The following is a 56751-nucleotide window of genomic DNA, read 5'->3' on the forward strand; positions in this document are numbered from 1 at the left end:
GACGCCTCTTCGACATCGCCAGACCCTGCCCCCGAGGTCATGCCGATGTCTTGAGACACCCCATTCCGATGTCCTGAGCGAGCACACTGCCGGGGGCACCACGCCTGAACAGGCAATATGCGTCGAACAGCCCCTCGGAATCGATCTTCCGAGGGGCTGTTCTGATGTCAACGGGGACAGAACGGGGACACGTTGGATGTCAGCGGGAACCCGACCTGGCGCTATGCCGCCGCCTCACCGGTCTCGGCAGGGCGGTTCAGCGGGTGAGCAAGGTCCTGATCAGCGGCAGCGGGGCCGGCATCGGGAGCGGTCTCGGATGCGGCCGACGCGACGGCCCCGCCCTCGCCCTCCGGAACGGCCTGCGGCCCCTGCGGCTGTCCGCCGTCCCCCTGTGCCTCCTGCCGCTTCGCCTTGCGCGGCACGATCGCCACGGGTGCGTCCGCGGCTTCCAATTCGAGCTGCGGAAGGACGCTGGTGTAGGTATCCGCCGTGAGCTTGTAGGACGAGTGCCCGAGCAGGACCTGGATCGCCTTCATGTGCACGCCGGCCGCGAGCGACAGCGTCGCGGCGCAGTGGCGTAGATCGTGCAGGCGGACCGGCGGCAGGCTGAGCTGTTGGACGAGCCGGTTGAAGACCTGGGAGAGGTACTCCGGGTGATACGGGCGACCGTCCTCCCACGTGAAGACGCGACCGGAGTCGGTGTATGCGTCGTACTTCCTCGGCTCCTTGCGGTGCTTCTCCTCCCACTCCGCGCGCTCGGTCTGCTGTCGTCGCCGCCAGAACAGAAGGAGTTGGTGCGTCTGCGTGTCCAGACGGATGGTGCGGGCGCCGGTGTCGCTCTTCGGAGTGTCCTCCCAGACGTCGTACGAGGCCGCGACGAGCTGCTCGCTGATGTGCACGGTGCCCGCAGTCATGTCGGTCTCCCGCCAGGGCAGGCCACAGGACTCACCACGGCGTGTGCCCCGGAAGACCATGAGGTGGAACATCGGGTAGAGCCGGTGCTCCGCCACCGCGTCGAGGAACGCGCCCGTCTGCTCCGCCGTCCAGACCATGACCGGCCCCGGCTTCTCGCCTGTCTCCTGCCAGCGGGCGACGCGCTCGTCGGTCCATACGAGCGGTCTCGGCGGAGTGTACTTCGGAAGGACGAGGTCATCGGTCCAGTTCTGGCTGATGAGCTTCTCGGTGTTCCTGGCGTAGTCGAGCGCGGCGCTGAGCTCGTTCTTCATCTTCAGCTGAACACCCGGGCCAGTGATGTACCGCGGCTTCCTGCGTGCCTCGCGCAGCTTCTCCCGCGCACCGTTCCACTGCTGGCGCAGCTCGGGCGGGCGCGGCTTGGTGGCCTCCTTCCATGCGCGGTGGGCCGCTGCGCACTCGAGCCGGGCCAGCTCGGCGGCGTCCCGGTTGGCGGCGTGCTGCTCGTTGTCGCGCCAGATCTGCTCGAACATCTCCTGGAGGTGTCGAGTACGCAGGTCACGCATCTTGATGTGGCCGAGGTGCGGAACGAAGACCCGGCTGATGTGGTCTTCATAGGTGCTCCGCGTCGACCGCTTGAGGTCGACCCTGTTGCTGAACCAGCGGAGGATGAACCGTTCGAAGGTCTCATCCGAGAGGACGTCGACGCCGTCGTGCGCCTGATCCCAGATCTTCTGCGCCGCCTCTTCGGCCTTCTTCTTGGTGAGGAAGCCGCCTTTGCGAGGCCGACGCCGCTTGCCCTTGGGTCCCGGCGGCAGCTCAACGTAGTAGTACCAGCTGCCGTGATCGCGCTTGCCAAGGTCGGGACAGGCGGAGCCGAGTTCTCTCATCTTCGGCTTGCCTCTCGCGTCGAGGACCGGCATACCGTCCTCGTTGGTCACCGGCACCTTGCAGGAGCAGCGCCTGTAGACCGAGCCCTTGAACACATCCCCTCCTGTGTGTCGCCCAAGCAGCCACGCGAGCGAGATCATATGTGGAGACAGATGCCAAGTACTCCAACTTCATGAAGCTCCATGAGCATCGAATGAAGCCGAAGTACTTGGAACGATCAGGCAATTGCGGCTGACGGTACGGTGACCGAACAAGCTGGCCGCACCACATGTGTGGCAGTAGTGGTGAACAGCAAGGCTCGTTGACGTCGAGCAGATCTTGTTCGGTCGCCTGGAGAGAACTTAGACTCGAACGGGACTTCCTGGGAGGCGCGGGGACGGAACAGGAGAGTCTGAGCATGCGAGATCGAAACGTTCCGGCCACCCAGGACGTGGCCGTGGCAGTGGTGCGCGCATGACGCGGGACGAGGTTCTCGCGCTGCCCGTGACGGTCGACGTGCTGACTGCCGGCAGGGCGTTCGGCTTCAGCAGGAACACGACGTACGAGTTGATCAAGGCTGGTGAGTTCCCCGTACCCGTGCACCCGTACGGCAAGGGAAAGCGCAGGGTGCTGACTTCGGAGCTGTGGAGGGCGTTAGGGGTGTGGCCGCCGGAGTGAACAGGGCCCACCGCCCGGAGAACCCCGCCCCTCGGAGAACCGCCCCGTAACCGACCTCCGCGCTATACAGTCAGCTCACCACGCACAGCTGAACCTGGTGTCACAATCGGCTCACATGTCGGGGTGACAATGCTGTGCTTTGGCATACCCTGTCCGGGGAAGCAGGGGGATTCGGGCTGGAGAGAGTATGAGGGCCTACGGCCACGATACGGACGGTGTCACCGCTGTCCCAGACGAGGCTGCCTATCTGGCGGCGGCCGCCAAGCGTCTTCTCACGGAGGACAAGACGATCGCCGAGACGGCGGACTGGATGACGCAGAACGCAGGACCCACGGTGTCCGGACGGTCCTGGTCGCCGACGACGCTGCGGCGCCGCCTCCGGAACCCGGCGATCGCGGGCCTCAGGGAGAACGCCGAAGGGGAACTGGTCCCTGGCCCGGCCGAGCCGTTGATCGACCGCGAGACCTTCGACGCGCTGCAGGAGCTGTTCCAGGAGAACCAGAAGGGGCAGGGCACCAAGCCCAAGCATGTCCACTACCTGTCGGGCAGTCTGGCGACCTGCGCTTTGTGCAGGCAGCCGCTGGTGCCCCGGTCCACCGCGAACGGCGGACGAGGGTACGTCTGCGAAAGCGAGGGCTGCGGCAAGGTACGGATCTCCGCCGAACCGCTCGACGAGTACGTGGGGGACCGAGTCGTCGCCCGGCTGGCAAGCACGGCGCAGCTCAAGCGCCTCGCCGCGATCCGTGACCGGTTCACCGCGGAGGCCGAGGAGGCGGAGCGGTTCCTGAAGGAACTCCGGGAACACAAAGAGGAACTGGCGCGCGCGTACGGCGCGAAAGAGCTGAACCTGGGCGAGTTCAGGGCTGCGAAGGCCGCCTTGGAGAAGCGGCGTGGTGAGGCCATGGCTGCCACACGCCGAGGCAAGGCGCTCCAGGAGCTACCGGAGTTGACCCCGCAGGGTGTCGAGACCTGGTGGAACAAGACGGCTGGCCGCGAGCAGCGCCGCAACCTGGTCCAGCTCACCGTACGAGAGGTGCGCGTCGGCCCGGCCACGGTGCGGGGCTCACGGAAGTTCGACGAAGCCCGGTTCGAGATCTTCTGGCGATAGCCGCTGCTTGTGCGGGCGGCATTCAGTCACCCGCACAAGGGCCAGTCAGGTCAACCAGAGGAACACACTGCCGGCGACGAGGGTGCCGAGCGCTGTACCGGCCACCACCTGGCCCAGCGTGTGGTCGCGCAGGGCAACCCGCGACCAGCCTATGAGGCCGACCAGTGGGGAGAGAGCCGCCCACCAAGGGCTGATACCGACGGCCAGTATGGCGATGGCCCCCGCTGAGACCGACGTGTGCACGCTGATCTTCCAGAGAGTCGTCACTGACAGGATCGCCCCCAGCGTGGCCAGCATCGCCACCACCAGGGCGGTCATCTGGGCAGGTGCGCCAAGGAGCAGCATGGCCGCGATGGCGACGCCGACCGACGCCATGATCACAGGTATGAGGTGCAGACGCCGTACCCGCTGCCCGACGTGACGATCCTTCCAGCGACCTGACCGTATCCCGTACTTGATGTACGCCACCGGGATCACCGCGGCGAAAACGATGGCGTGGAAGGCCCAGGCCAGGCCGACGAGCATGTCGTCCTGGGCGGCGCCAAGGACAAGACACACGGCGAGGATGACGTTCTTCGGCTCCAGTCCGTCGGTGACGGCTCGCGCTGCGCGGTTCTCAACTGCAGTAATCGTGGTGGTCACGCGGGATTCCTGAGGGTGGCGAGACGAGATTCGAGGGTTTCCATGAGCGGTGAGTGATAGTGGCGGGCGACGCGGGTGAGCCAAGCCGCGTTCGAATCCAAGTCGTGGCCCATGCTCAGCAGTGGGACACTCAGCGGACTCTCCGCGCGCGGCTCGTCGTCGACGCGTCCGCGGCGCCCGATGCGCAGGCATAACGCCTGTGCCGCGGCTTCGGCGTCATCACCGCCAAGGCCGCATGCCTGGGCGGCGTCCATCGCCCGGTGCGGCAAGTCCTCCCCGATCCAGGGGAGCACCTCGAGTGCCGAGTCACTGATGTCGAGCACCCGCTGGTCCAGCCGTTCCCACAATCCGCGCGGGTCGTACCGGTCCCGGGACACGGCGGGCCCCTCGGCGAGCACGCGGACTATGGCCTCGGCCGGAAGCACGGAGACCAGCTCGTGCCACAGCGACCGCAGGGCGATCAGCCATCGCCGACGCCGAACCACCAAGGTGGCGTTCTCCCAGCCACGGAACGAAACACCGACAAGAATCAGGCCGATGGCCGTGACCTGGATCAGACTGGAGACCCGGTCGGCTGCCTCGGCGGACATGGGGTACTCGGCGTCCGCCAGGCCGTAGACCAGGTAGCTACCCCGGAAGAAGGAGTAGCCGACCCCTATCCAACAGCCCAGGGACATCACGTACATGCACGTGCTGAACATCCGCTGCCCGGAGCGCCGCGCAGCCCGCGCGGCCATCTTGCACAAGGCGCCGGAGAATGTCAGAGCGAGTGCCATGGTGCCCAGGTACGCAGTCATGTACGCGGTTCCCGCCGGGTGACCCGACTGTGCCCCGATGAAATTCCGGTCCCCGTCGGCCTCGACGAGCGAAGGCGCTGTGAAGGGGAACAGCACGCCAACGGCGACGACTGCGGCCAGCGCAGTGATGGTTCGCGGCCCTGCGGTCGTCAGCCGCTGCCACCACCGGCGGGGTCCGGCGTCGGTCGCCACCGAGTCCACCCAGCGCCACAGCAGTACAGAGCTGAGCATCACCGCCAGGTGTTTGACCACTACGGCGAGGTCGCGGATGCCCGCCCAATCGGCGATGGCCCGTTCGACGAAGCCGAGTCGTAGAGTCGCGCCACACGCGAGCAGAGCAAGAACAGCCCACAACTCACGTTGGCCACGCGTTCCGTAGAGGTAGGGGATCCGCCATAAACACCACGTCCAGAGCGGCACGATGGTGCATAAGGCTATGACATCGTCAACGATCATGTTGGGGGACCTGTCATCAGAGGCTGCGGTGCAGCCGGTCGAGCAGGGGGTCGGCATGCCGGCCGGATTTTCGGGCTTCGGCAATTCTGCGGAGGAGCACGGCGAAGGACTCGGCCTCGTCCTCGCGTTCGGTGTACAGCGGATCGCGCTGGTGGCTTGAGGACCGTGTACGGACGCCCAGGAGATCACCGCCGAGGAACGCCGGAGAGAGCCAGGTGAACGTCACCGACTCCTCCGACTCGGCGGGCTCTGGCGGCTCCTCCGACACGGGTACGACGGGCAGCGGCGGGTGGCCGAGGAGCTGGTGGCCCAGCTCGTGGGCATAGGTGTGGACCGCTTGGGCACCGACCGTCTCGGGCGACACCCAGATGTGATCCGCCTCGTCCGTCGGCCACCAGAGGCCGCACGGACGTTCAAGCCCGGGTGGGAACGGATCGCGGTGCAGTACCAGGGGCCGGTGGTGGTGTTCGGCGGCGGCTTCGTGCAGTGACTCCACAGTCAGCGGCCACGGGATGGGTAGACCGTCGAGTGCTTCGGCACATCTACGGCGCGAGGCAGAACTCAACACGGGCGGCACGCACCACCCTCGGAGTCAGATAAGTAGGGGCTGGTCACTGAGGACTTCCGGATGTCGGTGTTCAGTTCGGGGGCTTCTGCATCTTCTGGAGACCAGAGATGAACTCCATGGCGAGCTTGCGTCCGCGGGAGTCGAGACGGCGGGCGCTACGTGCCAGCATCTTGACTTCCTCGGCCTCCTCAGCCACCTGACGGTTCACCGTCTCGGTGTGCCTTCGGCGCGCCTCAAGGAGCTTGTTCGCCTCGGCGACGACGGCCTCATGCGTGGCGGTGTCCTCCTTGAAGGCATCCAACGGCACCTGGAAGAAGGCCGCGAGGTGCGCGACCTTGTCAAAGGACGGCTGAGGACCGCCTGGTGCACGCAGTTTGCGGATCGTCTCGTCAGAGATCACGCGCCTGGCTGCACGTTGGTTGATGGCCGTAGCGACTTCGGAGTTGGTGTACTCCACGCCGTTCCGCGCCGCTGCCGCTGCTTCGAACAGCAGGTTCAACATCCGGGCGCTGAACGACCACCCGTCCGCGGCGGCATCGTCAGGTCGTGTCACAGCTGTCTCTCCCCCGTCGTTTCGTCGCATGCGCACAGGATAGCCAGCAGACACAAATATTTGGATAGTCAAATACCGAACAGCCCAGATCCTTGACAGCACGTGAAGGAACTGTATTGGATCTGTGACGCATGTGAGTGATCGCGCCCTTGCCGGATCGGGACGCACACCTCCCGCTCCACGCGCACCCCGGCAACGACGGACTGACCGCACCAACCCCCGAACAACCCGCCACCGAAGGGTCCTGCCGCGAGTCGCCGACAGATCGCCCGCCCGGCCATCCGGACTGCCCTGCTCCACGCGATCGGACGGACCGGTACAGAGCGCACCGGATCACAGAGGGTCAATGACGCAACCGAGGAGAGGCATGAAGCGGCACGACTCATCAGGCACAACGAGGCGGGCTGGCGAGGCGAAGCACCCTGGAGCACCGAAAGGCGATCCGTCGGACGAAGACAACGGGACAGACATGGAGATCCTGAAGGTCCTCATCGGAGCGGACGTAGAGGTGGAAGGAGAGGCTTCGAGGCAACATGTGTTGAGACAGATGAATGATTCAATAAGAAACCATCACCTCAAACAACCCCCTCCTGAATAAATAACACTTGACACTGAAGATCGTTTCAGAATAGTATTTACGCATCACCTCACAGGAACCCATCCTGTGAATCCAGAGTGCGAGGAATGCATCGACAATGGACGCCACCGAAGCGAACATCGAGGTCACCGCGATCCCGCTCGCGGACATCGAGCCCAACCCGGACCAGCCCCGCAAGTTCTTCGACGAGGCCAAGCTGGAGGAGCTGGCGGCCCAGTTCCGTTCGGTGGGTCAGCTTCAGCCCATCGTGGTCCGACCGGCTGCCGATGAAGGCCGATTCCAGATCGTGATGGGCGAGCGCCGCTGGCGCGCGATGCACCTGGTGGAGGGTGCCACCACCATCGAGGCCAAGATCGTCGACAGCGTGGACGACGAGAAGGCATTCGTGATGGGCATCTCCGAGAACATCGGCCGCGCGGACATGACGCTGATGGAGGAGGCGCAGGCGTACGCGGACCTGGTCGGGTTCGACTACAAGGCCGAGCGCATCGCGGAGATGTTCGGCAAGACCGTCGACTACGTGAAGTGGCGGATGGACCTGCTCAACCTCACCACGGACATCGCGGAACTCGTCTCCGAAGGCAGGATCAAGGCGGACTTCGCCTGGTACCTCTCCAAGCTCTCACCGGCGAATCAGAAGGTGGCCGTCACCCGGTACATGAAGGGCGACTTCAAGACGGAGACGGACGCCTCCACCTTCGCGCAGGCCCTGCGGATGAAGGAGAACCAGGAGGGCTTCTTCTCCGAGAAGGAGCTGTCCGACAAGGAGAAGGAATCCAAGGCCAAGGAGCGCAAGCAGGCCAAGGGCACGGTGGACCAGGTCGAGCGGGCCGGCGCCTTACTGGACGAGCTGGCGAAGCTGACGCCGTCGGAGCTGGCCGACCTATTCGAAGGCGAGGTGGGCAAGCGCCTGGAGGCAGTGGAGCGAGTACGGAAGGCGGCGGCCGAGGCAGTGAAGAAGCTGCGCAAGGCGAAGGCGATGTCGGAGGCGAAGCAGCTGACGGTGCGCCCCGAGCTGGAGGTCGAACCCGAGGAGGACAGCGAGGGGCCCACCGAGGCCGAGCTGGCGGAGGCGGAGACCGAAGCCCCCGCGGAGGACGAGCTGGAGGCGGCAGCCTGACGGACGCGCCGCCTGAGCCGGTGGCCGGGAGCCCAGGAGAGGGGCCCCGGCCACTGGCCGTTTTCGAACCTCGCAGGACCCTGGAGGTGCCAAGGGGTAGGGCGAGGATGGGGCGGCAGTGGGGCGCAAGAGAGAACAATTTCAGTATCAAATACTTGATAGGGAGTCAAATTTGAAATAGAATTTAATTGGCAAGTCATTGTCAACACACGGGCATGCGACCGGAGATCCCGGTGCCGCGCACACCCGACCGCGCGACGCCCGGCAGGGAGTAAGGAGCAAGGTGTTCGAACTGTTCACACACAGGTACCAGGGGTTTCAGCCATCGATGGGCGTGCCGGTACGCATCACACTCGGCGCGCCGAGGTGGACGCTGCCCTACACCCTGGAGCACCAAGTACAGGAAGCCGCACCGAGCCGCGAGTACTTCGGGACGGCGCGGCCGGTGTACGAGAAAGCGTATCTGGCCCAGCTGGACCGGCGCGGCGTGAACTTCTTCGCCTCACGCTTCCAGGAAATCGCGGTGGCCGCGCAGGATCTGCGACTGGTGCTGCTGTGTTTCGAGGATCTTGCACAGCCCGGGCAATGGTGTCACCGGCGGATGTTCGCCGCGTGGTGGCAGGCGGAGACCGGCGCGAAGGTAAGAGAGCTCGGGCCACTGGGGCCCGGGTACGAGCAGGGGACGTTGCTATGAGCGAAGAACACAGACCCAATTGGGCGGAGATGAGGCGGGAGGACTTCGAGGCTCCACCACCACCGAAGCCGGCGCCACCAGGACAGATGGAGTTGTTCGAGCCTGGCCCTGGAAGGGCGAGGGTGAAGTCCCGAGCTCCGGAAGAATGCCCAGCGGGGACCCCGAGCCTGTTGGACTTCGCCACACCGGAGCAGTAGCAACCACGTTGGCCTGATGGACCCCGACCCTTGTGGCGGATGCGGCACCGCATCCGCCACATGTGTTGTGACAATATTAAGTCTGATACGGTTCGATTGTTGGTGGAGCGATCTTCCCGATCGATTCCGCCACGCGTCGGTAGTGCACCTGGCAGCACGCCCCGCCCCCGGCGGGGAGGAGCTCGTTCGAGTCGGGCCCGGCGCTCGAGGACGCGTCCGCACAGGTACGTGGTGCGGAGCCGACCAGCCAAGGAACCATCCCCCTCCAGGCGTCCCCCGCGCCTCCTGGTTCCCAGGCGGCCCGGCACGGCAGGACCAGCCCCCTGCCCCTCCGGGCCCGCGTCCCACTCCTCGTGTCTGAGGGCGCACGTCGGAAAGTAGGAACTCACCACAGCGGGGAGGCCCGGTGTTCCACGGCTCGATCCCCGCGGATCTCCGCGCGATCATTCACGAGCACGCCACCACCTGGCGCGGCCAGGCGGAGAACATCTACATCGGCTGTTCCGGCAACTTCACCATCGAACGCGTGCTGCACGATTCCGGCTTCCGGCTCCACAGCTGCGACGTGCAGTTGTACTCGTCCGCGATCGGCTGGTACCTCGCGGGCGAGCAATTGCCCATCGCGCTCCGTTCCGAATCAGCGGACGAACTCGACTGGGTGGCACCGTACATGGATGGCCGCGCCGGGACGCTCGCGGTGGTACTGCTCGGTTCCCGCTTCTTCCAGTGGATCGGGCGCGGCGACCACCTGTACTACGGGCGGATGCTGGACGCATACCGGCGACAGTTCCCGGAGCTGCACGCGAAGACGGTCGCGAAGATCGAGGCGCTGCCCCTGCGCCTGGCCTCGTACGCACCGATGGATGTGAACCAGTGGCTGGCCGAGCGGGTCCCTGCGGATGCTCCGGTGGTGGCGTTCCCTCCGTTCTACGCCGGAGACTACGAAGGTCAGTTCGCGGCACTGGACAAACACCTGGAATGGCCCGCGCCGGACTACCCGGTGCTGGACGACGCGGCGAAGCAGACGCTGATCGAGCGCATCACCGACCGGTCGCACTGGGTGCTCGGCCTGCACTTCGACGTCGAGGAGCTCGCCGACCAATTGCGGGGTCAGGTCCAGACAGCCAACCGCGGGCTGCCGATCAACATCTACTCGTCGGTGCCTCGCTCGCGCATCGTACGCCCGAACCAGCGCCTGGAGCCGGTACGAGCTCCGCGGCTGGTACCCGGCCAACAGCTCGGCCGGACCCTGACCTTGGCCCCGCTCTCGATGGGTCAGTTCGGGACGCTGCGCTCGCAGTACATGAACCACAACATCCGCCCCGGCACGCCGACGATGGCGCTCGCGGTCCTGGTCGACGGGGTAGTAGTAGGCGCGTTCGCGTTCTCCACGCCGAAGTACGACCCGCACAACGTCTACCTGCTCTCCGACTTCCCAGTCGCTCCGACCTCGTACCGGCGGCTGGCGAAGCTGGTGCTGTACGCGGCGCTGTCGACCGAGGCCCAGTTCCTGGCGCAGCGCACCATGAACACCCGCCTCACCCGGCTGAACACGACGGCGTTCACGCAGCGGCCGGCATCGATGAAGTACCGCGGTCTGCTGCGCCTGAACTCGCGCAAGGACTCCGCCGATCCCGCTTACCGCTATCAGCTCGACTACGGCTCGGAGCTGGGCCGATGGTCGCTGGCCGAAGGGTTCGCGCAGTGGAGGGACCGGCATGGACAGGCCGAGTGCCTGAAGGAACCCCTGGAGGAGACAGCGAAGTGACCGCTCAGCCTCTCAAGCCCCGCATGGTGGAGGGCGATCCGCGTGGGCTGACGCTGCTGGACGTCAACGCACGGTTCATGCGGCACGAGCAGTTCCAGCGCCTGGTGGCCAACATCCGCGCTGATGGAGCCCTGACCTCGACACCACTGGTCTGGAACGACGCGGCAGGCGGCCGACGGATCGTGCTGTCGGGCAACCACCGCACTAAGGCCGCGCTCGAAGCCGGTCTCGAGCGGATCTGGTGGATGGAGATCACCGAGCCGCTGCCCCGGCAGCGGCAGATCGCGCTGCAGCTCGCGCACAATGCGATCGCGGGCGACGACGACCCGGCCACGCTCAAGGCGCTGTACGAGGAGCTGGAGGACGTCTCCATGCGCCTGTACTCCGGGCTAGACGACAAGACTCTCGACCTGCTCGAAGAGGTCAGCGTGCCAAGCCTGGCCGAGGCGAATCTGGACTTCGCCACCGTGCAGATCGTCTTCCTCCCGGAGGAGAAGGAGGCCGCGGAGAAGGCCCTGGAGAGCGCCCGTAAGGCTGCCTCGGCCGACGCACGCTGGCTCGCCCGCATCGAGCAGTACGAAAGCATGCTCGATGCCCTCGACACCGCGAAAGGCGCCCACAACATCGGCAACGTCGCGGCCACATTCGCGATCATCCTCGCAGTGGTGGAGCGGCACCTCGGTGAGCTCGCCAAGGGCTGGTACGACCCTGACGAGGAGACCGCCACCCGGAAGGGCACCGCCCCCATCGAGACGGTACTCGCCACCCGCACCATGCCGGCCGACGCCGCGGCCGTGGTCCAACGGGCCATCGACCGGATGGAACGCGAAGGCGAGATCGAGCCCGAGCAGCGGTGGCGGGCCCTGGAGCTCTGGGCCGCCGACTACCTGGCAGGTGCGGCATGAGTCAGCCGGAAATCCAGGTGGGCCAAGTGTGGGCCGACAATGACAAGCGCGTCGAAGGCCGCACCGTGCGCGTCGACGAGATCGACGACCGCTACGCGTACTGCACGGTCCTCACCCCCGCCACGCCCGGCGGGCGGACGGGTCAACGGACCCGCATCACGCTGGCCAGGATGCGGCCGACGACCACCGGCTACCGGCTCCTGGATGGCACGCCGTGAGCACGATCCGGCAGTCGCAGCAGGAGCTCTACCGCAAGCTGCTCACCGAACGCTACGGCCCCTTGGACCGGTTGGAAGCCGAGCGTTTCCCTCCAGCCACGGGCTCGGACGGGACTGCCGGAGCGAGCGAAGAGCACTGGCGCGGTCAGGTCCGCGACATCGCCGCCCGCTACGGCTGGCGCCTGCAGTACCACACGGCGGACTCGCGCCGTTCCGATCCTGGCTGGCCGGACGAGATCTTCGGGCATCCCGGCCAGCGACGCACGCTCTTCGTCGAGTTCAAGACCGACACCGGGCGGATCCGCCCGGCCCAGCGCGAGTGGTTGTCCCACCTGGCCGACAGCGGGTTCGAGGTCGCCGTATGGCGCCCGCGCGACCTGCACACCGTACTGCGGGTACTCGGTCCCACCCGGCAGCGCGCGGCTCTTCCGCCGAACTTCCGGAGGCCGGCCCCATGAGCGGCCCACACGCCGAGCAGTTGAATCAGCTGCACGCCGAGATCGACCACCTGACCACGGTCCACCGCACCGCGGCTGCCTTGGCCCGCGCTCTGGGCGAACTGCTCTCCGACGAGCCCTTCCACCTCGCTGAGCAGCTCGCCCGCCTCCTCGACGGCGAGCTGGAGCCCGACGACGTACGCGAACGGAGTGCGCTGTGAACCTCGCCAAGGACGCTTCATCGTGGGAGCGCACCGTCTCCGTCACTCCCCTACCCGACTCCGTACGCCGCAAGGCCGCCCTCCAGGTCGCTGCCCGCGCCACTGGCCGCAACCACGCGCAGCTCAGCGCCGACTGCGCCGATCTCCTGGAGCATCTGGGCCTGCTCGACCCGTGCCTGCGCAGCGAGTCGAGCTGAGCTGAATCGCCCCCTGAACGAGCGAGCGGGCAAGCAGATGGACAGCGCCGAGGCATGGGAGCGGCAGCCGGGCGAATCGGCCGCCGCTTGGGAGGCGTTTGCCTGCTACCGCGACTTTGGGCTGTCCCGCAGTATCGGCAAGGTCGCCGAGCGGCTGGCCAAGTCCCGCACGCTGATCGAACGGTGGTCAACCGCCCACCGCTGGGTGTTGCGTGCCGAGGCGTGGGACCGCGAACAGGACCGGCTCTGGCGCTCGGAACGGCACCAGGCAGCCCGGGAGGTGGCGCGCCGACACGCCCGGCTCGCCTCCGCCGCCCAGTCGAAGATCGTCGCTCAGCTCCAACAGCTCGATCCGGCACGGCTCAGCCCGTCGGATGTGATCCGCTGGCTGGAGGTCACGATCCGTATCGAGCGCCAGGCGTACGGCATGGACCTGGTCGAGGTCGCCACTGGTGCCAAGGGCCCTGAGACAGCGGACGTGTCCGAGCTGACGGACGAAGAGCGTCGCTCGCGCATGGAGCAGTTGCGCCGTGAACTCGAGGCCCGCATCGGCACGCTGAGAAGTGAACAGCAATGACCACCGACCCGCTGGCCGGCCTGCCGAACCCGGCGAGCATGTCCGACGCCGAGCTGCATGCTGAGATCACGGCCCTGATCGAGGTCGACGCCTCCTCGGCACGGCGCTGGGCCTGCGACCGTCCCGCCTGTGACGGCCTGCCCCACGAGGGCTGGCTCCACCACCACGCCCGCGCCACCCAGCGCCTGCCCGAGGGCGCCTGGGCGGCCTGGCTCATGCTGACGGGCCGGGGCTGGGGCAAGACGAAGTCGGCCGCCGAAGCCGTCCGTGCCTGGGCGGCCACCCCCGGCACGATGATCGCGGTCGTCGCGAAGAACGCCACCTTGGTCAAGGAGATCTGCTTCGAGTCCCCCAAGTCGGGGCTCCTCGCCGTCATCCCGCGCGAGGACGTCCGCCGCTACAGCCCCGGCAACGGCTTGACCACCCTCCGCCTGAAGAACGGCTCCGCGATCTACGGCTTCGGCGCCGAAACCCCGGACAACCTGCGCGGCTTCGCCTTCGACAAGGGCTGGCTGGACGAGTACGCGGCCTGGAACCGCCACACCGCCCAGTCGGTCTACGACATGCTGTGGTTCTGCCTGCGTGAGGCCCCGAGCCCGCAGGTGGTCATCTCCACCACCCCCAAACCGCTCCCCCACGTCAAGCGCCTCGTCGACCGCGGCCGACATCCCGTCTCCACCGTCGTGCTGACCACCGGACGCACCGAAGACAACCGCGCCAACCTCTCCCCCGCCGCCCTCGCCGAGCTCGACTCCGAGTACGGCGGCACCCGCCTGGGCCGCCAGGAGCTCGACGGCGTTCTCCTCGAAGACGTCGAAGGCGCCCTGTGGAAGCAATGGATGTTCGAGGTCGAGGGCTTCCGCGTCGCCCGCGCAGCCGTGCCCCCGCTCGACCGCCTGGTCGTCGCCGTCGACCCTGCGGTCACCACCACCGACACCGCGGACCTGACGGCCTTCACCGTGGCCGGCCGCTCCTACCCTCTGGAGCAGATGTATGGCGACCGCCGTCCCCGCGGCTACGTCCTCCACGCCGAACAGGACCGCCACACCCCCACCGCCGCCATGCGCCGCGCAGCCGCGCTCTACCACGAGCACCAAGCGGACTGCGTGGTCATCGAGGCCAACAACGGCGGCGACTACCTCCCCGCCCTCCTCACCGAGGTCGACCCCACCGTCCCCTGCCGCGTCGTCCACGCCACCCGCGGCAAACGCGCCCGAGCGGCGCCGGTGGCGATGCTCTACGAGCAGTCCCGCATCAGCCACGCGGGGCAGCCCCGTACGTTCGCGGTGCTGGAGGAGCAGATGACGACGTACGTCGGCGCCTCCGAGGCCGAGGAGAAGTCCCCAGACCTCCTGGACTCCTGCGTCTGGGCCCTCACAGACCTCTTCCTCGGCTCCCAAGCCCATGCGCCCGTTCCGCCAGTGGATGTGCGGCTACACGGACGCCGGTAGCAGACCAGGGGACGAGTCCGTTGAGGACCCAATTCGAGTAACAACTATATGACTTGCCGTTACATATGCCAGGATGTTCCTTCTGGCACACCCACCGTTCGACGCACCTCAGACGGTCGGAGAGTAGCCAGGTGCACGCGCTGGCTTACGGAAGCGAGGAGATGCGATGGAAGCGATCAGCGACACATGGACCGTTTACACCATTTACCAATTGAAAGACAGAATCGACCCCAAGCCAGCGTACCAGCGCGGCCCGGTATGGCAGCGAAAGAAACAGCAGCTCCTCATAGACTCCATCTTGAGGGGCTACGACATGCCCAAGATCTACCTTCGGAAGATATCCGGAGGTAAATACAAATACGAGGTCATCGATGGCCAGCAGCGCTTGCGGGCGCTTTGGGCATTCCTGGATGACGAATACACTATAGGCAGCGAGTCTGAGGATCTCCCCGGAGATCTGACCGGAAAGTTCTACTCCCAGGTCAGCAAAGACGACCAGGACAAGGTTGGCCTATTCAAGGTAAGCATATCAGAAATCAGAGATGCCTCCGACCTTTCCGTACGCGAACTATTTCTTCGCCTCCAGAACGGCGTTTCCCTGAATCAGGCGGAAAAGCGCAATGCCGTCGCTGGGCCAGTTCGCGATTTCGTAAATGAACTAGCGGAAGAACACTCCCTCTTCCCAGCATTGACCGCTAAGGAGAATGAGAGATTTTCATGGCAGGAGCTGGCCGCGCTGGCCCTCCGTCTTGAGTTGGCCGAAGGCCCGGCCGACCTCAAGGCAAAAGACCTTAACGCCATGTACGAGAATCAGTCATTCTCCCCTCAAGGTGATGCAGCTAAGAACTGCAAAGCCACTCTCGACGTGATGTGGCGAGTGGCCCGCCTAGCGCCAGGAAGTATCAAAACCAGATGGGGATTCGTCGACCTCTACCTAGCACTCCGAGCCCTCCGGGTGGAGCATGATCTCCGACGACGCGAAAGGAGTATTCTAGAAAATCACCTAGAGCTCGAGAAACAGCGGCTGGACGCTCAGAGCGGCTCCCTTGATGAACTTCTGGGGACGGACGAGAATGGGGAACGAGATCCAGCGAAATCTGAACTGTTCACGTACATCTCGGCCTTTTCTCGTGAAGGCGGAACGCGTAAGAACATCGAAGCTCGCCACAAGATCTACCTCAAGAGGCTGCGCGGGGCCTTATTTTCCGAAGCCCCGGAAGCCCCGGCCTCCAGCAACGACTGATGGGCGGAAGTGTGGCTACCACCGCTTCTATCATCCGCGCTGCAGCTCAAGGCATAGCAGCAGCCATCATCGCAACGAATAGTATCCGTTCACCAACCTCGCGGAATAGGTACTTCCTATACACTGCTGTCGCAACGATCGCGATACTCACGATACTCGAACCAATCAGAACCTCCCGCAAGGAGAAGAAGGAGAAACGCGCCCGCATAGCGGAAAATAAACTCATAGCCACCCTTGGCTCCGCCTTGGCGAGTATAGAAGAAGTGACAGCATTACGGGCCAGCGAAATCGGCCTTCAGGCATTCAGAATCGAACGAAGATGGTGGAAGCGAAATTGGAAAGATTCTCAGTGGTGGAGGCATAAGGAGCAGCTATCGCGGCTTGCCCGACTAAGATTCAATGATACACAACCGCCCAGCGAAATCGAATGGAGCGAAGGGAAGGGGGTCATCGGCGAGTGCTGGAGGGTGCGCCGCTACCACGACTTCGATTTTGACACCCATCACGCAGATCAACATAACTGGGAAGAGCATACATGGACCTCTCTGCCCGATAAGATCACCATGGGGATGGGTTGGCCTGAATTCGAGCAGGTGCGGGGCAGATACGGCGTAATCGCTGCTTTCCCTATCGTCCACCCCCAAAGCAACAAGCTCCTCGGTGTGCTAGCGCTAGACGGCGCTCCTAGCACCTACAAAAACCTTACCTCGATGCCTGTAAGGAAGATATGCTCCACTGCCGCGGCACGAATCGCCGACCTCTTCTCAGATGATAAATGAGCTAGGTGAAACCATGTAGCACAGTGTCGGATGCCGCACTCGGCAGGTCGTAGCTTCCGCCGATTGCGCGCTGGACGAGGAGGGTTAAGCTCCGACGCCCCTTCGACAGTGGAGATGAGTGATGGGACGTAGGTATGATCTGGTCCTGGATACCTGGGCAGGGCTCGCGTACAAGCCAGCATTCCAGGCTGCCGCAAAAGGCCGACCGGGAAGGCTGCCTGGGCCCCTCGCCACATCGTGGGTACCGGAAGCAGACCGCCGTCGACTTGCTGCGTACACCGTCCTTGCCGCGTACGACAGTAACCAGGCTGGGGTCTTGCTCGGCGAAGGCGGCGGCCAGCGGCGTGAGTACGGTGATGCCTCCTTAATCGTCGACCAGACACTCAGCCATCTACTGGGTGAGACTCAGCAGCTCGTTGTCGAGGGCGCGGAGGACGACACCGCGGTCAAGGAGCGAGAGGCACTGCTGCGGGACTGGGCTCAGACGGAGCAACTGCAGATGCGGATGCAGCACGCCGAACGCAACGCCGTCCTGCTCGGCGACACCATCTACCTGCTCGCCTGGTCCCGTACGAAGGGCCGTCCGGTACTCAGGACATTCGACCCCGGCTTCTACTTCCCCGTCCTCCCAGACGGCGCCCTGGACGCGGATGCCTACCCGGACCGCGTCCACCTGGCCTGGGAGGTCCCGGCCAATCCAAGCACTGGGCGGAAAGGAACCCTCCGACGAGTAACATACGAACTCGGCCCTATCGAGGACGGTGGTCAACGCCTCTATCCGTGGTCCCGCCAGCCGAGCGCCATCACCTGCTACCTTACCGACGCCGAATGGGACCTCGACCAGGTAGACAGAGCCGGTGACATCGACGCCCTCTCCCCTACCCGGGCCGGCTTTCGCAGTAACGCGGACGGCGAGGTCCTCAACCGGCTCGACCTTCAGTTGGATTTCATCCCGCTCGTCCACGTTCCCAACACGGTCAACGGCGCCGAGCACTATGGCCAGTCGAGCCTCCTATCCGCCGCACAGCTCCTCGACGACCTCGCCGCCGCCGACACTGACAGCCAGCGGGCCTCGGCGACCACCGGCTCACCCATCATCGGCCTCTCCGGGACACGGCTCCCGGTGGACCGTAGGACCGGCAACCCAATGCCCGTCGAGGTCGAGCCGGGAATGGTGTGGCCGCTCGGCGACAATGGACAGCTCAGCACTGTCGACACCTCTGGCCAGCTCGCCGAACTCCGTGCGTACGTGGAGTCGTTACGCGACCGGCTGTCCGTCGTGACACGACTGCCGGCAAGTGTGCTGGGCACCGTCAGGCCGTCGGAGGTGCCATCCGGATACGCGCTGCAACTCAGCTTCGGACCGCTGGACGCGATGGTGCGCTCGATGCGCCTGGCGCGGGAAGCCAAGTACCCGTTGCTGCTGAAGATGGTGCAGCGGCTGTATCAGCTCGGCGGCGTAGTGCCCCCGGACGACAACCCGCGCGCCTCGCTCGCCTTCGGGGCCTACCTGCCCACCGACCAGACGACTGCCTTGGACCTCGCGGCCCGTGGCGTGCAGGCCGGTGTTCTATCGCTGGAGACCGCGGTGCGGCTGCTCGTCGAGGCCGGCTTTCCGATCCAGGACGCGGCACTTGAGGTGGAGCGGCTGCGAAGGTCCATCGCTACAGCGGCGTGAACTCGAGGTGTAGCAGCCACCACAAGCGTGGCGCTTATAAAAACGGCACCGCACTTGCGGTACCGTTCCTATAACATCGTTGCTCGCCGAACCCGGAGGTTGAATGACCGCCCTTTCCATCGCTGCGCCTGGTCCCGACGACCACCACGCGCAGCTTGCCGCCCTCGGCACCAAACTGGAGTATCTGCACCCGGCCTTGCAGGCCGGTGAGATCGCTCGTCGTTCCGCGACGCCGAACCACCCGGCCAACACCGCCGGCACCCGGGCGTACCAGGAGCACGTCCGGATCATTCGTGAGATGCACATCCAGCACGAGGGCTGGAAGCGGCTTCTGCACGACCACCTGGAGCTCGTCTGCAACTCCGACAAGACCGTCGCGATCGGCGTCATGGTCGGAGATGCGGCGACGGGCGAGCACACCCTTTACCCGAGGAACCTTCACCGGCGTGGCGCGGCCACGGAGCGGGCCGCCGAGGCCAACGCCCAGCTGGCACTCTTCCCACCCCCGACGCAGCACGACGAGACCGTCCTGAGCGCCGACGAGTCGTCCCAGCTCCAGATCTGGTTCCTCGTGTCGTATCGCGCCGAGGACGGCGACAAGGTTCGCATTCACAGCGAGCTCTCGCTGCCCGGGGAAGTCGAGGGCGGTTACGTCACGAAGTGGAAGCGGCGCATCCCGCTTCCGGTCCTTGAAATGGACGGAATCGAACCGCCGTACGAAGATGGGGACGGCGAGATCGACATCCCGGTGCCGTTCCGCTGATCGTACGTCCTGGTGCGGCACTGTTCTGACAGTGCCGCACCCTGCACCACCGACAAGACGAGGCAGTCGACCATGGTGACCCCATCACGCATCACGCTGGCCCGGAAGCGCCGGGGACTGACCCTCGCGGAGCTCTCCCAGGGGGCCGGGGTATCCCTGCAGAGCCTGTCGAACTACGAGACAGGACGGACCACGCCCCGACCACCCACAGTCCGGCGGATCGCCGAGTCACTCGATTTCCCTGAGCGGTTCTTCAGCGGACCCGAGATCGACGAACTCCCCGCGGAGGGCATCTCCTGGCGCGCCCGGACCAAGACGCCTCCCCGGGTCCTGGACGCTGCCAGGGCGGCCGGCACACTCGCTGCCCAGCTATACGACTGGATCGACGGACGCTTCCGTCTGCCCGAGCCGGACGTGCCGTCGCTCGGCAAGCCCGACCCTGAGACGGCCGCAGAGATGGTCCGCACGCGGTGGGGGCTCGGTAACGCCCCGGCCCCCAACATGGTCCACCTGCTGGAGGCCCATGGCATCCGCGTCTTCTCCCTGCCCCCGGACTCTCTTGAGGTGGACGCCTTCGCCGTGTGGCGGGGCTGCGTGCCCTTCGTCTTCCTGAACACCATGAAAACGGTCGAGCGCAGCAGGTTCGACGCCGCGCACGAGCTGGGCCACCTGGTGATGCACGGCAGCGGCGAGCGCGGCTGCACGGGGCCGGAGGCTGAACGCCAGGCCAACGAGTTCGCGAGTGCCTTTCTGATGCCGGCGGCCAGCGTGCTCGGCCATATGCCTGCCGGGGCCCGTGTTGACCAAATTCTCCAGGGCAAGCGGATCTGGAAGGTGTCCGCCATGGCACTGACATACCGAATGCATGACATGGGGCTGCTGACGGACTGGCAGTACCGCTCGACATGCGCGGAGCTCAGTGCCCGCGGGTATAAGACGGACGAACCACAGGGCGTCAAGAAGCGGGAGACGTCTCAAGTTCTGACCAAGGTTTTCGGGGGTCTGAGGTCGAGGGGCGTTCGCATCGCTGACGTCGCCGATGAGCTGGGTGTCACGGTGGAAGAGATGAACAAGATGCTCTTCGGTCTGACCATGACGTCGATGGAAGGCGGTGGCGTGCGCTCGTCATCTGGCCGCTCCAAGGGCGTCCTGACTCTCGTGCCTTGACCTCTCCCACAGTGAGTGTGCTCGATAGCGTGTGAAGGGTTAGGCTCCGCGGCGACGCGGGGGCGTCTGGGCTTGGAGCCTGCCCATGACCGCACAAACACGGCATCCCCGACCACTGCTGCCGCTTGCTCCTGTCGGCTATCGCCGTAACGGCCGCCCGATCCTCCCGATCCTCGGGGCGTCGTCCGACGATCCCGGCAACCTTCCCGTCGGCGATCCGACGACCGAGGACACCGGCGTCACGATGGTCTCCATCCCCCAGGATGAATTGTCCCGCCGTTTCGCCCGCGAGAAGGACCAGGGTCGTCGCGCCGGTGTCCGAGATCTGCTCGCCCAACTCGGTTTCGAGTCCCCCAAGGCCCTGACGGAGTACGTACAGCAGCAGCGCCAGGCCGAACAGCATCAGAAGGACGCCGAACGGGAACGTCTGTCCGAGGCCGAGCGGCGAGAGCAGGCCGCGGCGGAGCGCGAGCGCCAAGCCCAGGAGCGGGAGGCAGCCGCCACCAAACGGGAGCAGGGCGCCGCCCGTCGTGCCGCGCTGGTCGGTCTCGGTGCCACCGGCACGGAACTGGAGGACGCAGTGGTTCTTCTGGCCCGCGAGGTCGAGCCGGACGCCGACGAAGCCGCGCTCACCCGGGCCGCTGAGGAACTAAAGCAGCGACGTCCGGAGCTCTTCGGCGCCACGGCCCCGCAAACGCCGGCCACTCCTCCTTCGGGAAGCCCGGCCGGAGTCCCTGCTCGGTCAGGTGGCACCTCGGCGAGGCCGGGCCAGCTCGGCATGAACATTGCCCGGCGCCGCGGTCACATCAAGAGTTCCTGACCTGCGGCCGCCCACGGGACCGCGCCCTTGCGCCTCCGCGGACGACGGCACTGCCCGGTGACCGTACGCCTCCCCCGAGACGCCCGACCCGGAGGCACCCAGCGTGGATCTCCAGCCGATCACCTACTCCGAGGCCGCCACCGCAGACCGTCCCTGGCTGGCCTCACGCCACGGACTCGACACCCCGCTCACCATCACCCTCGACACCGCGCTCTTCACCGAGGACACCCATTACACGCCGCCCACTCTCGGCCAACCCCGCAACGTCATGAAGTCCGGCATCCCGCTCGGCCGTGTCACCGCCACCGGGCTGTACGGCCCATGGGACGCGACCAGCACGGACGGTCGCGCCACTTTCACTGGCGTCCTCCTCGCCGACGTGCCCTTCATCCAGAGCGGCAGCCGTGCCGGCGCGGCCCTGTTCTGGCACGGCGTGATCGCCGCCGCCCAGATTCCGGGCGGACTCGACCCAGCCGCCATCACCGCCTCGACCGCGCAGATCCACTTCATCTGACCCCCACTCGCTGAGGAACACCGTCCCATGCTCGAAACCCTGCTGCGCGACATCGACGCGGCCGACCTCAACGCCTTCGCCCACACCATGACCACCCCGGCCGACTTCGAGCTGACCCGCACGGTCATGCCCGAACGTCGCCTAAATTCCGTCAAGTTCCGCATCAAGAGCAGCAAGCGACGCGTGAACGCGGCCAAGTTCCGCGCGTACGACGCCCAGACCGCCGTCGCCCGCCGCCAGGCCGAGAAGATCATCACCGAGGGCATGCTCCCGCCTCTCGGTCAGAAGCTGATCGTCGGCGAACTGGAGCAGATTCTCCTCGACACCGCGCGCGGCGCCGACTCCTCCGAGTTCGTCGAACTGCTCTACGACGACATCGAACGCCACGTCGAGTCCATCCACAACCGCATGGAGCTGGCCGTCGGCGACCTCCTCGTCGACGGCAAGTTCAGCCTCAACGGAGAGAACGGCCTCACTCTGGAAGCCGACTTCGGCGTCCCGGCCGCCAACATGCCGACGGCCGCCAAGCCTTGGTCGGACCCGACGAGCGACCCCATTGCCGACGAGCTGCGCTGGATCGAGTACCTCCGCTCCATCGGCGCTCCGCTCCCGGCCCGGGTGCTCACCTCGTACAAGGCCCGAGCGACGCTGGCCTCGAACGACGCCTACCGCGCCGCGTACTACGGCAGCGTCAACGGCTCGACCACCCCCACCGCAGTCCTCGCCCCCAACGAAGTGGAGGTGGTCCGCGCCCGCTACAACCTCCCGCCGATCACCGTCTACGACGTCCAGATCTCCGTCGACGACGCCTACCAGCGCGTCATCCCCGAGGACCGCTGGATTCTGCTGCCGCCGAACCCCGAGTCCTGGGCGGAGACCCAGTACGGAATCACCGCCGAGTCGCTGGTCCTCTCATCGGGCACCAATCCGGCGATCACCCGCGAGGACGCCCCAGGCATCGTCATCACCGCCGGTCACCAGGACGACCCGGTCCAGGTCTGGACGAAGGGGGCTGCCGTCGCCATGCCGGTCATGTACGTCCCCGATATCCACATCACCGCGAAGGTCCTGTGATGCCCGCTGCTATCCGCATCCTCGCCACCGCAGTCTTCGTTACCGACCCCGAAAGCCACGACACTCTGCTCCTTCAACCCGGCACGGAGGTCAGCGACCCAGCCCTCACAGACCAGATCACCCATCCCGATGCATGGCTTCCGGAGCCACCCCGTCGGCCCCGCCGCGCAGAGGGCGGGGCCCCATGAGCCTCAACGATGCCGAGTACTCCTACCTACGGTCCGAGCTCGGTGAAGCCGACCGCACCGACCTCGACGCCCGCTACCAACGCCTCGGTTCGCTCCAGGCGGTAGCTGTGGAAGTCCTCCGTGAGCGCAGAGCGGCACTCGTATCCGATCCCCTGGCCATCACCCTCCAAGGGGTAGCCACGGTCAATAACGCGGAAAACGTGAAGGCGCTTGAGCGTCAAATCCAGGATCTTCTATTCGTACCAGCCTCGGAAGGAATGGCACCAGCATGCATCATCCGCCGTACGCCCAGCAGGTGATGACCCTCGCACCCGCCGAGCGATCGACCTCTGTGAGGTGAGTCATCACTGAACCTCTTCCTGCCCTTCCTGCCCTTCCTGCTCTTCCTGCTGATCAGGCTCCGCAGGAATCAGCATCGCGAGCTCCTCAACACGAAAGGGGTAAGTCTCGCGCTTCAGGTCCTTGTAAGACTTAATCGCGCGTGCAACCTGAGCCTTCGAGGTAGGCGCCAGATGCACCAGAAGGAGAGAAAAAAGGAGATCGGAATTCTCCTTAGTCGCGAGCATCTTACCCCTACGTGGGGCATCTGAGTTGGGCAGCCATGCGGCCGAGAATGGGGCGGACGACATGCTCCAGTTCAGATCGCGCAGGCGCTTCAGTGCATCATTCCAGCCCAGCAGCCCTTCGTCGATAACACTTCGCACAGCCTTTGCAACCTGAGCCTGAACGACAGGGCGCATGAATGCGTGTCCGTCACCTTCACGACCTTTCGGCGCCCGAAGCTCCTTCGGATTGGCTGCCGCTTCATATTTGACGCGCAGGTTTCCACACGCATCCATGAGCTCATCAAGGCGGGCAGAAATTACGTCATAGCTAGCGTCCAGAACGGCATCCGTGGCCCTTTGCGACGACTTGTACATACTCGGATCTAGGTCGTACCCAATCTGCTGGATGATGTCATACAGGACACCCATGGTTGTCCACGCTGGCGACCCCTGCGGCACCTGTCGATACGCCAAACGCAGATCGCCGTTCTGCCCCTGACTGGTGAACACTCGGACGACCTCGTCTTGCTTGAGAAGGGGATGCTCCTCAAGCAGACGACGCGTGATAATCGCGAATCCATCGTCTTCATCAAGGGCCAGGTTTTCCTGTGCCGTCGTTGTCTTCACGTTGCGGTTGATGTTCGTAAATAGACGTCGGGTCCGCCGCCGCCCGTCCTGGGTATCAAAATGCGGAACGATGATCACACTGATATCTTCAGAGCCCACACTGTCATCCTTATTGACGGCATCCTTAATCGCCTTCAAACGATGCTGGCCATCGAGCGCAAAGTAGCGATGAGTGCCATCAAATGTAAGGACGCCAAAGTCTCGATCAATTCCCTCCAAAAGCTCTTGCTTCTCTTCCTCTGCCGACATAATGAGAGGAGTGAATTCCGGATGCCCTCCCCACACGGCCACAATTAGCGACCCAAGAAAGCGATTCTCATTCGTCAAAAGGTAATCAGTAATATCCTTGGTGCGCTTCCCGATTCCGCGCTGGATCATAGTACCCAGGTCTTGGTTTCCCCCAAGGTCGTGAGCAAATTGAACCTCTCGGGCCACTTGTGCGTACTTCATGATGCAGACGTAGTACTTCCAGCTTCCAACGTTGGCCTGGAAGGCCGGGATGAAAGTCCTTGAGCTCATAGCTCCCCCTTTGTTTGAGTGGCGATACTAGTTATTCCAAGCGCTACGCGGGTTGCCGAGCTTCGCGCGCAACCGCGGAGTATGCATGTTATTCACTGGAGGGTTATAAAGTCTGATGAGCCGCTTCTCTAGGTTCTCGATTTTTGACCTATCTTCGACTACGGTGCACCAGAACTCGAGCGGCCCAAGCTGCAGGTAATGAGTAAGCTTCTCGGCTCGTTTTCTTGGCTCCTCCTTGACCCACAAGTCTTCAGGGTTTCCCTTGAAGTGCTTCCTGTAGTCGCGATAGCGATTCCGGAGAGTGTTCCTGTTCTCCCCCGGAGAGCCACCCGCCTGGCCTATATAGAGGATGTGCCGAAATGTGCCATCACAGGGAATGCTTACCGAAGGGCCCACACGGAATCTCGGGCCAGGGCGCCAGACGAACATGTAGAGCCCCGGTAAATCTGGAAGTTTACTAACGGTATCCTCACTTGCCTCATAGACCTCCCATGGCTTTGCCATCGAGTCGAGATCCTCTTGCAGCACCTGGTGAGCGCTGCTGTCCAGCATCCGCGTGAGCCCTGCCTCGATGAGCAGCGCCGGGCTGTCCTCCTCCCTGTAGCGCGTGGCGAGGCGGCTGAGTTCCTCTGGGCTGGCCATCTGTCAAAGTGCTCCCCGTGAGCGCGCGTTGCCCGATCGCATAGTCGGACATCCTTACACACGGCACTGACAGTTGGACCCAAGTGCAACAACGCCCAGCCGACACCGCGTGTCGGCCGGGCGTTGCGTCTAGCTATCGTGGTACTCTCGGAAATTTCCTAAAGGTGACAGACTGCGCAGGCAGGCGAGTCGTCGTCCTCATCCAGCGCGTCCGACAGGACCTCCAGCAGCGGGCGGTTGGGCTTCATCCGCTTCGCTGCTCGCTCCATCGCCGCCTGGTGCTTGGCCTCGATCTCTTCGCGACGTTCTATGAGCTGATCCAGCGACTCGTTCTGCGTCCAGGTGTACTTACGTCCCTCGGTTGCAGCATGCTGGTGTTTGACCTTCTCCTCGTACTCTATGGCCTTCTGGAAAAGGTCAGGGTGACGGTCCTTGAGGCCCACCCACTCGTGCTTGCGCTGGAAGAAGCAGAAGTAGCAACCAGAGCGTGTACGCCACTCGTAGTAGTCAGGAAGGCCGATGCCGGCCTCGTCCAAGATCCGGTCCACGCCTTCCCGGTCGATACCGTCCTCACGGAAGGGGAAGACTGCAGTGATGTTGGGCTTGGTGCTGACATAGCCGAGGCGGTTTTCGTCGGCGCGGATGGCGACGTACGAGATGGCCTCGTCGTCACCGATCCACTCCTCAAGGGGCCTGATCTTCAGGTTCTTCGTGCACCAGCGCATCTGGGGGCTGGGCAGGGTTCCCTGGTAGACCTCCAGCCAGTGGTCGAAGTCCCGGGAGGAGTTGAGCCGTTGGATGGGCTTGCCGAGAGCGCCTTCGAGACGGTTGAGGTACTCGTAGGTCTCGGGCAGCTCGGCGCCGGTGTCGCAGAAGAAGTACTCCATGTCCGGCACTCGGTCGCGCATGTAGATCGCTAGAGCTGAGGAGTCCTTGCCTCCCGAGATCCCGAGCACATGGCGCTTCTTGCTGCTGGAGCCGTCAGCGGAGGTCACGGCTACTCCTTCCTCTCATACATCGCGCTGTCCTGGTCGGACAAGCGCTCGGCCAGTGCGGCGAGCAGGATGCGTGCGCCGTCAGGGCCCAATGCTTCCTCAGCTTGCCTGATGACACTGACAACGAGTTCGTCCGCGGCATTCCGCGAATCCCTCGGGACGTGGATGAGCGTGCGTTCCTCGGAGCCCCGAGGAGTGGTGATGGTCAACAGGTGGGTATCGATCTGACGCTGCTTCGGCTTCTCGCGTCCGCGGTCTTCCTTGACGACCTCGTCGACCGGTTCTTCCTCCGCAACGCTGTACAGGTGACTCACCCGATCAAGGGAGCGCGCCCTGTCTCGGACGATGCGGGGGAACACTTCCATGTCACGGTCGGTCCAGTCCCCGAGGGCCTGGTTGACGAGCTGGACCACGACCGTGCCAAGCCAGTCATCATCCGGGAGCATCTCATTAAGGACGCGGGTCACGAAGCCGTGAAGGCTGACTTCGAGCGGGGCTTCGGCGAAGCCGCGCATGCGCTCGGCCAGGCCGGCACGCAGTTCTCCCGTGCTGGACGCGGAGAGCCGGAACTCCTTCGCCAACGTACCGACAACGTACTGGCGTAGGTGCGCTGTGGCGTCGGTGAGCTCGTTGAGTGCGGCGGTGAGACGTACGACGTACGCCTCCGCTGTCTCGGAGTCCTTCCGGGCACCCGGACCAACCTTCTCGAAGCCAAGCACCTCAGGGAGCTCTTCAAAGACCAGCTTGTCCGGGTCGGTCGCCCTGGATAGCACCTCACGGACCGCGAGCGCGTCCTCGCTGAGCCGTCGAGTCTTCCGCGAGTACTGGTCCAAGACCATCACCCGCTCCAGCATGCCTCGCGTGACCGCAAGCAGGGCCGGATTCCGGTTCGCACGGCTACGAGGAATGTCAACACCGAGCGATTTCACCAGGCTGTCGAGAACGAGACGACGCTGGCCCCGGTCAGTCGGAGTTGCCTTAACGGTGAAGCGTTCCGGGTAAGAGACATTGAGACGCTCCATGATGGCAGCGCTGAAGCGGGGGCAATAGTTGCCTTCCTCGAAGAGGGCGACATCATTGCTGCGCAGGATGAGCGCGGCCACTACCAGAATCGGGACGACGCCGGCCTTGACCCCGTAGGGAGGGGCCATGAGCCGCTCGTAGATCTCTACGATGCTGGTTGGCTTCGTGGCCTCACTTAGAGCCTCCTCGAGCGCTTCCCACACAGGAATGACACTCGCATTCGCATCAGCACTAGGCCGGGACATCCCGTGCGTGTGGATGCCCCCTTCGGAGCTCGTCCCGCCTGTTGCTTCTCCAGCAGCACGGTGCAATCCGAGATGTTCGACTACGCCGTCATACAGAGCACGTTCCGCAGGAAACTTGTCTTCAGGCCAGCCGAGCCGTGGTAGCCCAGTCTTCTCGATCATCGACGTGAGAACTTCACGGCGTGTACGGGCGGCGTTACTGGTGAGCTGATGGCGTCCCACCATTTCATTTCGCACATGCGGAGTTTTGTGGTAAACGACGTTGCATGCTTCGGAAACGAGCCCTGCGTAGCTTCGAGCCTTGAGTTCCTTCGCGGGTTCGTCGTCAGTGTCCTCGCCGCTCTCCCACAAGTACCAGCTCGACTCGTCACTTCCTGGGCGGAACGCCTCCGCAAGCATGACAGTCATGCGCTGGGACAACTCTCCGGCTCGTTCGTTGATCTCCCTCCGGGCGACATGGTCAAGTTCCTCCTCGCCCATGAGGTCCTGGAGCGCCACGAGACTTAGGCCAGTGTCCAGCAATGATTGGGGATTCTCGGTGACACCGACGACGACAGGGAGGGGCGAGTCCACTCGTGGGCTGTTCTCCAGGTCGCCAAGATGGAAGACAAGCATCCCGTCAGCTGCGTCCTGCACGACCCTTGGGCCCTGCAATTTTTCGGTCCGATAGCTGACGGCTGTCACGAAGTGCCGCTGCATGCCGGTGAGCTGACTGTGCGCGCCTGCAGTGACCGCGTTCGGGAGGACATTCGTCCCAAGGTGCTTGTTGAAGTAACGCACAACATCGTCAGGCCGCAGCTGGGTGGCGATTTCGCGAACGCGGGTGTCGATGTCGAAGTCGGTGCCCTGCCAGATCCGGTACTCATCGCTGTACGCACGGTGAACGACAAGTCCATCCTTCACCAACTTGTCGAGCCGCTTCTTCATCTGCTCGAACCGCTTGGGATCGGTGGCGTCGGTTGGGTCATTGAGCGCAAACTGGATCATCGCCGGCGTGGCGCGCAGCATTCCGTCGGCGTCGATGAGGTTGAGCACGCCGATTGCCTTGAGCAGTTCCTGGTCACCGTCAGGGAGACCATGGGCTTCCTCAAGGCGGGCGTTGATCTCCAGCCACCGGCTCGCCTTCGACGAGGCGAGGATCGTCGTACGCCCTGCAGAGAAGAAGAAATCATACAGTTGCGGGATCCGGATCGTGGAAGCGCGCTCCAGCGACTTGGCCTCAAGCGTTTCGAGGCTGCGCCGAACCGTGTATGGCTCGTCACCAACAAGGAAACCGCTGAGGCTGCGGTCGTTCTGACCGATCTGCGCAGCCACAAGGGGCGCCGCCACGGCAGTAAGCGGATGCAGTGGGTATAGGTTGGTGAACGTCTCCGTGGAGATGTCGACGACCGAGTGCAACGACTGTTGGTGCCAGATGCCATACGCCGCCTGAGCCTGCGCGTCCACCAGCTTGCGCCCATGCTCCGATACCTCGGAGTGCGACAGTTTCCGTTGCAGGAGATAGACCGCGTCGCCAAGGTTCGGGGCGAAAGTAACGTCCTCGAAACGCCCCTGGATCTTGGCCCATTCCTGGGTCTGCACAGCGTTGGACCGCGAGGCGTAGTCCGTGAAGGCCAGATGTTGCAGGGTGAACATGAAGAGCGGCAGACCCTTGGCCCCAGCACCCTGCTCAGCGAGCAGCTGCAGCAGGAATACATCACTCTCGGCATCACCGCTCTCGCTGATCGAGACCAGGTGCTCCAGGCTCTTGCCGAACTCGTCAATGACGAGCAGGAGCGGCGCCCTGCCGCACAGCACAGTAACCGCGTTCAGCAGGCTGTCAGTTGATGGGACGTCCTTCTCGGCGCAGGCAGCCATGGCCGCGGAGACGTCCTTGGGCACACGCTTCTGCCACCTGCGCTCTACAGCTGTCTTCAAGGCTCGGTGGATGGTGGCTGCCAGCGGCTCTCTGCGTGCGGTGGTCACACCGCCCAGGAACCCTTCAGCGGCGAGCTTCTCCCGGTTCTCGGAAATCTCCTGCGCCAGCTGATTATCGGTTGCGGCCACCGCCTCGTAGGCAGCTGTCCCGCGCTCGGCGTCGTGGCCGAGGAGCGCATCGATCAGGTTGGAGAGAGTGGACTTACCAGAACCGTACGGACCCGTGAAAGACCAAGCACGGGGCCGATTTAGGTCGCGAAGGGAATTGCTTACCCGTTCAAGAACGTCGAGCGCGCGCACGCCGACGTATGGGGAATGGAGGTCCGGATCACGCACGTCGCGCTCCAGATTGGTGGAGCGGAACTCCGTACCCACGAAACTGACCCCCGCGGGGATCTGGACACCAGCGTCCTTCGACTTGGTGCGGAGGGAAGGCTTGGTGGCCGTGGTCACGCGGTCTCCTCGGTCATGTCGGCCTGGTGGGGGAACTGGCCCTGGACAGCCTCAGTGTCGTCCGTTGTCTTCCTCAGACCAGGGTTCTGACGTGCCCAGTCCTCGGGAGTGGGAAAGCCGTCGCGGTCACTCACGCGCCCGTACTGCTCGTCGAGGACATCCCAGGCAAGAGTCTCCGGGTTGTCGTCAAAACGGAGGCTACGCTGGCCAAGCGATTCCACAATATCCAGCTTGGGGTGACTCTCGACAAATGCTTCGATCGACCTGGTGAGCTCCGGCTCGCGCATGCGGAATGCGCGGCCGGGGGCTCCAGGCTCGCTAGCAAGACGGGCCAGCGAAATGGAGTCCGGCTTGCGGGAGAAGCGGGACGCGTAGTCAAGACAAGCATGCATCAGCACGCGGGGCGGAAGACTGGGGCGAATACCGTTGGTGAAGCGGTACGTGCGCTCTTTACCGCGGCCTCCCTGAAACTCCAGGAGGCCGAGCTCACGGAAGGGGCAAAGGAGCGAGTCTTCGAAGCTTCCTGGGGAGAGTGGATTTGCGTCGGGGTCCGGCGCATACATCTTGATAAAGCATTCGACATCACGGGTGATCGACTCTGCCGCCGGCCAATCCTTGCGCTTGAAGCTGCTGTGCACCTCGCGCGTGATGAGAGCGGCCATCTCCTCGACCGTGACGCGTGCCAGTGGTGCGAGGTGGAACATCACGTACCAGCTCGGGGCGAGGCACTTGGCTTCCTTAGTCCCGGAGACAAGCCACCAGTGCAGCAGCCACAGGCTCCCCGTGTCCTCGAGGTAGGGGTCGGCGCCTTCCTCGTCCAGAAGCCACCGGGCACGCCAGGTCGGGACGGCTGCGTGTGCCCGCGCCTGCGTCTCCCCGCCCTTGTACTCGTGGGTGAGCTTGAATGCCTGCGACCAGTAACGCATCGAGTAGACCATGTTCTTACCCACGCCTAGGCGCACGAGTGCGTCCGGGGCATGGAAGAGCATCTCGTCTTTTTTAACCTGCAGGTATGCCTTGTGCAGCCATCCGAAGCGCGGCGGGAAGCTCTCATGCCTATTAAATTTGAGTCCGACGACGTCGGAGAGGCGGCCTTCTGGCATTGCGGTCGAACCCTTCAGGTCAATGTGTGTGCGAAGTCTTGGTGTCGTTTAGGGGTTGGAAGTTGCGTCCATGAGGGCCTGTACGTGGGTGACAGCTCGTACGGTGGCGTCAATAGCGCGGCGCATCTCCTGCTCGGTGGTGGCGTACCCCAGTGAGAAACGGATGGTGGAATCGGCTGCCTCTCTGCTGAGTCCCATAGCGAGCAGGACGTGGCTTGGGCTTGGTGCCCCTGCAGAGCAGGCACTGCCGTCAGATGCGGCTACGTCAGGCATTGATGAGAGGACGGCATCGGCGGGCGCGCCGGGGAAGGTGATGCTTGAGACGCCGGGTAGCCGCGGGGCACGCGCACCGTTGATATGGATCCCGGGAAGCTGCGCGAGGAGTTCCTCCTCCAGGAGATCGCGCAGTTTGGTGACGCGCGAGGCTTCGTTGTTGAGCTGTTGGTGCGCAGCCTCTGCGGCGGCACCCAGGCCAGCGATGCCGGGAACGTTGAGGGTGCCCGCACGCCAGCCGCGCTCGTGGCCGCCGCCATAGACCAGTGGACGCTGAGGTAGCGGAGTGCCGCGCCGAAGGAACAGTGCACCGACGCCTTGCGGCCCGCCGAACTTGTGGGCAGACAACGACAGCAGGTCGACGTCAAGAGCCGCCAGGTCGAGAGGAAGCCGGCCGACATACTGCGTTGCGTCTGTGTGGACCAGTGCACCAACCGCGTGTGCGGCCTCGACGATGGGTGCGAGATCGGTGATCACTCCGGTCTCGTTGTTCGCCAGCATAATGGAGACGAGAACCGCGCCGTGCTGCCGAACGGTGGCCATGAGCCAATCTGTATCGATTTGCCCCTCACTATCGACAGGCAGCGTGATAAGGGCATCCGAAGCCTCACCCGAAAGCGCCCGAGCGGTTTCCAAGACTGCCGGATGCTCGACGGCAGAGGTGATGATCAATCCACGCTGCACGTAAGCGGCCTGCAGAGCAAGGTTGTTGGCCTCGGTAGCGCCAGAGGTGAAGATGAGCTCACCAGGCGAGCACTTCAGCAGGTCAGCGAGCTGCCGACGCGCTAGGTCAACCCGACTCGCGGCGTCGCGACCATGGTGGTGGATGCTGGAAGCGTTGCCTACAGCTTGCAGCGCGTCGTAGGTGGCTTTCAGTGCCTCCGGGCGCAGAGGAGCGGTGGCGTTGTAGTCGAGGTACACGTGATGTGCACCGTATGTCCCTGCTTCCACGGTATACCCCCACTTGGTTGCGCTTCACTCCCTATGTTCCCCTGGTCGCCCTTCTGAGCCGGTAGCTCGTGTTCCACCAGGAGTGCTCTGAGATCCTAACGAACGTTGAGGGTGGGTGAGGTCGGCACGCCGCAACAAGTGCACTGCCCTGCGTCTCGCGATCAGCTCTCTTCGCTAGCTTTCAGGGAGTGCCGGAGTCTGACCTCGCGTGGCTTGATCGGCGCAGTCGCGTTGATCAAGCCACGGGTCTTCCGGTTAGGCGTCGTTGTCAGTAGCCGGGTCTACTGTTGATCGCACGTCTCACTCGGGGGGAGGGGACGGGAACGATGCCAGTGAACGAACGCTGCACTGCGAAGGGCTCTGAGAATGCACGATGGGGGCACGCGAGGCACGGGGACGTCTCGCCTGCGGTGCGAGGAAGCGGGGACCAGATGAACGCTCCCGGCATCGCGTTCGCACGCGTTCTCGACGCGGCGCCCCTCGAGTATGTGCGAGGACTCCTCGGGAAGGACGCCTGCGCACTCATTGATCTCTTGAGCGGAGGATCAGCCGACGAGGTCATGATCCGAGCCGTGACAGCGGCTGCGGTATCGCCAGAAGAGCTGCTTGCTGACGCCGACCGGCGGGCCAGTTTTCTGGCACTGCTGCCGACCGAGAAAGAGGAGGAACTCGCTGAGCGGTTGGGATGGGACCGCTCTGATCACGCCGACGATTTCCTCGAGAAGTGCGAGTGGACAGCAGAGCAGAAGCAGGCACTCTTAGGATTTCTCGGCCTGATTATCGAGCGAGCGCCGAAAGCTCCGCCAGTGTCCCGGAGTATGGCAGTGCCGGGCTACGGGCTCTTCTCGCACCAGCGCAGGGCAGCCGGCCGAGCCCGTAAGAAACTCTATACGGATGAACGCCGAGTGGTTCTCCACCTGCCGACGGGTGTTGGAAAGACTCGTACTGCGATGAATCTGATCTGCGACCACCTACGGTCGGAGGAGCCAACCCTCGTCGTCTGGTTGGCCCGGGGCAACGAACTGTTGGAGCAGGCTGCGTCAGAATTCGAGCGGGCATGGGGGGCCTTGGGGAACCGGGAAGTTCACGTCGTCCGGATGTGGGGAGACGCCACAACAGACCTGGGCGGAGTCACGGACGGGATCGTAGTCCTGGGCCTCGACAAGGCAGTGGCGACAGCGAAACGGGATCGGGAGTTCCTGGACCGCTTGGCTCTGAGGGTCACGCTGACCGTCTTCGACGAGGCGCATCAGGCCATCGCACCGACATACCGCAGGGTCACGGATGCCCTGACCTTGCGTCGCGACGCGAGCTTGTTGGGGCTCACTGCCACCCCGGGCCGCACCTGGGCGGACATCGATGAAGACGCACGGCTGGCGGAGTTCTTCGCCCGGCAGAAGGTCATGCTCGACGTTGAGGGGTATGACAACCCGGTTAGTGCCCTGATCGAAGCGGGATACCTGGCGCGGCCGACCTTCCGAACTGTTGCAGCCAACTCCGGTATGCAGCTGAGTACGAGTGACCGGCACGCGCTCGCTGACGCTTTCGACGTGCCCGGTGGGATCCTCGACCGGTTGGCAACGAACGTGCAGTGGAACCTGCAAGTCGTTCAGACTTCCCTTGAACTCGCCAAGGAGCATCAGCGGATCCTTCTCTTCGCGGGGTCCGTGGAACACAGCCGACTACTCGTATCGACGCTCTCCGCACTCGGCGTCGATGCGGAACAGGTGACGGCGGAATCTTCAAAGCGGCACAGAGAGAAGGTGATCGCACGCTTCAAGGGGAGGTCAAATCGACCGATGGTTTTGTCGAATTATGGCGTATTGGCGACCGGATTTGACGCGCCTGCCGCAAGCGCTGCCGTGATTGCACGGCCTACAACGTCCCTGGTGTTGTATAGCCAGATGGTGGGGAGGGTCATCCGCGGGCCGAAGGCGGGCGGGACATCAACGTGTGAAGTCGTGACCGTAATTGACCCAGAGTTGCCTGGGTTTGGCGACGTCGCAGAAGCGTTTACTAACTGGGAGGACGTGTGGAGCAACAGATGATCGAGGTCGAGAGTTACCCGATCGTCAGCGCGGACATGACGATCAAGGCGATGCGTGACAGCGGCTACAAGTCCACTGCGCATGCCATCGCTGAGCTCATCGACAACGGCATCGAGGCGCAGGCGGACGTCGTCGAGCTCTTCGCCGTCGAAGGAACGGAACGGCCTACCGAGCGCTCGCGCTACCGGATCGAGAAGATCGCCGTAATGGACAACGGCGTGGGGATGGACCTCGAGACTCTGAGGCGGTCGCTGCGCTTCGGGGTGGGGACTCGGCAGAACCGCAGAGGGATAGGCCGCTTTGGGGTTGGTCTCCCCAACTCCAGCATGTCCCAGTGCCAGCGCGTCGACGTCTGGTCGTGGCAGAACGGGCCGGACAACGCTCTCCACACGTACCTCGACCTGCGGCAGATCAATGGCAGCGAGGCAGAGGTGCCGGAGCCTGATCAGCAGGCTGTTCCCGCGGAGTGGCAAAGGCTGAGTCAAGGGCTCGGCCCTTCCGGAACTCTGGTGCTTTGGACAGTGCTTGACCGCGTTCAGTGGATGGGTGCGGGCACGACTCTGAAACATACTGAAGAGCTCATCGGGCGTATTTACCGCAGGTACATCGCGGACGGCCGCTGCAGGATTCGCCTCGTCCCGGTCCACGGCTGGGCCGAGTTGCCGGAAGCAGCTGATGCTCGTCCCAACGACCCTCTGTACCTGACCCCGGATTCATCGACTCCCGCGCCGTTCCGCTCGAAGCCGATGTTCCGACCCATCGGGGCTGGTTCAACCGGCAAGATCGGCGTCGAGGTATTCAAGATCAAGGGAGCCGACGGCAAGGAGTATCCGGTCACAGTCAGGGCTTCGATCGCCACTGACGCGGCTCGCCGTTCTGACATTGAAGGAGAGCCCTGGCCGGAGGACGTCTCACCGACTCTGGATCCCGGCCACACCAAATGGGGCAAGCACGCCGCGCGCAATCTTGGCATCTCCTTGATGCGGGCTGATCGCGAACTGGACCTGGACAAGGGCTGGACCAGCTCCTACGACCCGGTTGAGCGGTGGTGGGGAATCGAGATCGACTTCCCGCCGCAGCTCGATGAAGTCTTCGGCGTCACCAACAACAAGCAGGCGGCCACGCTGTTCTCCTCCCTGGCCCACTTCGACTGGAAGGAGGAAGGAGAGGGGCTCACTCCGCTGGAGTTCAAGCAACGGCTCGTAGAGGAAGGCGACCCACGCGTCCCGCTTATGGAGATCGTCTTCCACGTACGAGACAAGCTCCTTAAACTCTTGCGGGACGAGCTGAAGCAGCAGAGGCAAGGTACGCGTAAGGCGCGGCGCCGGCATGAGGAGGCTGAGAAGCAGGCCGAGCAGGCTGTACGGCGGCGACGGACGGAAGCGCGCCCCAGCGAGACCGACACGCTGGAGACGCAGACCTCACCGGAAGAGAGCCAGCAGGAGCAGGTCGAGAGCTTGGTAAACCGGCACAAGTACATGCCGCTGGACGCGGAGCGCATGGTTGCCGAGACCACGACGCAGAACCGCCATGTCCGCCTGCTGACGAGCCGTAACCCGGATTCCCCTGCGTTCTTCAACGTCGAGTTTATCCCCGGCGTGCTGCAGGTCTCGCTGAACATGGACCACCCCGTCTACGACGACCTCGTGGCTGTCCTCGACGACGACTACGAGGGAGCCAGCGAGAGCGAGCTCAAAGATCGGTTGGAGAGGGCTTCCAACGCATTCAAGCTGCTGCTGTTCTCCTGGGCACGTTTCGAGGATGAGTCCGGTCCGAAGATGAAGGAGCGTACAAAGTCCTACCGCCAGGACTGGGGACGCATGGCCAAGGAGTTCTTCTCGGTCGACGAAGAGGACGATGAGTGAGGCCGGACCATGTCTGGGGGCAGCTTCATGAGCTTCTGAGCTCGGCACGTGAACGTGTCATAATTGTTGCGCCCTTTATCAAGAAGGAAACTTTCACTGCGGCGTTAAGTGCCATCGGTGATCGAGACGTCGAACTGCTCTGCGTAACCCGCTGGGCAGTCATGGAGATCGCCGCCGGCGTATCGGACCCCGAGATCGCAGAGATCGCGGAGCGCGATGATCGCGTGTCCATCGTGCTCTGCCATGATCTTCACGCAAAGTTGTACGTGGCGGATGAACGCTGCCTCGTCGGTTCAGCGAACCTGACTGGCCGTGCAACCGGGCGCCGGATCCCGAAGAACCTCGAACTGCTCGTTGAAGTCGCAGTAGAGCACCCAGAGGTGCGGTCTGCCCTCAAGCAGATCCAGCAGACGTCCGTTCCTGCGGATGCGGAGATGGCGAGGCGACTTCGCGAACAAGCAAACCTCTTGGTCGGTGAAGTGGACCGGCCAGACTTCGTTGTTGTCACGGACGAAGTGGATTCAACACGAGCTCGGTGGCGTCCGGAGACCCGCGTTCCTCTGCGGCTCTATCGCGTCTATCGAGGAATGAAGTGCGACTACCCACGCGAGATTCTTGCCGGCGTCGCTCGAGACCTTGCTCATCTTGATATCCCGCCCGGCCTTGACGAGACGACTTTCTCCAAAGCGGTTCGCTCTCGCCTCTACGAACTGCCGGAGGTGGCTACGCTGGCCACCAGGGGGAGCCTCAACCTGGCTGACCTCCAGAAATCAATCATGGAGGCGGGCGGGTGCGACGAGGAGATAGCTCAACGCTCGGCAGAGAACATTGCCGAATGGTTGAACTATTTCGACGAGGTCCAGATCATGGCCACAGGACCTTGGGAAATCAGGCAGGGGCGTGAGCTTAGGTGAGCGAAGCTAGCTTGCCGGGTTACCGTCTGGACACGGGTGCGCACAGAGCCTGAGCGGTATTCCGGCGATTCGGAAGGGAACGCGAGGGGATAGGGGCTGTGAAAGAAGAACGCTGCGATCACTGTGAGCTCATCATCGGCCAGGGATGCGGCTGCGCGTCCAATGGCTCGGGGGCGGCGGCTCGGACCACCGTCGCTGCTGTACGGCAGGAGTGGCAGAGCTTTCCGGCCGACGCGATCCTGATCTCTCCCGCGCAGTGTGCGCACCTCCCGGGGTGCGGGCACCTGACGGAGTCACTGGTCAGAGCTCCGCGCTGGGGATGGATTCCTGACCCTCCACCTGGGCTCTGGGGGCGGCTGAGTGCCGGTTACCCAGCGATCGCAACAGCGGGAAACACCGACCGACGAGCCGTACGCCGGTGTGAGAGCTGCGAGGCGGACCTGTCAGCCACCTGAGTGCTGGACCCCTCCGTCTTCTCGCCGGATCACCTGGGCGGTCGCACTGCCGGGAGATCCGGCGTACCTGTGCGAGCAGCGACGAGTGACGCGGCGCGCTCCAGATCCGCGGGGGTGTCAACCGCGATGCCTTCGTCCTTCACCCGCACCATGGCCACCGAGTGGGAGTGCTCCAGGAAGCGGAGCATCTCGATGCCCTCGGTCTGTTCGAGGGGGCCGGGGCGGAGGGCAGTGAAAGTGCGCAGCGATTCGGCCGTGAAGGCGTAGAGGCCGAGCTGACGTAAGTAAGCCGGGTGAACGCCCTTCGGGTAGGGGATGGGCTGGCGGGAGAAGGAGAGCGCTGTGCCGTCGCGGCGGAGGGTCACCTTGACGGCGTTGTGGTCGACCACGGCGGCTGGCTGCTCGATTTCCGTGTAGGCGTTCGCCACGGCAGGCAGCGGAGCCGCGGATGTCAGGAGGGTCGTAGCGACGGCGTCGATTGCGGTGGGTGAGACGAAGGGCTCGTCGCCTTGGACGTTGACGATGATGTCGGCGTCGAGACGCTCGGCGCATTCGGCCACGCGATCTGTTCCGGTGGGATGTTCGCCGGTCATGCGGTGGGGGATGTCGAGCTGAGCGCAGGCGACGGCTATCCGTTCGTCGTCAGTGGCGATGACGGCCTCGTCGATGCGCTGGGCCTGTTGGCATCGCTGGTGGACGTGCCACATCAGCGGCATACCGCCCAACGGGGCGAGGGGCTTGCCGGGAAACCGGGTTGAGCCCCAGCGGCAGGGAATCACGGCGACAACGCGAGGCATCAGCCTGCCTCCTGAAGGCGGCGGAGCTGCCGTTCCATGCCCTCGGCCAGGGAGACTTCCGGCTTCCAGCCGAGAAGTTCCTGGGCCTGTGTGATGTCCGCCAGGGTGGCCGGGACGTCACCGGCGCGGGCTCGAGACGGGATGACAGGGACGGAACGGCCCGTGAGTCGGCGGGCGATGTCGAGCACGTCCGAGAGGGAAGTGCTGGATCCGGCACCGACATTGATCACAGTGTTGGCGGCGGGCGTGAGGGACGCCGCGATGGTGGCCCGCACGACGTCGCCCACGTAGGTGAAGTCCCGCTGTTGGAGGCCGTCGCCGAAGACTTGGAGGGGCGTCTGGTTGAGGGCGGCGGTGAGAACGCGATGGATCAGCATGTCCGGTCGTTGGCACGGGCCGTACACGGTGAAGTAGCGGAGGGCCATGACGCTGGTTGCCGCGTTGGGGCGGTTCGCGTGTGCCAGACACAGCTGCTCGGCGGCGAGCTTGGTAACGGCGTAGGGCGAGAGCGGGCCGGGACGGTCGGTCTCCTTGCTGGAAGAGCCGTCGGTGGCGCCGTACACGCTGGAGGAGGAAGCGAGCACCACCCGTCTGACGCGAAGGCGCAACGCCGCGTCCATGATCCGCTGCACGGTCTGGATGTTCGCGGCCACGTAGGCGTCGAATGTGGGTCCCCAGGAGGGGCGGACGCCGGGAAGAGCGGCGAGATGGAAGACGGCGTCGGCGTCGAGCAGAACCGGTTCCAGGGGGCAATTCATCAGGTCCGCGGTGAGCGGGATGAAGTTCGGGAAGGAGGTGAGCTCGTCGAGGTTCGCAGCGGCCAGGGGGTCGTGCTGCTGGCCTCGGCGATCGACGCCGATCACGGTGGTACCCGCTTCCAGGAGCGCACGGCTGAGGTGGGAGCCGATGAAGCCGGCCGCGCCTGTGACGACGACGCGGCGGAGATGCCGAGAGGTGTCGGCGGATTGGGTCATGTGCATGTGCGCCTCCGGGGCGTCGATATTGGGCGTACGTGCGTCCAGGGCCAGCGGTAACCACCACGCCCGATGTACGGCGCCGTGAGCACGCCGTGGAGGTCGGCGTACTCCAGGAGCTGGGCAAGGGTGGTGTGGCCCAGCTGCGGGTGGTGGGTGGCGGCGGCCTCGTTGTACTTGGTGAGGGCTCGACCGATCCGGTCGGCCGGGAGCGGGCCATGCGTCATGGACAGGGTGACGACAAGCTTGGCCAGGTCGTAGCCGAACGGGGCAAGGGAGAGATCGTCGGTGTCGACGGTGACCGGTTGACCGGATGGGGTGATGAGGATGTTGCGGGGGTTGGTGTCCTTGTAGAAGGCGGCGGGGCGGCCAGCGGCCTGGTGGACGCGGGCGAGGGCGTCTTCCAAGGCTTGGGCTGTTGCGATGTGGCCAGCCCGGTAACGCCGACAGAGGACGGCGGCGCGGACACCGACAAAGCCAGGAAGCACGTGGCCGTCGGACACGTACGCGGTCGCCAGCCGGGCCTTGTGCAGGCTGCTGTGCCATGCCGTGCCGTGGGACTCGCCGAGATGCTCAGCGAGCAGTTCGAGGTCGCGAGGCTCCGCGTACCGCCCGTCTACCCACTCGAACGTCAGCTCCTTCGACCGGACGCTGGTGATCGCGGGTAAGACCATCGGCCCGGCATGACGGACGAGCCATTCATGGTTGCGCTGGGCCGCCATACGTCCGGTAGCGGTGACGTACGGCTTGGTGAATGCCCGCCCGGTCACGAGCGGTGGTCCGGACGTACGGCAGGGAGGTGCGAAACGTCGGCTACGTCGCCGCTGTCTCGCGCAGCCAGCGCCGGGTGTGGCGTCGGCTGGTGAGGATGACGACCTGCGCGTGATCGCGAGCGTGCTCGTCGATCTTCTTCAGCACACGGGGGCGCATCTTGCGTCGGTAGGAGAGGACGTACCGGATCACGCCCATGTGGATGCGGTTGTAGATCCCGTTGCCCTTGTTCTGCCCGTGGCCGTGGCGGAGCTGCCGGGAGAGAACACCCCACAGACAGGACAGGGTGGGCATGTCCATGAACACGACAGTGTCGCAGGCTTCGAGACGGATCTGGAGGGTCGAGTTGTAGTTGCCGTCGATCACCCAGCTCGGGACGGCAACGAGCTCTCGCTGCAGCTCCGCGAACTTTTCCTTCGGCAGCTGGTTCCACTCGTCGTCGTAGTAGACCGCGTCCAGATGCGTCACCGGAGCATCCAGCCGACGGCCGAGTTCCCGGGCGACGTACGATTTGCCGCTGCCTCCGCAGCCGACGATGGCGACCCTCTTCATGGTGCTCCAGGGTAGGGGGAAGGGACGGGCTCATCGGGCAGCTCCGGCACAGACAAGCGTGTCCAGGAGCCCGTTGAGCACCTCGGTCTGCCGACTCAGCCGGAACGGCTCGAGACGGTTCGCGCAGTCCGCGAGCAGTCTGGCATGCGTCGAGCTGCCGGCTTCGGCGCGGAGCCATCGCAGCGTGCGGATGACGTCCGTACCGTCCCGCACGAGGAGAGAATCCGGGACGAGGCATTCGGCGTGGCGTATCTCCGCGGGGCAGAGCGGCAGGCAGCCGGACAGGACGGCCTCGAAGATCCGTTGAGTCATCTGTCCGGCGTGGGCGTAGCGCCGCGGCAGCAGGAGGACGGTGGCCAGGGCGGTCTCATAGAGGGCCATGGCGTCGTGGAATCCCCGGCGGCCGAGAAAGGTGACGTGCGGCCACCGCGCGGTGTTCTGCCACTTGCCCACTACGGCGTGCGAGACGTGCTCGGCGGCGGGAGCGAAGTAGCGGTCGAAGGCATCATCCCGGTCGTACTGGTTGCCGACGTAGCCCAGGGTGAGCGGGCGGTCCGTACGTGCCAGGAACTCGGGAGCAGCGCGGTCGAGCCACTGATCCGCCACCGGGAAGAGCAGCGATGCGGCGCCCGGTGAGGGGCTGAGAGCCGCTTCGCAGACGGTGACTCCAGGACGCCGACGCCACGGGGCGTCGGCCGGCAGGCGGCGGTCCTTGTCCCAGATGACGGTGGGGAGGCCCTGGCCATCGGCGTAGTGGTTCAGGAGCTCGGTCTGGCGGTGCAGATCGCACGTGTGGCCCGGGCTGCCGCACTCGGTGGTGTTTCGGCCGGGGATCGGCCAGCGCCACTCCAGGAACAGCACGTCGATCTCGGGGAGCCCGGAGTCGAAGTCGTAGCCGAGCTCATCACCGGCTTCGTGACGGTCGCGGTCGGTCTGGAGGAAGACGAGCTCGTGGCCGCAGGCGATGAGTGCGTCGACGAGAGGTCTGCGGTGGCTGCGGCCGCCGTCAGGAGTGTCGGTGACGCCGGGGCCGAGGAAACCCCAAAAGCTGTAGCCGATCTTCACTTCGTGACCCACCAGTCCTCGAGGAGCAACGCGTCGAGCCCGGACCCCGCGAGGCAGTCCAGGGCCATCTCCGGGGTGCCGCAAATCGGCTTTCCCTTGACGTTGAGGGACGTGTTGATCAGAACGGGCACGCCCGTGCGCCGCGCGAAGGCGTCCAGTACGGCGTGCAGCAGGGGGTTGTCGTCGGGCCTGACGGTCTGCACCCGGGCGGTGCCGTTGGCATGCACGATCGCCGGGATCTGTTCGCGGGCCTTGGTCGTGACCCGCGACGCCATCGACATGAAGGGCGCCGCCTGGCCGAGCGTAAAGTACTCCCCCAGGTGCTGTTCAGGGACGACGGGGGCGAACGGGCGGAACGGCTCGCGGAACTTCACGGTCGCGTTCAGCCGCTCCACCACTCCTTCGCTCAACGGCGACGCCAGGATGGATCGGTTGCCGAGCGCACGCGGGCCTGCTTCCACCCGCCCTTGGAAGAGGCCGATGATCTGGCCTTGGGCGAGCTGATCGGCCAGGAAATCCGCGCGGTCCGTTGTGAGCTGAACCGCCCGAAGGCCGGGCCAACGAGCCCAGTCGACGGCCGGGGACGGCCACGAGGGGCCCAGGTAGCACGCGCCCTCGATGTCCGTGAGCCGCTGCGGAGCCGTGGCCACGTGGACCGCGGCCGCCGCCCCGATCGCCGTGCCCGAGTCACCTGGCGAGGGCGGCACAAAGACCTCCTCGAAGATGCCCTCCTCGACGATCCGGCCGATGCCGACGCAGTTGGCCGCCACGCCGCCGCCCACGCAAATCCGGTTCGAGCCCGTCCGCTGCCGTGCCGCACGAGCGAGATGGAGAAGCACCGTCTCCGTGCGCTCCTGGAGCGCGGCGGCGAGATCCCGGTGCACCTGCTCCACCGGCTCGTCCGGCGCGCGCGGCGGGCAGGTGGCCGCGACAAACCGCGGGGTGACGCGAGCCGCGCCGCGACGAAGCGTCCTCGGCGGGAACAGTTCAGGATCGACGACGAAACCGCTGGCTGTCGTGCGTACGGCCTGAGTGAACAGGGGACGGAACCGTGCCGGGTCGCCGAGAGCTGCCAGCGCCATCACGGTCCCTTCCTCGTCACCGCGCCGCCAGCCGAGGTGCATGGTGACAGCGCCGTACGCGTAGCCCAGGGACGCCGGGTCGTCGATCGCGTGGAGCGTGCGCAGTGCGGGGCGTCCAGGCTCCGGCTGTCGGCCGTAGGCGATCGTGGTCGTCTGGGTCTCGCCGAGGCTGTCCACGACCAGGACGGCGGCCTCCTCGAAACCGGAGGCGGCGAAGGCGTACGTCTGGTGAGCCCTGTGGTGGAGCAGCGCCCGCACTCGGGCGCGCGGGAACTTCCCGGCGAGGGTCTGCTGGCGTGCCATCGTGCGCAGCGCGACCGTAGTGAATCCCAGGGCGCGGGGGAGCGCCCTGCCCCGTGTCTCGGCCGAGAGCAGCAGCGCCGAGGCTCGCGGCACCGCTCGCAGGTAGCGCCCGGCGGAGAAGTTGTAGGCGACGGCGTCGATGTCCTTCGGTCGGAGCCCCGATTCCTTCAGGAGCCAGGCGACGGCGCGCTCGGGATACGCCTTGGTGTGCTTCACCTGGGAGAGCCGTTCCTCCTCGACGAACCCGACGAGACGGCCGTCGATGATCAGCGCGGCCGCCGAGTCGTGGGTGTAGGAGCACAGGCCGAGCACCGCCGTCATCGGACCGCCCCGACCGTGGCGGGGCGCAATGCCCTGCGCGCACGAAGGTGGGCGTACCAATCGACCAGGGCGGTCCCCAGCGGTCCCGTTACCTCCCGGGCGAGGTCCTCCGCGCGTTCCAGCTCGCCGCCCTTCCACAGCCGGTAGCTGTGCATCGTCGCCGCCATCTGGTGCCACCCCGTGTGCGCAGGCGGCATGTCGCTGCGCCGGACCTGGCCGAGCAACTCGTCGAAGCCCTCCCACGGGGTGGTGAGTTCCGTCATCTCGTCGACCGGTCCGGTGCCGGCGAGCGGCAGGTCGACGGCAGCCGGTACGTCGCGTTCGTAGATGTGCAGCGAGTCGACGTGGTGGTGGTATGTGCCGAGGTCGGCTCCCACCCATCCCGCGACCAGTTCCTGCAGCACGGTGGTGAAGAAGAGGTCGTACGGGAAACCGACCCACACATCCTGGCTGCGCATGGTGGTCGACATGTGCAGTCGGCCGTTCCTCAGCTGGAAGCGGAAGCCGAGGGTGCAGGGGACGTCCCGGTGGCCAGCGGCGTCACGGGCCGGGTCGTACAGCTGGATCACCGCACGCCGGGAATCGGGGTCCTGCCGGAGGGTGTTGATCACCTGGGCCAGTTGGTCGAGGCAGCCGCCCCAGCGGCGCATCCTCGGCCCGTACGCACCGCGCAGAACGCCGTCGTCGGCGTACTGGCGCAACTGGCCGTTGTAGTCGAAGATCCAGGGGGCGTCCGTGCCGAGGAGATGCCAGACCGTCTCGGCCACGGCGAACGCGGGGTTGAGGATCCGCGCCGACGGCAGGTGCAGCAGCCGGGCGCGGGGACGGGACAGTACCAGGTGCACCCCCAGGAGCTCCCGGGTCGGCATGCCGCGCGGACTGACCGGACGTCCACGGTCGGCGGTCTCGCGCACGGCTTCCGCGAAGAGCGCCGCGGCGCTGTCGCCTTCGAACGAGATGGTCATCGGTGGTCCATTCCATGAGGTGAATGCATCACGAAGCGGTGTGCTCCGCGATGGCCTTGAGAACGATGTCGGCGACGGCGCCGGCGCTGCGTCCGTCCCAGCGGCAGATCGAGTCCTTGGCCGCATCGGGGACCCGCACCGCGTGCGGTGTCCGGTCGACACGGGCAAGGGCGATGGCGATGTCCACAGCCGTGCCACAGCGCTGGGCAGCTCTGTGCTCGGCGAGTTCGAGCGTGCGGGTGGCGGGCAGGGCCAGTTCCAGCACGGGTACGTCGAGCAGTAGCGCCTCGATCCCGCAGGTGGAGGACGCGCTGATGAGAGCGTCTGCCCCGGCCAGACAGCCCCGGGCGCCCACCTCCGTGGTGGCAAGGGCGACATCAACGCCTTTGGCCGAGTCGAGAAGCGCGGTGAAAGCGGCCAGGCTCTGGGCGGGGTGGGGAGCGATCACCAGCCCCCAGCGATGGTTCGTACTCCGCAGCCCTTCCACCAGTACGTCGAACTGCCCGACCAGCCGATGTTCGCTCAGGGGCTGGCAGGCCCAGACCGCGATCCTCGGTGGCTCAGCGTTCGCCTGGTCCGCGAGCAGGCCGCGCAGGTATTCCCGTTGCTGGACGCGGTCGCTGGTGGCGAGGGCGTCGAAGCGAGGCTGACCAACGATGTGCGTGCGCGCATCGGCGCGGCGTGTCCAGGTGTGCGCGGTGAGCACGTCGCGGGCGCCCATGACGGCGATGTGGCGGCAGTGCTGCGCTCGCCATCCGACCTGCGAGTCGATCCAGGCGCCATGCTGGACGTAGACGGTCTCCGCGCCCGCGCGCTCTGCCGCTGCGACGGCGAGGACACCGAGCGGGCTGGTGTCGTTGCCGCACAGCAGAGCGCCGGGACGCAGCTGTGCGAGCACACCGTCGAGCCACCGCTCGGCATTCAGCGCGGTCGCCCATGACGGCTGGGTGCAACCAGCACTGCGCACGAGTACGCAGGAGACGAGCCGCGCCAGACGGCCGAGCAAGACCTTGTGCGGGCCGACAGTCGCGGTCGGACCGTCCGGCAGGCCGCTCCGCTGCCGGATCGGTGGCGCTCCTACGGACGCGAACGCCGAGACGGGAAACCGCAGCACGGTGATGTCCGGCGTCTGTGGCTCGGGGAATCGCTGCTCCGGTTCGGTGGCCGCATCCACGACCACAGACCGAACGCCTTGGTCGGCCAGCTCGATGAGCACCGGCAACAACGTCGTGGCGTGGCGAGACGACCACGAGATCACGCAAACAGGAGCGCTCGACAAGCCCGCGGGGAGTTCTGCTGCCTCCGGATGAGAGGCGCCAGAGCTGTCCTCGGGCTTTTCGACGTGGTGCCCCAGCGCATAAGAGACGCCGGCTTCGGTCACGTCGTACGAGACGTAGCCGATCGCGGCGCTGTCGTGGGCGACGACGAGGGGCTGCCGCGTGTCCATCGGCGATACGCGCTGTTCGGCCGTCAGCAGACGCCTGACGAAACGCCGAACCAGTCGGCGAACCGGAACATAGTGCACCCGAAGCCAGCTGACTCCGCCGGGGGTGACAGCAGCACTCCCGTACGCGTCCGTCAGAGCGAGCATCAGTGCGTCGATCTCGCGGTCCGGCGTGTCCGTACTCATGCCGAGCCCTTCGCGAGGCCGGTGCGGGCGAGGTCCACGAGCTCGGCCGGTTCCCGGAGGATGAGCGGGGTCGGCGCCTCGGGATCGGGCGATCCGTATCCCCAACCGACGTGCGCGTAGCGCATTCCGGCTCGCCGTGCGGCCTCCTGGTCGACGGCCATGTCGCCCACGTAGAGGGCGTGCGCGGGGTCGGTCCCGGCGTCGACGAGAGCCAGCAGCAACGTGTCGGGCGCCGGTTTGCCGCGTCCCTTGCCCGGTGTGCGCACGATGGAGAACGGCGCGTCCAGGCGGTCCACCATGGGCACAGCGCGGGCAAACGACTTGGACGTCACCACGCCCAGTCGGCAGCCCATCGCCGCGATCTCCCGCAGAGCCGCCCCGACACCGGCGAACGGCTGCGCGAGATGGGAGAAGCGGGTGGCCGCGGTTCCGTACACCTCCGCGAGTCCCGCGATCCGGTCCAGCCCGAGCAGCAGCAAAATGTCCGCGAACGGCCTGCCGAGGTGCTCGGCGTACGACTCGAACGGAAGCTCGACCCCCAGCTCATCCCGTACGGTCCCCCAGGCGGACCGCATGACCGGCAGGGAATCCATCAGAACGCCGTCCAAGTCGAAGAGCATCAGTTCAGGACCGGGCCCGCTGCCCGTCAGCAGGTGCTTGTCGGTCACGAAGACCTCCTGTGATGAACCGGCATGGGCCCCGCACCGGCCATAGGGGAGCCGTTGGGAGCCGTGCATCTAGACCGGCCGGCGCGGGGCAGGCCGGTTCTCGCCGCGGACGGGATGTGTGTGGCGGAACCGGCCCATGAAGACCATCGCGGCGCGCGCGATGCGGGGGTACGCCGTTGCTCCGCCGTTCGTCCGCCGTTGCCAGGAGGGTGGATGGCGGAGAAACGGCGTACCTATGGCATAGCGAGGCGCCTCATGTGTCCCGACGCTGGTCAAGCCCTACCGGCTGCTACCGGGAACGAGGCACGAGAGTGTTCCGACCACACGCTGGCAATGTCACGGCACATGAGTTCGCGGATGGGCGCGTCCAGCACCGCTGGGTGAGGCTTCATGACGTCGATGAGCCGCTGTTGCTGGTCCGAGAGCAGATACGCGAAGCCTTGACTGGCCGAGCGCCCGCCTCTCGCCTGGATGACGCACTGCTTGTCGCCGTCGAGCTGGTCACCAACGCGATGCGGCATACCGGAAGCGGGCCTTTCGGTATGGACCTGGACGTTTATGAGAGCACAGCGGTGCTCTGGGTCCACGATGGCGGCAAGGACATCACCGCCGTCCGGCCCCGCGAGCCAGCGGCTCCTTCTACCGAACTCGCGGAAGGTGGCCGAGGTCTCCATCTCGTCGACGCGCTCGTCAGGAGGTGGTTCGTCTGGCCGACCGAGGGGGGTAAGGCCGTCGTCGCCGAGCTCGACCTGATCGCCGAGGGCGCTACTGCCTCCCCCGCCCTTCTACGGGATTCCAAGCTGTGAGCGGGAGGTTCTCCAGAACGTCCCACCGGTACGTAGCGCCTTCGCGGCGCAGCTCCACAAGCTGAACCTCGGTGACCCCGATGTCGACAGCAGGCAGAGTGCGCAACGACGCGACGATGTCGACGACCGGCCCGGCGGAACGCCGCCGGTTGTTGTACGCAAGGCTGAGGTGGGGCCGGAAGACCGCCGTCGGCTTCCTGGGGGCGAGCCCTTCGGTGCGCCCGGCCTTCGCGAGTGCCGCGTGGAGTTGCACCAGTGGGGTCCACGGGCCGACGGAGAACCGCACGGCACCTTGGGAACCAGCCAGCGGCATGACCCGCAGGGTGAAAGCGTCCGGCAACTCTCGCGCCGCGGCCCGGGTGAGCGCCTCCAGCCGCTCATGCGGCACGGCGTCCCGTGTTCCGATACGCGCAAGGGTGATGTGCAGCCCGTCCGTGGGAACCATGTCGAGGCCGAGGGGGTCCAGCTCCTTCTGGCACCGCAGGGCGAGGTCGGCCAGCACCGGCGTGTCGGGGAAGGTCAGCATCCAGTAGTACGCCCTGCTGCCGTCGGCCCAGCCGGGCCTCGACCAGTGGTCGGTCATCTCCTCCAACGCGCTGAAGGCCGTCCAATCGTGAGCCGCGATGCCCGCCAGGTCGTCCAGTTCCGCCGGAGGATCGGCGGGAAACGCGGCGGGGTCGGTGCTGAGCTGGGGCACGCGGCGTACTCCTTCGGCATCACACTGCCCTGGAGTGCGACATGGCCAGGGCCGCTGGCTGCGAACTCCACGTCCGGAGCTCCTCGCCATATTCGCGTACGACCGGCTCGTTCCACCATCGCCCGCCCTGCTCATAGAGGTCACGAGCACGCTGCCACACCGACCTGATCGGCGAGTCACCGCACAGGGTGAGCGCCTCCTTGCCCAGCGACATCGCGCGGTCAAGGTCGGGCGAAGGTTGTTGCAGCAACGCCGCGGAAACGTCGAGCCGCACCAACGAGCGGCTCCACGACGACTCGGAGTGCTCGACGAGGTCGTCGATCTCCTTGGCATCGGTCAGCACCTGCTCGACGTTTCCGAGTGACACATGGGCGGTGACCGCGTTCGCCAGGGTCCTGGCGTATCCGTACGGCTCGAAGGAGATGCAGGAGGTGATGCCGCCCGGCACGTCGTGGAGCTCCGACAGCTCCAACGCCTCCCCGATGGCACGGGCCGCTGTCTGCCGCTGGCCCATCTTCGCGAGCGCCCGAGCCCGACCGTTCGCGAGCAGCCGGATGGATTGGGCGCTGCGCGGCGCGCGGTCCACGGCCGCGGCCGCACACGCATCCGCCTCCGCGTAACGCCCCGCGTAGTAGAGACTGAAGGAGAGCGTGCCGTCGGCCCACAGCTCGGTGTCAAGGTCATCGATTACGCGGCTGAGCTCCCGGGCTTCCGTGCAGTACGCCTCGGCCAGCGCGAAGTCGCTGGTGTTGACGGCCATGTACCCGAGTAATCCGGCGGCTCGTGCCGCAAGGCGGAACAGCTCCTCCCGCACTCGTGGCGGTTGATGGCCGTCGAGCAGTGTGTGAGCGAGTTGCCGTAGGGAGCGTGTCTGGGCGCGAAGGGCTTGGGGACCATCCTGCTCGTAGCGGGCGACAACGCTCTCCAGCGAGGACCCGAGGAACGCGAGGATCTCCTTGTCGGCGTTGCCTGTGGTGAGCTGCCGACATCTCGCGACGATCTCGAGGGGGCTCTCTGCGGCTGCCTGCGTGGTGGTGATCTGCGGCGCCTCGCGATGAGCCTCGTCGTGCTGAAGCCGCAGGCGCGGAGGAGCTTCCGGCGTATCGGGGGCAGCGGCGAACAACTCCGCCGCGGGCTTGCCGAGCAGGTACTCAAGGACCCGGCAGGTGTCCGGCCGAGGCAGGGTCTGCAGCTCTCCGCCGAGCCAGCGGTCGAACTGCCGGGAGGAGACCTGCAGCGAAGCGAGCCGCGGATCCTGTTCCCGTTCGGCCAGTTCGACGGCGGCACGCTCGAACTGGGCCGCGAAACTCGCGTACGTCGTCAGATGACGCCGCTGGAGTAACAGCCGGAACAAAGTCATCCGGGCCATGGAACATCCTCACTGGTACGCCGAGACGGGCCGAGCGGAGGCGAACACGCTGATGGGTATACGCACGCCGCCAGTCGGCTGCGGCGCGTCGGAAGGCACACACGTCGTAACTCCCAGGCAGGATGCCTACTTCCCCTCTCCTCAGGCAAGAAAACTGGGAAACTTTCCCAACTCGGCTTGCCTGAAAGCCGAACGAACGGACAGACTTCCGGCATGGCCTTGAAGCGGAGCCTCGTCCCGCAGTCCGTCTACCGCCGCCAACTCGCCTCCCGGCTCAAGGAACTGCGAGAGGCAAGCGGTCTCACGCTGGCGGAGGTGGCCGAGCGCATCGAGGTCAACCAAGGCTCACTGAGCCGCATCGAGAACGGCGACCGGGGCACCACACCTCTCTTGGTCAAGGCCCTGATGGACTGCTACGGGATCGACGACCCAGCGGTACGCGCCGACGTCCTCGACCTCGTTCGGGCGGACAAGGAGCAACGGAAGCCCTGGTGGCGGAAGTACTCGACCGTGCTCACCCCGACCCAGTACGACGGCTATCTCGCGCTCGAGGCCGGAGCGGTCTCGCTGTCCAGCTACCAGCCGATGCTGGTGCCTGGCCTGCTGCAGACCGAGGACTATGCCCGAGCCGTCATCTCGCGGATGCGGATGGATCTCACGCCCCAGCAGGTCGAGGCACTGGTCAAAGTCCGCATCGAGCGCCAGAGCAGCCGTCTTGACGGCGACCAGCCCGCGAAGCTCTGGGCGATCCTCGACGAGGCCGTGGTACGACGGACGGTCGGTTCCGAATCGGTGATGCGGGACCAGCTCAACAAGCTGCTGACCGCGAGCGAGCAGCCGAACGTCACGGTTCAGCTGCTCCCGTTCTCCCTCGGCGCCCACCCGGGGCTGTACGGTCCCTTCGTGATCCTCACGTTCACCGACCCCACGCCGGATCTGGTGTGGCTGGAGAACCCGAGGAACTCGGTATACCTGGAGACGGCCGACGACGTGGACCACTACAACGAGGTCTACGACCACCTGCGGGCGTGCGCCCTCGGACCGTCGGAGACCCGCACCCGCATCGCACAGATCAGCAAGGAGCTACGTTCGTGAGCAGGCCCCACCCCGCACTGCGCGTCACCGACCTCTCCGGCGCGCGGTGGCGCAAGAGCTCCTACAGCGGGGGCGCGAACGACTGCGTGGAGATCGCCGACCTCACCGACACGGCGTACGCTGCCGTCGCGATCCGCGACAGCAAGGAGCCACACGGGCCGCTTCTCTTCGTTACCCCGAAGTCATTCGGGGTGTTCATTCGGCACGTCAGTCACGGCCACTCCGAAGGGTAACCACTACGCGCTTTCTAGCCGTTGCACGTCCAGACGTAGCGGCAGGTAAAGCCGCCGCGTTGGGCTGCCTTCCGGACTCTGAGCGCTTCCAGATCTCCCTCGGCCAGGCCCAGGTCCGTTGCCAAGGCGTACACGACTTCGAGGACGTCTGCTAGCTCTTCCGGTGCATCAGCCTGGTTCGCATCCAGGAACTCGGTCACCTCCTCGCAAAGCTTGTCTCGCAGCCGCTGCCGGTACTCCTGTGGTTCCGCCACGTACACGACAGGCAGATGGCCGCCATCACGGATGATCTCCGGGATGCGGTCGCGGACCAGTTTGCCGTCGGTCATTCAGCCTCCTCAGCAGCGCGCAGGGCTGTGTGGCGCTCCCTAGCCACTTCGAGCAGGGTCGCGCGAAGCTCTTCACGCTTGCTTCCACGGGTCTTGAGGGCATGGCAGTTGGGACAGAGTGCGACCATCTGACTCGGGTGATCACGCCCACCAAGGGCAAGGTCCATTACGTGATCAACCTCAAGTATCGGCTGGCCGTCGTCGGTAACGTCGGTCGGCTGACCTGTGCAGTTGGGGTTCTCGCAGCGGCCCCGGCTGCGATGCAGAACGGCTCTGCGGGCTGAACCGGAACGTATGGGGTTGTACGAGGTGCGCGTAACACGCCTGCCTCGGTTCTCGTTCTCACGATGGTCGACAATCCGGCACCAACGCTCATACTGTGCGGCAACGTTCAGCGACCGCTTCCACGCATCGTCCTGCTCACCTGCGTCGAGGCCGTCATCAGCCACGTTGTCGTCGTAAAGGCCAGTGTCAGTGAGCAGCGGACCGTACTCGAGACCCTGGAAGAAGGTGCTGAGCAACTTGTCGATCGCGGTGAGGCGAGTGTCTGCTGAATGGCGTACGAGGTTGTACACGGGTTCTGGGAGGCCCCCAGCCGGGTGTTGTTCGGCGAACCAGCGCCGCAGCTTGCTGTCGCCCCTGGCGGTGGGCACCGAGCCGGTGTGTCCGTGTAGTTCCCAGAGACCGGCGTGGTGCAGGGCTGCGATGGGATAGTCGGGCCGCGGCCGCTCTCCCCGCATGCCGTGGCGTTCCAGAAGCGCCTTGATGGCGTCTTCGGCCGCGCTCCAGGACAGCAGTCGGGCTTCACCGCGGCGGGCGCGGCCAAAAGCCCACAGCAACGTGATCGGTTGGTACAAGGCGGGCTGCCCGGATGCGCGGTTCACCCTGAGGTTGGAGATGCGGTCGATCAGGTCTTCGTGGAGAGTAGCCGCTCCACTGTCTTCCACGATGAAGTCGAGCCTCGTGAGGAGTCGGGCGGCGTGCTTCGCTCCCCCGGAGAGCTGTTTCCACGTCAGGGGCCGCTGGCCAGGCAGAAAGCCATGCGCAGCACCGACAATCGCTTTGGAGTCGTAGAGCTTGCCGTCATGGGCCACCAGATAGCGAAGAGCACGCCTGAACCCGTAACGTTGAAGGAAGTGGTCGCGGCCCAGCAGGTCGCACTCGACCATAGCTTGTTCGACTTCCCTACGGGTTATGTCCGTCATCGCCATGACGTGAACAGTAAGCGACAGCTCTGACAGTCGCAGGAGCGCGAACCGAGAACAGTGGGCACCCGCCTGATCCGGGTTTAGGCTCCGCCGATGACGACGCCAATTCGCTTTCAGATGACCTTCGACGGCCACTCGTATGCTGTGGCAATGGATGAGCGTGATGTAACTGCCCACGTCGCAGCCGTCGACATGCACGCTGATCCGCACGATCTGCCACGTGTGGTGCTGCACCTTCGTCCCACGACGACGTGGCCGACTCAGCTGGACACCTTGGCGCGCGTCGAGGTCGGTGTCCCTCCGGAGCCCGGAAACGCGGCAGTCGCGTTTCTCGAAGCGCTGGATCCACTGGAGCTGGAGCGCGCGGCGCTGGCCCGGATGGATCTGGAGAACGTCCCGGGCGGAGGGACCGCGGCGGTGCTGCGGCAGTTGGCGGAGTGGGCTCGTGGGGCTTGATCTGTCGGGCGTACGCCGGGTCGTGGAGAAGATGCTCGGCGACGAGCTTGAGTTGTGGCGTGACGCCGACGGCCACGTAGGTGACGTGCTCGACGAGCAGACAGGTGAGCTCAAGCCCGGCGGGAGGTTGGCGACGCCCGTGTGGAACGGTCCGGGCGCCGTGGTGAAGTCCGGGCAACTGGTGGCCTCGCCGCCCGTGGGCGGCACTACCGCCGTATTGCCTGCGACGACGGGCTACCAGGCTCTGCTCCCGTTGTCTTCACCAAAAGCGCAGTTGGACGACGTCCTGGTCGTGAAGGCATCGGAGCGGGATGCCCAGTTAGCTGGACGACGGTTCCGGGTGGCCGAGACGGAAGTGGGGACGTTCGCCGTGGTCCGAGTCGTGCGGCTGGAGGTGCTCGGCTGATGGCGGTGAATCCACACCCCAATGCCCATCCCGAGGCCGCCACGTTCCGGGACCCGATCGAGCTCGCAGCGGCACTGTCGGGGATGGGGGCAGCTGTCCGCGCTCGTACGCGGGCGATCACCCGGCACCACGCGATGCTGCTGAGGGTCCGGATCCAGAAGAACGCCTCCGGACGGCCTGGGCCGAACGTCATCACCGGGCAGTACCGCGCGTCGTGGGATGTGAAGGTGTCCGTGGCAGGTGGCCAGGTGAGCGCGGTGGTGTTCACGGAGGCTCCGCAATCGCGACGGCTGGAGTACGGCTTCGTCGGCGTCGACCGGCTGGGGCGGCAGTACCGGCAGCCGCCGTACCCGCACATCGAGCCCGCGTTCCGTCAGACCGAGCCAGGATTCCGGGAGGCCCTGCGCACAGGGGTCCTGCCGCGATGAGTCCGCCTCGGCTTCCCCTGACCCGGGCACTCGTCGAAGCACTGACCGTCGACACCGGTCGGCCGTGTGGGCTCGGCGTGCTGCCACGGGGCGCGGCCGGGAAGCCCCCGGGCTTCCCCTACCTGATCCTGGACAGCCTGCCCGGCGAGTTCTCCGGGCCGGCGTTCACCGACTGGCAGGCCGATGCGACGTGGACGTACCAGGTGACCAGCGTCGGCGAGCGAACGGATCAGGTTCAGTGGCTCAGCGACCGAGTCCGCGCGGCACTCTTCGACCGCGCCTCAAGCGGCTGGCGGGTGCAGATCCCTGTCGGTGACGGAATGCGGGTGATCGACCGGGAATTGACCCACGACGCCGCTGGAGATCCGGTTGACGGCTCGCAGGGCACTATCGTTACCTACGTGCAGCGGTTCACGATCACCGTGACGCCCACCGCCTGATCTATGCCATCTCACCGCGGAGCCACGCGGACGCCCGGCCGACGAGCCCGGCGCAGCACCCATCCAGGAGTGCCCCGTGGCTCAGCAGCGCTTCATGCGGCGCGGTATCACCAAGATCCTCTGGCTGAAGAGCATCGCCTCCGCCGACCTGATTCCGACCCGTGCGGAAATCTCGACGCCGAACGCCACCGACCTGACCGAGGCGATCAGTGACGTCGACGGCTGGTCGCTGACGAACGAGGCCATCGAGACGCCGGACATGGCGTCGACGTTCACCCCGTCCATCCCGGGTAACGACAAGGCCGACAACTCCTCGCTCACCTTCTACGAAGACCAGTTCCACGACGACATGGAGATGCTGCTCCCCAAGGGCGCCACCGGCTACGTGGTGTTCCTGCGCAAGGGCGACATCCCCGGCTCGAAGTCGATGGACGCCTTCCCCGTCCAGGTCGCGTCGCGCACCGCGCAGTACAACGCGGGCAACGAGGCCGCGAAGTTCCAGGCCGTCTTCACCATCACCTCGCCGCCGACGCTCGACGCTCCCGTTCCGTCGGCTGCGACCGCCACCGGAACCGGCAAGGGTGCTGCCTGATGGCGGCGGCGAGGCCCCAGGATGCCGCCTGGGAGAAGAAGATGGAGCGGCTGCGCCGCCGTTCCTTGCCGGAGCGCGTTCTGCGGATCTACGACGACGCGGCGTTGCGCGAAACCCACAACGAGGCCAAGCGAGCGGCCGACCGAGCCCGGCTGCTGGCCGAGAGCGACGCGGACAACGGCGTCTTCGCCAAGCGGGCGGCGGAGGCGGCCCAACGGTACGAGGCGGCGGTCGAGGCCCTGCGCGAGGCGTCCGTCTTCCTTACTTTCCGCGCGCTGCCGCGCCCAGTCCTCGAGGAACTCCTCCACACGCATCCACCGACCGACCAGCAGGCAGCCGACGGTGCGGCGTTCAACCCCGACACCTTTCCGGCCGCGCTGATCGCCGCCTCCAGTACGGACGGAATGAGCGAGGCCGAGGCCCGCGAGCTGCTGGATACGTGGTCGGCGCCGGACGCGAACGCCCTGTGGGAGACAGCCTGGGAGGTGCAGCAAGAGGCCCGCGCCGACCGGGCGACCGACCTGGCCGGTCTGGGAAAAGGCTGACGGCCGACCCGCGGCTGCGGACGGAGCTGGAGCTGTGCGAGCGGTACGGCATCCCCCACTCACAGCTCCTTGGCGGGGACGGCCGGTGGAGCGAACTTGACCGGGCCAAGGCCGTGGCCTGGCGGCAGTGGCAGCGTGCTCTCTGCCCTGAGTGCCGCACGCGTGCCGACGAGTGGGATCCGGCGAAGGGCGGCCACCGGCACGCCTATGTGACCGACACCGTGCGCTGCCCGGGATGCGAGCTGATCGCCCAGGAGCGGGACCAGGTGCCTGAGGGCCGGACGGGCTACGGCATCAAGATCACGCTGCTCCCCCGGCAGGTGTACGAGGCGCTGCACCACGAAGACCAGACCAGCGAGCCCGACCCGCCGACGGGGCGGTGAGCCGATCGGATGGCGACGTACAACCTCACCGTCCAGTTGACGGCACAGGCCAACAGCCTGATCGCCGGGTTCCGTTCGGCTGCCGATGCCGCCCGGGACTTGGGCCGTCGCACCCGCGAGCTCGACCGCCGCCTCGCCTCGCTGGACGCCTCCAGCCGACGCACCGCCCGGCAGATCGACGCTCTGGGCGCGCAAGCCCACGCGGCCGCATCCCGCCTCGGAACTCTCGGAACCCGAGGCGGACAAACCGGCAACCGTCTGCGCCGCGCGGGCAGCGATGCGGGCGTGCTGGAGCGCTCCCTCCGGGGCGCTGGTCAGCAGGCCGGCGCGCTCTCCCGTCTCCTCGCCGGAGGGGCGCTGGTCCTGGGCACCGGCGAGCTCATCGAGGAGGGCAACCGCTACCAGCGGCAGATGAACCTCTTCCAGGCGGTCACCGGAGCCACCGCCGGGCAGATGCAGCGCGCCGCCTGGATGGCCAACCAGCTCGGCAACGACCTGACCCTGCCAACCACCACGGCGGCCGATGCCGCGGAGGCGATGGTGGAGCTCGCGAAGGCCGGCTTCCGCACCGACCAGGCCGTCACCGCGACCCGCGCCTCGCTCCAGCTCGCCTCCGCCGCCGGGGTGAACGCGGCCGACTCGGCCCGCTACCTCGGCGACATCATGGACCAGTTCGGACTCGGCGCCGACCAGGCCGCACGCGCCTCCGACATCCTGGCCGCCACTGCGAACAACGCCTCCGGCGGCATCATCGACATCTACTACGCGATGCGGTACGCCGGTCCGGTCGCCGCCGGCCTCGGCGTGAGCATGGAGGACGCGGCCAGCGCGGTCGGCATGCTCGGCAAGGCGGGCATCCTCGGACAGA

Annotated in this window: 59 protein-coding genes and 1 tRNA gene (1 of these 60 only partly in view); 36 read left to right on the top strand and 24 right to left on the bottom strand. The window is 65.6% G+C overall.

Annotated features, from left to right (window positions below):
• Positions 1 to 221 precede the first annotated feature (221 nt).
• On the bottom strand, positions 222 to 1853 hold the full coding sequence (locus tag LCH29_RS29550; RefSeq protein ID WP_446464751.1) for a tyrosine-type recombinase/integrase: 1632 nt from the start codon (positions 1851 to 1853) through the stop codon (positions 222 to 224).
• A gap of 403 nt (positions 1854 to 2256) precedes the next feature.
• Between LCH29_RS29550 and LCH29_RS29555 the strand changes: the two genes are divergently transcribed.
• Together LCH29_RS29555 and LCH29_RS29560 are read left to right on the top strand one after the other, a co-directional pair.
• A complete protein-coding gene (locus LCH29_RS29555; RefSeq protein ID WP_401665705.1) occupies positions 2257 to 2460 on the top strand; it encodes a helix-turn-helix transcriptional regulator in 204 nt (67 codons plus the stop codon).
• A gap of 187 nt (positions 2461 to 2647) precedes the next feature.
• Positions 2648 to 3568 carry a recombinase family protein gene (locus tag LCH29_RS29560; protein ID WP_446464752.1) on the top strand — a complete coding sequence of 307 codons (921 nt, stop codon included), beginning with the start codon at positions 2648 to 2650 and terminating at the stop codon, positions 3566 to 3568.
• Between the two features lie 45 nt (positions 3569 to 3613).
• On the opposite strand, the gene LCH29_RS29565 is transcribed toward LCH29_RS29560, so the two are convergent.
• From LCH29_RS29565 to LCH29_RS29580, 4 genes are all read right to left on the bottom strand, one after another.
• Entirely contained in the window at positions 3614 to 4210 is a 597-nt protein-coding gene (locus tag LCH29_RS29565) for a hypothetical protein (protein WP_446464753.1), read from the bottom strand.
• Positions 4207 to 5463: a DUF6545 domain-containing protein gene (locus tag LCH29_RS29570; RefSeq protein ID WP_446464754.1), complete on the bottom strand. Its 1257-nt coding sequence runs from the start codon at positions 5461 to 5463 to the stop codon at positions 4207 to 4209. Before LCH29_RS29570 ends, LCH29_RS29565 begins: the two co-directional genes overlap by 4 nt.
• A 16-nt stretch (positions 5464 to 5479) precedes the next feature.
• Complete coding sequence (locus LCH29_RS29575; RefSeq protein ID WP_446464755.1) at positions 5480 to 5827, bottom strand: hypothetical protein; 348 nt, start codon at positions 5825 to 5827, stop codon at positions 5480 to 5482.
• A 274-nt stretch (positions 5828 to 6101) separates the two neighbouring features.
• Positions 6102 to 6614, bottom strand: coding sequence for a hypothetical protein (locus LCH29_RS29580; protein ID WP_446464756.1), 513 nt, complete (start codon positions 6612 to 6614; stop codon positions 6102 to 6104).
• Positions 6615 to 7279: 665 nt separating this feature from the next.
• Between LCH29_RS29580 and LCH29_RS29585 the strand changes: the two genes are divergently transcribed.
• From LCH29_RS29585 to LCH29_RS29680, 20 genes are all read left to right on the top strand, one after another.
• Entirely contained in the window at positions 7280 to 8302 is a 1023-nt protein-coding gene (locus tag LCH29_RS29585; RefSeq protein ID WP_446464757.1) for a ParB/RepB/Spo0J family partition protein, read from the top strand.
• A 283-nt stretch (positions 8303 to 8585) separates the two neighbouring features.
• Positions 8586 to 8996: a hypothetical protein gene (locus tag LCH29_RS29590; protein ID WP_446464758.1), complete on the top strand. Its 411-nt coding sequence runs from the start codon at positions 8586 to 8588 to the stop codon at positions 8994 to 8996.
• Between the two features lie 330 nt (positions 8997 to 9326).
• Positions 9327 to 9398, top strand: a tRNA-Gly gene (locus tag LCH29_RS29595).
• Between the two features lie 201 nt (positions 9399 to 9599).
• A complete protein-coding gene (locus LCH29_RS29600; protein ID WP_446464759.1) occupies positions 9600 to 10961 on the top strand; it encodes a putative antirestriction adenine methyltransferase in 1362 nt (453 codons plus the stop codon).
• Positions 10958 to 11866 carry a ParB N-terminal domain-containing protein gene (locus LCH29_RS29605; protein WP_446464760.1) on the top strand — a complete coding sequence of 303 codons (909 nt, stop codon included), beginning with the start codon at positions 10958 to 10960 and terminating at the stop codon, positions 11864 to 11866. Before LCH29_RS29600 ends, LCH29_RS29605 begins: the two co-directional genes overlap by 4 nt.
• A complete protein-coding gene (locus LCH29_RS29610) occupies positions 11863 to 12084 on the top strand; it encodes a hypothetical protein (protein WP_446464761.1) in 222 nt (73 codons plus the stop codon). Before LCH29_RS29605 ends, LCH29_RS29610 begins: the two co-directional genes overlap by 4 nt.
• The gene (locus LCH29_RS29615) at positions 12081 to 12542 is read left to right on the top strand and encodes a VRR-NUC domain-containing protein (protein ID WP_446464762.1); all 462 of its coding nucleotides are present in this window, start codon (positions 12081 to 12083) and stop codon (positions 12540 to 12542) included. Before LCH29_RS29610 ends, LCH29_RS29615 begins: the two co-directional genes overlap by 4 nt.
• Positions 12539 to 12742: a hypothetical protein gene (locus tag LCH29_RS29620; protein WP_401665670.1), complete on the top strand. Its 204-nt coding sequence runs from the start codon at positions 12539 to 12541 to the stop codon at positions 12740 to 12742. Before LCH29_RS29615 ends, LCH29_RS29620 begins: the two co-directional genes overlap by 4 nt.
• Complete coding sequence (locus LCH29_RS29625) at positions 12739 to 12939, top strand: hypothetical protein (protein ID WP_446464763.1); 201 nt, start codon at positions 12739 to 12741, stop codon at positions 12937 to 12939. The genes LCH29_RS29620 and LCH29_RS29625 overlap by 4 nt, the downstream gene beginning before the upstream one ends.
• Positions 12940 to 12976: 37 nt before the next feature.
• Positions 12977 to 13516 (top strand): hypothetical protein, encoded by a 540-nt coding sequence (locus LCH29_RS29630; RefSeq protein ID WP_446464764.1) that lies wholly within the window; start codon positions 12977 to 12979, stop codon positions 13514 to 13516.
• Positions 13513 to 14967 (top strand): terminase large subunit domain-containing protein, encoded by a 1455-nt coding sequence (locus LCH29_RS29635; RefSeq protein WP_446464765.1) that lies wholly within the window; start codon positions 13513 to 13515, stop codon positions 14965 to 14967. Before LCH29_RS29630 ends, LCH29_RS29635 begins: the two co-directional genes overlap by 4 nt.
• Before the next feature lie 166 nt (positions 14968 to 15133).
• Complete coding sequence (locus LCH29_RS29640; protein WP_446464766.1) at positions 15134 to 16210, top strand: DUF262 domain-containing protein; 1077 nt, start codon at positions 15134 to 15136, stop codon at positions 16208 to 16210.
• An 11-nt stretch (positions 16211 to 16221) separates the two neighbouring features.
• Entirely contained in the window at positions 16222 to 16989 is a 768-nt protein-coding gene (locus LCH29_RS29645) for a hypothetical protein (protein ID WP_446464767.1), read from the top strand.
• Positions 16990 to 17305: 316 nt separating this feature from the next.
• Positions 17306 to 18667, top strand: coding sequence for a hypothetical protein (locus LCH29_RS29650; protein WP_446464768.1), 1362 nt, complete (start codon positions 17306 to 17308; stop codon positions 18665 to 18667).
• A gap of 103 nt (positions 18668 to 18770) precedes the next feature.
• Complete coding sequence (locus LCH29_RS29655) at positions 18771 to 19430, top strand: hypothetical protein (protein WP_446464769.1); 660 nt, start codon at positions 18771 to 18773, stop codon at positions 19428 to 19430.
• 72 nt (positions 19431 to 19502) lie between these two features.
• A complete protein-coding gene (locus LCH29_RS29660) occupies positions 19503 to 20597 on the top strand; it encodes an ImmA/IrrE family metallo-endopeptidase (protein WP_446464770.1) in 1095 nt (364 codons plus the stop codon).
• Positions 20598 to 20682: 85 nt separating this feature from the next.
• Positions 20683 to 21417 carry a hypothetical protein gene (locus LCH29_RS29665; RefSeq protein ID WP_446464771.1) on the top strand — a complete coding sequence of 245 codons (735 nt, stop codon included), beginning with the start codon at positions 20683 to 20685 and terminating at the stop codon, positions 21415 to 21417.
• 103 nt (positions 21418 to 21520) lie between these two features.
• Positions 21521 to 21931 carry a head decoration protein gene (locus LCH29_RS29670; RefSeq protein WP_401665642.1) on the top strand — a complete coding sequence of 137 codons (411 nt, stop codon included), beginning with the start codon at positions 21521 to 21523 and terminating at the stop codon, positions 21929 to 21931.
• A gap of 27 nt (positions 21932 to 21958) precedes the next feature.
• Positions 21959 to 23005 (top strand): major capsid protein, encoded by a 1047-nt coding sequence (locus tag LCH29_RS29675; protein ID WP_446464772.1) that lies wholly within the window; start codon positions 21959 to 21961, stop codon positions 23003 to 23005.
• Positions 23006 to 23189: 184 nt separating this feature from the next.
• A complete protein-coding gene (locus LCH29_RS29680) occupies positions 23190 to 23492 on the top strand; it encodes a hypothetical protein (RefSeq protein ID WP_446464773.1) in 303 nt (100 codons plus the stop codon).
• Positions 23493 to 23537: 45 nt separating this feature from the next.
• Here LCH29_RS29680 and LCH29_RS29685 read toward each other — a convergent pair whose 3' ends face one another.
• The 6 genes from LCH29_RS29685 to LCH29_RS29710 form a co-directional block, all read right to left on the bottom strand.
• Positions 23538 to 24884, bottom strand: coding sequence for a DGQHR domain-containing protein (locus LCH29_RS29685; RefSeq protein WP_446464774.1), 1347 nt, complete (start codon positions 24882 to 24884; stop codon positions 23538 to 23540).
• Positions 24885 to 24911: 27 nt separating this feature from the next.
• A complete protein-coding gene (locus tag LCH29_RS29690; RefSeq protein ID WP_446464775.1) occupies positions 24912 to 25526 on the bottom strand; it encodes a hypothetical protein in 615 nt (204 codons plus the stop codon).
• 158 nt (positions 25527 to 25684) lie between these two features.
• The gene (locus LCH29_RS29695; RefSeq protein ID WP_401665628.1) at positions 25685 to 26521 is read right to left on the bottom strand and encodes a phosphoadenosine phosphosulfate reductase family protein; all 837 of its coding nucleotides are present in this window, start codon (positions 26519 to 26521) and stop codon (positions 25685 to 25687) included.
• A 2-nt stretch (positions 26522 to 26523) separates the two neighbouring features.
• Positions 26524 to 30159, bottom strand: a complete 3636-nt coding sequence (locus tag LCH29_RS29700) for an ATP-binding protein (RefSeq protein ID WP_446464776.1) — start codon at positions 30157 to 30159, stop codon at positions 26524 to 26526.
• Positions 30156 to 31262 carry a DUF4007 family protein gene (locus LCH29_RS29705; RefSeq protein ID WP_446464777.1) on the bottom strand — a complete coding sequence of 369 codons (1107 nt, stop codon included), beginning with the start codon at positions 31260 to 31262 and terminating at the stop codon, positions 30156 to 30158. Before LCH29_RS29705 ends, LCH29_RS29700 begins: the two co-directional genes overlap by 4 nt.
• A 48-nt stretch (positions 31263 to 31310) precedes the next feature.
• Positions 31311 to 32456: a cysteine desulfurase family protein gene (locus tag LCH29_RS29710; protein ID WP_446464778.1), complete on the bottom strand. Its 1146-nt coding sequence runs from the start codon at positions 32454 to 32456 to the stop codon at positions 31311 to 31313.
• A gap of 461 nt (positions 32457 to 32917) precedes the next feature.
• On the opposite strand from LCH29_RS29710, the gene LCH29_RS29715 reads away from it, so the two are divergent.
• Genes LCH29_RS29715 through LCH29_RS29725 form a run of 3 tightly spaced genes read left to right on the top strand, consistent with a single transcriptional unit; the run spans position 32918 to position 37313 of the window.
• Positions 32918 to 34534, top strand: coding sequence for a DEAD/DEAH box helicase (locus LCH29_RS29715; protein ID WP_446464779.1), 1617 nt, complete (start codon positions 32918 to 32920; stop codon positions 34532 to 34534).
• Positions 34531 to 36399 (top strand): ATP-binding protein, encoded by a 1869-nt coding sequence (locus tag LCH29_RS29720; RefSeq protein WP_446464780.1) that lies wholly within the window; start codon positions 34531 to 34533, stop codon positions 36397 to 36399. Before LCH29_RS29715 ends, LCH29_RS29720 begins: the two co-directional genes overlap by 4 nt.
• Entirely contained in the window at positions 36396 to 37313 is a 918-nt protein-coding gene (locus tag LCH29_RS29725) for a phospholipase D family protein (RefSeq protein WP_446464781.1), read from the top strand. The genes LCH29_RS29720 and LCH29_RS29725 overlap by 4 nt, the downstream gene beginning before the upstream one ends.
• Positions 37314 to 37797: 484 nt before the next feature.
• On the opposite strand, the gene kdsB is transcribed toward LCH29_RS29725, so the two are convergent.
• The 9 genes from kdsB to LCH29_RS29770 are packed head-to-tail and all read right to left on the bottom strand — an operon-like array spanning position 37798 to position 46896.
• Complete coding sequence (gene kdsB, locus LCH29_RS29730) at positions 37798 to 38565, bottom strand: 3-deoxy-manno-octulosonate cytidylyltransferase (protein ID WP_446464782.1); 768 nt, start codon at positions 38563 to 38565, stop codon at positions 37798 to 37800.
• On the bottom strand, positions 38565 to 39545 hold the full coding sequence (locus tag LCH29_RS29735; RefSeq protein ID WP_446464783.1) for an NAD-dependent epimerase/dehydratase family protein: 981 nt from the start codon (positions 39543 to 39545) through the stop codon (positions 38565 to 38567). The genes kdsB and LCH29_RS29735 overlap by 1 nt, the downstream gene beginning before the upstream one ends.
• Positions 39536 to 40309 carry a phosphotransferase gene (locus LCH29_RS29740; protein ID WP_446464784.1) on the bottom strand — a complete coding sequence of 258 codons (774 nt, stop codon included), beginning with the start codon at positions 40307 to 40309 and terminating at the stop codon, positions 39536 to 39538. The genes LCH29_RS29735 and LCH29_RS29740 overlap by 10 nt, the downstream gene beginning before the upstream one ends.
• A gap of 43 nt (positions 40310 to 40352) precedes the next feature.
• Positions 40353 to 40862, bottom strand: coding sequence for a topology modulation protein (locus LCH29_RS29745; RefSeq protein WP_446464785.1), 510 nt, complete (start codon positions 40860 to 40862; stop codon positions 40353 to 40355).
• A 30-nt stretch (positions 40863 to 40892) separates the two neighbouring features.
• Positions 40893 to 41939 carry a glycosyltransferase family protein gene (locus LCH29_RS29750; protein WP_446464786.1) on the bottom strand — a complete coding sequence of 349 codons (1047 nt, stop codon included), beginning with the start codon at positions 41937 to 41939 and terminating at the stop codon, positions 40893 to 40895.
• Positions 41924 to 43633 carry a carbamoyltransferase family protein gene (locus LCH29_RS29755; RefSeq protein WP_446464787.1) on the bottom strand — a complete coding sequence of 570 codons (1710 nt, stop codon included), beginning with the start codon at positions 43631 to 43633 and terminating at the stop codon, positions 41924 to 41926. Before LCH29_RS29755 ends, LCH29_RS29750 begins: the two co-directional genes overlap by 16 nt.
• Positions 43630 to 44598: a thymidylate synthase gene (locus tag LCH29_RS29760; protein WP_446464788.1), complete on the bottom strand. Its 969-nt coding sequence runs from the start codon at positions 44596 to 44598 to the stop codon at positions 43630 to 43632. The genes LCH29_RS29755 and LCH29_RS29760 overlap by 4 nt, the downstream gene beginning before the upstream one ends.
• Before the next feature lie 28 nt (positions 44599 to 44626).
• Positions 44627 to 46228, bottom strand: coding sequence for a hypothetical protein (locus LCH29_RS29765; RefSeq protein WP_446464789.1), 1602 nt, complete (start codon positions 46226 to 46228; stop codon positions 44627 to 44629).
• On the bottom strand, positions 46225 to 46896 hold the full coding sequence (locus LCH29_RS29770; protein WP_446464790.1) for an HAD family hydrolase: 672 nt from the start codon (positions 46894 to 46896) through the stop codon (positions 46225 to 46227). Before LCH29_RS29770 ends, LCH29_RS29765 begins: the two co-directional genes overlap by 4 nt.
• Before the next feature lie 380 nt (positions 46897 to 47276).
• Here LCH29_RS29770 and LCH29_RS29775 point away from each other — a divergent pair, with 380 nt between their 5' ends.
• Positions 47277 to 47702, top strand: a complete 426-nt coding sequence (locus LCH29_RS29775; protein WP_446464791.1) for an ATP-binding protein — start codon at positions 47277 to 47279, stop codon at positions 47700 to 47702.
• Here LCH29_RS29775 and LCH29_RS29780 read toward each other — a convergent pair.
• Positions 47662 to 48399 (bottom strand): 2'-5' RNA ligase family protein, encoded by a 738-nt coding sequence (locus LCH29_RS29780; protein ID WP_446464792.1) that lies wholly within the window; start codon positions 48397 to 48399, stop codon positions 47662 to 47664. The genes LCH29_RS29775 and LCH29_RS29780 overlap by 41 nt on opposite strands.
• 19 nt (positions 48400 to 48418) lie before the next feature.
• A complete protein-coding gene (locus LCH29_RS29785; protein WP_446464793.1) occupies positions 48419 to 49768 on the bottom strand; it encodes a hypothetical protein in 1350 nt (449 codons plus the stop codon).
• A 213-nt stretch (positions 49769 to 49981) separates the two neighbouring features.
• Here LCH29_RS29785 and LCH29_RS29790 point away from each other — a divergent pair, with 213 nt between their 5' ends.
• Both LCH29_RS29790 and LCH29_RS29795 read left to right on the top strand, forming a co-directional pair.
• Complete coding sequence (locus LCH29_RS29790) at positions 49982 to 50863, top strand: helix-turn-helix domain-containing protein (RefSeq protein ID WP_446464794.1); 882 nt, start codon at positions 49982 to 49984, stop codon at positions 50861 to 50863.
• Positions 50860 to 51096, top strand: a complete 237-nt coding sequence (locus LCH29_RS29795; RefSeq protein ID WP_446464795.1) for a DUF397 domain-containing protein — start codon at positions 50860 to 50862, stop codon at positions 51094 to 51096. The genes LCH29_RS29790 and LCH29_RS29795 overlap by 4 nt, the downstream gene beginning before the upstream one ends.
• Before the next feature lie 14 nt (positions 51097 to 51110).
• Here the strand turns inward: LCH29_RS29795 and LCH29_RS29800 are convergent, their stop codons facing one another.
• Entirely contained in the window at positions 51111 to 51425 is a 315-nt protein-coding gene (locus LCH29_RS29800) for a nucleoside triphosphate pyrophosphohydrolase (RefSeq protein ID WP_446464796.1), read from the bottom strand.
• Positions 51422 to 52636, bottom strand: coding sequence for an HNH endonuclease (locus tag LCH29_RS29805; protein ID WP_446464797.1), 1215 nt, complete (start codon positions 52634 to 52636; stop codon positions 51422 to 51424). Before LCH29_RS29805 ends, LCH29_RS29800 begins: the two co-directional genes overlap by 4 nt.
• Positions 52637 to 52726: 90 nt before the next feature.
• Here LCH29_RS29805 and LCH29_RS29810 point away from each other — a divergent pair, with 90 nt between their 5' ends.
• The 8 genes from LCH29_RS29810 to LCH29_RS29845 all read left to right on the top strand — a co-directional run.
• Complete coding sequence (locus LCH29_RS29810; protein ID WP_446464798.1) at positions 52727 to 53089, top strand: hypothetical protein; 363 nt, start codon at positions 52727 to 52729, stop codon at positions 53087 to 53089.
• The gene (locus LCH29_RS29815; protein WP_446464799.1) at positions 53079 to 53495 is read left to right on the top strand and encodes a DUF6093 family protein; all 417 of its coding nucleotides are present in this window, start codon (positions 53079 to 53081) and stop codon (positions 53493 to 53495) included. The genes LCH29_RS29810 and LCH29_RS29815 overlap by 11 nt, the downstream gene beginning before the upstream one ends.
• Entirely contained in the window at positions 53495 to 53923 is a 429-nt protein-coding gene (locus LCH29_RS29820) for an HK97 gp10 family phage protein (RefSeq protein ID WP_446464800.1), read from the top strand. Before LCH29_RS29815 ends, LCH29_RS29820 begins: the two co-directional genes overlap by 1 nt.
• Entirely contained in the window at positions 53920 to 54363 is a 444-nt protein-coding gene (locus LCH29_RS29825; RefSeq protein WP_446464801.1) for a hypothetical protein, read from the top strand. Before LCH29_RS29820 ends, LCH29_RS29825 begins: the two co-directional genes overlap by 4 nt.
• 76 nt (positions 54364 to 54439) lie before the next feature.
• Entirely contained in the window at positions 54440 to 54955 is a 516-nt protein-coding gene (locus LCH29_RS29830; RefSeq protein ID WP_446464802.1) for a phage tail tube protein, read from the top strand.
• Positions 54955 to 55500: a hypothetical protein gene (locus LCH29_RS29835; RefSeq protein ID WP_446464803.1), complete on the top strand. Its 546-nt coding sequence runs from the start codon at positions 54955 to 54957 to the stop codon at positions 55498 to 55500. The genes LCH29_RS29830 and LCH29_RS29835 overlap by 1 nt, the downstream gene beginning before the upstream one ends.
• Positions 55501 to 55709: 209 nt before the next feature.
• Positions 55710 to 55883, top strand: coding sequence for a hypothetical protein (locus LCH29_RS29840; RefSeq protein ID WP_446464804.1), 174 nt, complete (start codon positions 55710 to 55712; stop codon positions 55881 to 55883).
• A gap of 9 nt (positions 55884 to 55892) precedes the next feature.
• On the top strand, positions 55893 to 56751 hold the 5' end (the start) of the coding sequence (locus tag LCH29_RS29845; RefSeq protein WP_446464805.1) for a phage tail tape measure protein. Its footprint extends 4199 nt past the window's final position; only the first 859 of its 5058 coding nucleotides appear in the window; its start codon is at positions 55893 to 55895; its stop codon lies off the right edge, out of view.

Source organism: Streptomyces sp. BRA346, assembly GCF_052851135.1.

Excerpts from the sequence above, each read along its gene's own strand:
- LCH29_RS29620 (WP_401665670.1), top strand. The coding sequence starts at position 12,539 with ATGAGCGGCCCACACGCCGAGCAGTTGAATCAGCTGCACGCCGAGATC.
- kdsB (WP_446464782.1), bottom strand. The coding sequence starts at position 38,565 with ATGCCTCGCGTTGTCGCCGTGATTCCCTGCCGCTGGGGCTCAACCCGG.
- LCH29_RS29580 (WP_446464756.1), bottom strand. The coding sequence starts at position 6,614 with ATGCGACGAAACGACGGGGGAGAGACAGCTGTGACACGACCTGACGAT.
- LCH29_RS29570 (WP_446464754.1), bottom strand. The coding sequence starts at position 5,463 with ATGATCGTTGACGATGTCATAGCCTTATGCACCATCGTGCCGCTCTGG.
- LCH29_RS29800 (WP_446464796.1), bottom strand. The coding sequence starts at position 51,425 with ATGACCGACGGCAAACTGGTCCGCGACCGCATCCCGGAGATCATCCGT.
- LCH29_RS29680 (WP_446464773.1), top strand. The coding sequence starts at position 23,190 with ATGAGCCTCAACGATGCCGAGTACTCCTACCTACGGTCCGAGCTCGGT.
- LCH29_RS29660 (WP_446464770.1), top strand. The coding sequence starts at position 19,503 with ATGGTGACCCCATCACGCATCACGCTGGCCCGGAAGCGCCGGGGACTG.
- LCH29_RS29735 (WP_446464783.1), bottom strand. The coding sequence starts at position 39,545 with ATGCACATGACCCAATCCGCCGACACCTCTCGGCATCTCCGCCGCGTC.
- LCH29_RS29610 (WP_446464761.1), top strand. The coding sequence starts at position 11,863 with ATGAGTCAGCCGGAAATCCAGGTGGGCCAAGTGTGGGCCGACAATGAC.
- LCH29_RS29630 (WP_446464764.1), top strand. The coding sequence starts at position 12,977 with ATGGACAGCGCCGAGGCATGGGAGCGGCAGCCGGGCGAATCGGCCGCC.
- LCH29_RS29640 (WP_446464766.1), top strand. The coding sequence starts at position 15,134 with ATGGAAGCGATCAGCGACACATGGACCGTTTACACCATTTACCAATTG.
- LCH29_RS29715 (WP_446464779.1), top strand. The coding sequence starts at position 32,918 with ATGAACGCTCCCGGCATCGCGTTCGCACGCGTTCTCGACGCGGCGCCC.
- LCH29_RS29555 (WP_401665705.1), top strand. The coding sequence starts at position 2,257 with ATGACGCGGGACGAGGTTCTCGCGCTGCCCGTGACGGTCGACGTGCTG.
- LCH29_RS29810 (WP_446464798.1), top strand. The coding sequence starts at position 52,727 with ATGACGACGCCAATTCGCTTTCAGATGACCTTCGACGGCCACTCGTAT.
- LCH29_RS29835 (WP_446464803.1), top strand. The coding sequence starts at position 54,955 with ATGGCGGCGGCGAGGCCCCAGGATGCCGCCTGGGAGAAGAAGATGGAG.
- LCH29_RS29785 (WP_446464793.1), bottom strand. The coding sequence starts at position 49,768 with ATGGCCCGGATGACTTTGTTCCGGCTGTTACTCCAGCGGCGTCATCTG.
- LCH29_RS29665 (WP_446464771.1), top strand. The coding sequence starts at position 20,683 with ATGACCGCACAAACACGGCATCCCCGACCACTGCTGCCGCTTGCTCCT.
- LCH29_RS29720 (WP_446464780.1), top strand. The coding sequence starts at position 34,531 with ATGATCGAGGTCGAGAGTTACCCGATCGTCAGCGCGGACATGACGATC.
- LCH29_RS29690 (WP_446464775.1), bottom strand. The coding sequence starts at position 25,526 with ATGGCCAGCCCAGAGGAACTCAGCCGCCTCGCCACGCGCTACAGGGAG.
- LCH29_RS29635 (WP_446464765.1), top strand. The coding sequence starts at position 13,513 with ATGACCACCGACCCGCTGGCCGGCCTGCCGAACCCGGCGAGCATGTCC.
- LCH29_RS29585 (WP_446464757.1), top strand. The coding sequence starts at position 7,280 with ATGGACGCCACCGAAGCGAACATCGAGGTCACCGCGATCCCGCTCGCG.
- LCH29_RS29820 (WP_446464800.1), top strand. The coding sequence starts at position 53,495 with ATGGCGGTGAATCCACACCCCAATGCCCATCCCGAGGCCGCCACGTTC.
- LCH29_RS29790 (WP_446464794.1), top strand. The coding sequence starts at position 49,982 with ATGGCCTTGAAGCGGAGCCTCGTCCCGCAGTCCGTCTACCGCCGCCAA.
- LCH29_RS29755 (WP_446464787.1), bottom strand. The coding sequence starts at position 43,633 with ATGACGGCGGTGCTCGGCCTGTGCTCCTACACCCACGACTCGGCGGCC.
- LCH29_RS29760 (WP_446464788.1), bottom strand. The coding sequence starts at position 44,598 with ATGACCATCTCGTTCGAAGGCGACAGCGCCGCGGCGCTCTTCGCGGAA.
- LCH29_RS29805 (WP_446464797.1), bottom strand. The coding sequence starts at position 52,636 with ATGGCGATGACGGACATAACCCGTAGGGAAGTCGAACAAGCTATGGTC.
- LCH29_RS29705 (WP_446464777.1), bottom strand. The coding sequence starts at position 31,262 with ATGCCAGAAGGCCGCCTCTCCGACGTCGTCGGACTCAAATTTAATAGG.
- LCH29_RS29560 (WP_446464752.1), top strand. The coding sequence starts at position 2,648 with ATGAGGGCCTACGGCCACGATACGGACGGTGTCACCGCTGTCCCAGAC.
- LCH29_RS29825 (WP_446464801.1), top strand. The coding sequence starts at position 53,920 with ATGAGTCCGCCTCGGCTTCCCCTGACCCGGGCACTCGTCGAAGCACTG.
- LCH29_RS29765 (WP_446464789.1), bottom strand. The coding sequence starts at position 46,228 with ATGAGTACGGACACGCCGGACCGCGAGATCGACGCACTGATGCTCGCT.
- LCH29_RS29675 (WP_446464772.1), top strand. The coding sequence starts at position 21,959 with ATGCTCGAAACCCTGCTGCGCGACATCGACGCGGCCGACCTCAACGCC.
- LCH29_RS29655 (WP_446464769.1), top strand. The coding sequence starts at position 18,771 with ATGACCGCCCTTTCCATCGCTGCGCCTGGTCCCGACGACCACCACGCG.
- LCH29_RS29685 (WP_446464774.1), bottom strand. The coding sequence starts at position 24,884 with ATGAGCTCAAGGACTTTCATCCCGGCCTTCCAGGCCAACGTTGGAAGC.
- LCH29_RS29745 (WP_446464785.1), bottom strand. The coding sequence starts at position 40,862 with ATGAAGAGGGTCGCCATCGTCGGCTGCGGAGGCAGCGGCAAATCGTAC.